Annotated in this window: 58 protein-coding genes, 6 tRNA genes, 1 other RNA gene and 1 other annotated feature (1 of these 66 running past the window's edge); of the genes, 9 read left to right on the top strand and 56 right to left on the bottom strand. The window is 36.9% G+C overall.

Features of this window, described 5'->3' with window-relative positions; translation table 11 throughout:
* From FD46_RS09945 to ccpA, 3 genes are all read right to left on the bottom strand, one after another.
* Positions 1 to 110 carry the start of a YebC/PmpR family DNA-binding transcriptional regulator gene (locus FD46_RS09945; RefSeq protein WP_057897009.1) on the bottom strand. 616 nt of this gene lie to the left of the window's left edge, so the window shows 110 of its 726 coding nt (coding positions 1–110); it begins with the start codon at positions 108 to 110; its stop codon lies beyond the left edge, outside the window.
* Positions 111 to 204: 94 nt separating this feature from the next.
* Complete coding sequence (locus FD46_RS09940; RefSeq protein ID WP_057897008.1) at positions 205 to 702, bottom strand: VanZ family protein; 498 nt, start codon at positions 700 to 702, stop codon at positions 205 to 207.
* Between the two features lie 17 nt (positions 703 to 719).
* Positions 720 to 1,721 carry a catabolite control protein A gene (gene ccpA, locus FD46_RS09935; protein ID WP_057897007.1) on the bottom strand — a complete coding sequence of 334 codons (1,002 nt, stop codon included), beginning with the start codon at positions 1,719 to 1,721 and terminating at the stop codon, positions 720 to 722.
* A gap of 188 nt (positions 1,722 to 1,909) precedes the next feature.
* Between ccpA and FD46_RS09930 the strand changes: the two genes are divergently transcribed.
* Entirely contained in the window at positions 1,910 to 3,016 is a 1,107-nt protein-coding gene (locus tag FD46_RS09930; RefSeq protein WP_057897006.1) for a M24 family metallopeptidase, read from the top strand.
* Positions 3,017 to 3,095: 79 nt separating this feature from the next.
* On the opposite strand, the gene FD46_RS09925 is transcribed toward FD46_RS09930, so the two are convergent.
* Together FD46_RS09925 and FD46_RS09920 are read right to left on the bottom strand one after the other, a co-directional pair.
* A complete protein-coding gene (locus FD46_RS09925) occupies positions 3,096 to 3,584 on the bottom strand; it encodes a hypothetical protein (protein ID WP_057897005.1) in 489 nt (162 codons plus the stop codon).
* A gap of 22 nt (positions 3,585 to 3,606) precedes the next feature.
* Positions 3,607 to 4,017 carry a DUF948 domain-containing protein gene (locus FD46_RS09920; protein ID WP_057897004.1) on the bottom strand — a complete coding sequence of 137 codons (411 nt, stop codon included), beginning with the start codon at positions 4,015 to 4,017 and terminating at the stop codon, positions 3,607 to 3,609.
* A gap of 170 nt (positions 4,018 to 4,187) precedes the next feature.
* Between FD46_RS09920 and FD46_RS09915 the strand changes: the two genes are divergently transcribed.
* Positions 4,188 to 5,099 (top strand): mechanosensitive ion channel family protein, encoded by a 912-nt coding sequence (locus FD46_RS09915; RefSeq protein ID WP_057897003.1) that lies wholly within the window; start codon positions 4,188 to 4,190, stop codon positions 5,097 to 5,099.
* A 216-nt stretch (positions 5,100 to 5,315) separates the two neighbouring features.
* Here the strand turns inward: FD46_RS09915 and FD46_RS09910 are convergent, their stop codons facing one another.
* The 3 genes from FD46_RS09910 to cbpB all read right to left on the bottom strand — a co-directional run bounded on the left by FD46_RS09910 (position 5,316) and on the right by cbpB (position 7,901).
* The gene (locus FD46_RS09910) at positions 5,316 to 6,464 is read right to left on the bottom strand and encodes an N-acetyldiaminopimelate deacetylase (protein WP_057897032.1); all 1,149 of its coding nucleotides are present in this window, start codon (positions 6,462 to 6,464) and stop codon (positions 5,316 to 5,318) included.
* Positions 6,465 to 6,657: 193 nt separating this feature from the next.
* Complete coding sequence (dapD, locus tag FD46_RS09905) at positions 6,658 to 7,371, bottom strand: 2,3,4,5-tetrahydropyridine-2,6-dicarboxylate N-acetyltransferase (protein WP_057897002.1); 714 nt, start codon at positions 7,369 to 7,371, stop codon at positions 6,658 to 6,660.
* A gap of 53 nt (positions 7,372 to 7,424) precedes the next feature.
* Positions 7,425 to 7,901, bottom strand: coding sequence for a cyclic-di-AMP-binding protein CbpB (cbpB, locus tag FD46_RS09900; protein ID WP_420805353.1), 477 nt, complete (start codon positions 7,899 to 7,901; stop codon positions 7,425 to 7,427).
* A 152-nt stretch (positions 7,902 to 8,053) separates the two neighbouring features.
* On the opposite strand from cbpB, the gene FD46_RS09895 reads away from it, so the two are divergent.
* Positions 8,054 to 8,788: an MIP/aquaporin family protein gene (locus FD46_RS09895; RefSeq protein WP_057897000.1), complete on the top strand. Its 735-nt coding sequence runs from the start codon at positions 8,054 to 8,056 to the stop codon at positions 8,786 to 8,788.
* 249 nt (positions 8,789 to 9,037) lie between these two features.
* Here the strand turns inward: FD46_RS09895 and FD46_RS09890 are convergent, their stop codons facing one another.
* The 15 genes from FD46_RS09890 to FD46_RS09820 all read right to left on the bottom strand — a co-directional run bounded on the left by FD46_RS09890 (position 9,038) and on the right by FD46_RS09820 (position 22,844).
* Complete coding sequence (locus FD46_RS09890; protein WP_235805617.1) at positions 9,038 to 10,045, bottom strand: Gfo/Idh/MocA family protein; 1,008 nt, start codon at positions 10,043 to 10,045, stop codon at positions 9,038 to 9,040.
* Between the two features lie 56 nt (positions 10,046 to 10,101).
* Positions 10,102 to 11,178, bottom strand: a complete 1,077-nt coding sequence (hisC, locus tag FD46_RS09885) for a histidinol-phosphate transaminase (RefSeq protein WP_057896998.1) — start codon at positions 11,176 to 11,178, stop codon at positions 10,102 to 10,104.
* A gap of 16 nt (positions 11,179 to 11,194) precedes the next feature.
* Complete coding sequence (hisE, locus tag FD46_RS09880; RefSeq protein WP_057897031.1) at positions 11,195 to 11,515, bottom strand: phosphoribosyl-ATP diphosphatase; 321 nt, start codon at positions 11,513 to 11,515, stop codon at positions 11,195 to 11,197.
* A 17-nt stretch (positions 11,516 to 11,532) separates the two neighbouring features.
* On the bottom strand, positions 11,533 to 11,856 hold the full coding sequence (gene hisI / locus FD46_RS09875; RefSeq protein WP_057896997.1) for a phosphoribosyl-AMP cyclohydrolase: 324 nt from the start codon (positions 11,854 to 11,856) through the stop codon (positions 11,533 to 11,535).
* A complete protein-coding gene (gene hisF, locus FD46_RS09870; RefSeq protein ID WP_057896996.1) occupies positions 11,853 to 12,611 on the bottom strand; it encodes an imidazole glycerol phosphate synthase subunit HisF in 759 nt (252 codons plus the stop codon). Before hisF ends, hisI begins: the two co-directional genes overlap by 4 nt.
* On the bottom strand, positions 12,601 to 13,326 hold the full coding sequence (gene hisA, locus FD46_RS09865) for a 1-(5-phosphoribosyl)-5-[(5-phosphoribosylamino)methylideneamino]imidazole-4-carboxamide isomerase (RefSeq protein WP_057896995.1): 726 nt from the start codon (positions 13,324 to 13,326) through the stop codon (positions 12,601 to 12,603). The genes hisF and hisA overlap by 11 nt, the downstream gene beginning before the upstream one ends.
* Positions 13,307 to 13,933: an imidazole glycerol phosphate synthase subunit HisH gene (hisH, locus tag FD46_RS09860; protein WP_057896994.1), complete on the bottom strand. Its 627-nt coding sequence runs from the start codon at positions 13,931 to 13,933 to the stop codon at positions 13,307 to 13,309. Before hisH ends, hisA begins: the two co-directional genes overlap by 20 nt.
* Complete coding sequence (gene hisB, locus FD46_RS09855; protein WP_057896993.1) at positions 13,934 to 14,518, bottom strand: imidazoleglycerol-phosphate dehydratase HisB; 585 nt, start codon at positions 14,516 to 14,518, stop codon at positions 13,934 to 13,936.
* A 17-nt stretch (positions 14,519 to 14,535) separates the two neighbouring features.
* Complete coding sequence (gene hisD, locus FD46_RS09850) at positions 14,536 to 15,813, bottom strand: histidinol dehydrogenase (protein WP_057896992.1); 1,278 nt, start codon at positions 15,811 to 15,813, stop codon at positions 14,536 to 14,538.
* A complete protein-coding gene (gene hisG, locus FD46_RS09845; RefSeq protein WP_057897030.1) occupies positions 15,810 to 16,427 on the bottom strand; it encodes an ATP phosphoribosyltransferase in 618 nt (205 codons plus the stop codon). The genes hisD and hisG overlap by 4 nt, the downstream gene beginning before the upstream one ends.
* 34 nt (positions 16,428 to 16,461) lie before the next feature.
* Entirely contained in the window at positions 16,462 to 17,616 is a 1,155-nt protein-coding gene (locus tag FD46_RS09840) for an ATP phosphoribosyltransferase regulatory subunit (protein ID WP_057896991.1), read from the bottom strand.
* Between the two features lie 52 nt (positions 17,617 to 17,668).
* Positions 17,669 to 17,907: a binding site (T-box leader), on the bottom strand.
* A 53-nt stretch (positions 17,908 to 17,960) separates the two neighbouring features.
* Positions 17,961 to 18,803: a histidinol-phosphatase HisJ gene (gene hisJ / locus FD46_RS09835; protein ID WP_057896990.1), complete on the bottom strand. Its 843-nt coding sequence runs from the start codon at positions 18,801 to 18,803 to the stop codon at positions 17,961 to 17,963.
* A 161-nt stretch (positions 18,804 to 18,964) separates the two neighbouring features.
* Complete coding sequence (locus tag FD46_RS09830) at positions 18,965 to 20,317, bottom strand: glucose-6-phosphate isomerase (protein ID WP_057896989.1); 1,353 nt, start codon at positions 20,315 to 20,317, stop codon at positions 18,965 to 18,967.
* A 394-nt stretch (positions 20,318 to 20,711) separates the two neighbouring features.
* Positions 20,712 to 21,578 (bottom strand): GRP family sugar transporter, encoded by an 867-nt coding sequence (locus FD46_RS09825; protein ID WP_057896988.1) that lies wholly within the window; start codon positions 21,576 to 21,578, stop codon positions 20,712 to 20,714.
* A gap of 90 nt (positions 21,579 to 21,668) precedes the next feature.
* Entirely contained in the window at positions 21,669 to 22,844 is a 1,176-nt protein-coding gene (locus FD46_RS09820; RefSeq protein WP_057896987.1) for a class I SAM-dependent rRNA methyltransferase, read from the bottom strand.
* Between the two features lie 218 nt (positions 22,845 to 23,062).
* Here FD46_RS09820 and FD46_RS09815 point away from each other — a divergent pair, with 218 nt between their 5' ends.
* Together FD46_RS09815 and FD46_RS09810 are read left to right on the top strand one after the other, a co-directional pair.
* Positions 23,063 to 25,231 carry an LTA synthase family protein gene (locus tag FD46_RS09815; protein WP_057896986.1) on the top strand — a complete coding sequence of 723 codons (2,169 nt, stop codon included), beginning with the start codon at positions 23,063 to 23,065 and terminating at the stop codon, positions 25,229 to 25,231.
* A gap of 198 nt (positions 25,232 to 25,429) precedes the next feature.
* On the top strand, positions 25,430 to 25,606 hold the full coding sequence (locus tag FD46_RS09810) for a DUF2188 domain-containing protein (RefSeq protein WP_235805615.1): 177 nt from the start codon (positions 25,430 to 25,432) through the stop codon (positions 25,604 to 25,606).
* A 121-nt stretch (positions 25,607 to 25,727) separates the two neighbouring features.
* On the opposite strand, the gene FD46_RS09805 is transcribed toward FD46_RS09810, so the two are convergent.
* The 10 genes from FD46_RS09805 to trhA all read right to left on the bottom strand — a co-directional run bounded on the left by FD46_RS09805 (position 25,728) and on the right by trhA (position 34,878).
* The gene (locus FD46_RS09805; RefSeq protein WP_057896984.1) at positions 25,728 to 27,182 is read right to left on the bottom strand and encodes a sensor histidine kinase; all 1,455 of its coding nucleotides are present in this window, start codon (positions 27,180 to 27,182) and stop codon (positions 25,728 to 25,730) included.
* Positions 27,182 to 27,901: a response regulator transcription factor gene (locus tag FD46_RS09800; RefSeq protein WP_057896983.1), complete on the bottom strand. Its 720-nt coding sequence runs from the start codon at positions 27,899 to 27,901 to the stop codon at positions 27,182 to 27,184. Before FD46_RS09800 ends, FD46_RS09805 begins: the two co-directional genes overlap by 1 nt.
* Positions 27,902 to 28,147: 246 nt before the next feature.
* Positions 28,148 to 28,517: a transfer-messenger RNA gene (gene ssrA, locus FD46_RS10280) on the bottom strand.
* Between the two features lie 58 nt (positions 28,518 to 28,575).
* Complete coding sequence (locus FD46_RS09795) at positions 28,576 to 29,964, bottom strand: L,D-transpeptidase (protein WP_235805614.1); 1,389 nt, start codon at positions 29,962 to 29,964, stop codon at positions 28,576 to 28,578.
* Between the two features lie 438 nt (positions 29,965 to 30,402).
* Complete coding sequence (locus FD46_RS09790; protein ID WP_057896982.1) at positions 30,403 to 31,863, bottom strand: NCS2 family permease; 1,461 nt, start codon at positions 31,861 to 31,863, stop codon at positions 30,403 to 30,405.
* Positions 31,864 to 32,023: 160 nt separating this feature from the next.
* Positions 32,024 to 32,509, bottom strand: coding sequence for a universal stress protein (locus FD46_RS09785; RefSeq protein WP_187329037.1), 486 nt, complete (start codon positions 32,507 to 32,509; stop codon positions 32,024 to 32,026).
* A gap of 15 nt (positions 32,510 to 32,524) precedes the next feature.
* Positions 32,525 to 32,710, bottom strand: coding sequence for a hypothetical protein (locus tag FD46_RS09780; protein WP_057896980.1), 186 nt, complete (start codon positions 32,708 to 32,710; stop codon positions 32,525 to 32,527).
* Positions 32,694 to 33,395, bottom strand: coding sequence for an NAD(P)H-dependent oxidoreductase (locus FD46_RS09775; RefSeq protein WP_057896979.1), 702 nt, complete (start codon positions 33,393 to 33,395; stop codon positions 32,694 to 32,696). The genes FD46_RS09780 and FD46_RS09775 overlap by 17 nt, the downstream gene beginning before the upstream one ends.
* 12 nt (positions 33,396 to 33,407) lie before the next feature.
* Positions 33,408 to 34,091 (bottom strand): ribonuclease H family protein, encoded by a 684-nt coding sequence (locus tag FD46_RS09770; RefSeq protein WP_057896978.1) that lies wholly within the window; start codon positions 34,089 to 34,091, stop codon positions 33,408 to 33,410.
* Between the two features lie 157 nt (positions 34,092 to 34,248).
* Complete coding sequence (trhA, locus tag FD46_RS09765; protein ID WP_057896977.1) at positions 34,249 to 34,878, bottom strand: PAQR family membrane homeostasis protein TrhA; 630 nt, start codon at positions 34,876 to 34,878, stop codon at positions 34,249 to 34,251.
* Positions 34,879 to 35,052: 174 nt separating this feature from the next.
* On the opposite strand from trhA, the gene FD46_RS09760 reads away from it, so the two are divergent.
* Positions 35,053 to 35,568, top strand: coding sequence for a DUF1836 domain-containing protein (locus tag FD46_RS09760; protein ID WP_057896976.1), 516 nt, complete (start codon positions 35,053 to 35,055; stop codon positions 35,566 to 35,568).
* Positions 35,569 to 35,633: 65 nt separating this feature from the next.
* Here FD46_RS09760 and FD46_RS09755 read toward each other — a convergent pair whose 3' ends face one another.
* The 14 genes from FD46_RS09755 to cdaA form a co-directional block, all read right to left on the bottom strand.
* Positions 35,634 to 36,497, bottom strand: coding sequence for a class II fructose-bisphosphate aldolase (locus FD46_RS09755; protein ID WP_057896975.1), 864 nt, complete (start codon positions 36,495 to 36,497; stop codon positions 35,634 to 35,636).
* Between the two features lie 122 nt (positions 36,498 to 36,619).
* Entirely contained in the window at positions 36,620 to 36,784 is a 165-nt protein-coding gene (locus FD46_RS10390; RefSeq protein ID WP_157047114.1) for a FeoB-associated Cys-rich membrane protein, read from the bottom strand.
* Positions 36,781 to 38,916 (bottom strand): ferrous iron transport protein B, encoded by a 2,136-nt coding sequence (feoB, locus tag FD46_RS09750; RefSeq protein ID WP_057896974.1) that lies wholly within the window; start codon positions 38,914 to 38,916, stop codon positions 36,781 to 36,783. The genes FD46_RS10390 and feoB overlap by 4 nt, the downstream gene beginning before the upstream one ends.
* Entirely contained in the window at positions 38,913 to 39,392 is a 480-nt protein-coding gene (locus FD46_RS09745) for a FeoA family protein (RefSeq protein ID WP_057896973.1), read from the bottom strand. Before FD46_RS09745 ends, feoB begins: the two co-directional genes overlap by 4 nt.
* Before the next feature lie 374 nt (positions 39,393 to 39,766).
* Positions 39,767 to 40,441, bottom strand: a complete 675-nt coding sequence (phoU, locus tag FD46_RS09740; protein ID WP_057896972.1) for a phosphate signaling complex protein PhoU — start codon at positions 40,439 to 40,441, stop codon at positions 39,767 to 39,769.
* An 18-nt stretch (positions 40,442 to 40,459) separates the two neighbouring features.
* On the bottom strand, positions 40,460 to 41,215 hold the full coding sequence (gene pstB / locus FD46_RS09735; RefSeq protein WP_057896971.1) for a phosphate ABC transporter ATP-binding protein PstB: 756 nt from the start codon (positions 41,213 to 41,215) through the stop codon (positions 40,460 to 40,462).
* Positions 41,216 to 41,226: 11 nt separating this feature from the next.
* Positions 41,227 to 42,036 (bottom strand): phosphate ABC transporter ATP-binding protein PstB, encoded by an 810-nt coding sequence (gene pstB / locus FD46_RS09730; protein WP_057896970.1) that lies wholly within the window; start codon positions 42,034 to 42,036, stop codon positions 41,227 to 41,229.
* Positions 42,037 to 42,047: 11 nt separating this feature from the next.
* A complete protein-coding gene (gene pstA / locus FD46_RS09725; RefSeq protein WP_057896969.1) occupies positions 42,048 to 42,935 on the bottom strand; it encodes a phosphate ABC transporter permease PstA in 888 nt (295 codons plus the stop codon).
* 1 nt (position 42,936) lies between these two features.
* A complete protein-coding gene (gene pstC, locus FD46_RS09720) occupies positions 42,937 to 43,860 on the bottom strand; it encodes a phosphate ABC transporter permease subunit PstC (protein WP_057896968.1) in 924 nt (307 codons plus the stop codon).
* 246 nt (positions 43,861 to 44,106) lie between these two features.
* Positions 44,107 to 45,006: a phosphate ABC transporter substrate-binding protein gene (locus FD46_RS09715; RefSeq protein ID WP_057896967.1), complete on the bottom strand. Its 900-nt coding sequence runs from the start codon at positions 45,004 to 45,006 to the stop codon at positions 44,107 to 44,109.
* Between the two features lie 316 nt (positions 45,007 to 45,322).
* Complete coding sequence (locus FD46_RS09710; protein ID WP_057896966.1) at positions 45,323 to 45,631, bottom strand: hypothetical protein; 309 nt, start codon at positions 45,629 to 45,631, stop codon at positions 45,323 to 45,325.
* 860 nt (positions 45,632 to 46,491) lie between these two features.
* Entirely contained in the window at positions 46,492 to 47,856 is a 1,365-nt protein-coding gene (gene glmM, locus FD46_RS09705; RefSeq protein WP_057896965.1) for a phosphoglucosamine mutase, read from the bottom strand.
* Positions 47,857 to 47,889: 33 nt separating this feature from the next.
* Entirely contained in the window at positions 47,890 to 49,029 is a 1,140-nt protein-coding gene (locus tag FD46_RS09700; RefSeq protein ID WP_057896964.1) for a CdaR family protein, read from the bottom strand.
* Positions 49,026 to 49,868, bottom strand: coding sequence for a diadenylate cyclase CdaA (gene cdaA / locus FD46_RS09695; RefSeq protein ID WP_057896963.1), 843 nt, complete (start codon positions 49,866 to 49,868; stop codon positions 49,026 to 49,028). Before cdaA ends, FD46_RS09700 begins: the two co-directional genes overlap by 4 nt.
* 207 nt (positions 49,869 to 50,075) lie before the next feature.
* Here cdaA and FD46_RS09690 point away from each other — a divergent pair, with 207 nt between their 5' ends.
* The gene (locus FD46_RS09690; RefSeq protein ID WP_235805613.1) at positions 50,076 to 50,711 is read left to right on the top strand and encodes a DUF1361 domain-containing protein; all 636 of its coding nucleotides are present in this window, start codon (positions 50,076 to 50,078) and stop codon (positions 50,709 to 50,711) included.
* Positions 50,712 to 50,877: 166 nt separating this feature from the next.
* On the opposite strand, the gene FD46_RS09685 is transcribed toward FD46_RS09690, so the two are convergent.
* Together FD46_RS09685 and murB are read right to left on the bottom strand one after the other, a co-directional pair.
* Positions 50,878 to 52,977, bottom strand: a complete 2,100-nt coding sequence (locus tag FD46_RS09685) for a cation:proton antiporter (protein ID WP_057896961.1) — start codon at positions 52,975 to 52,977, stop codon at positions 50,878 to 50,880.
* Positions 52,978 to 53,066: 89 nt separating this feature from the next.
* Positions 53,067 to 53,975, bottom strand: a complete 909-nt coding sequence (gene murB, locus FD46_RS09680; protein WP_057896960.1) for a UDP-N-acetylmuramate dehydrogenase — start codon at positions 53,973 to 53,975, stop codon at positions 53,067 to 53,069.
* A gap of 131 nt (positions 53,976 to 54,106) precedes the next feature.
* Between murB and FD46_RS09675 the strand changes: the two genes are divergently transcribed.
* Together FD46_RS09675 and FD46_RS09670 are read left to right on the top strand one after the other, a co-directional pair.
* A complete protein-coding gene (locus FD46_RS09675; protein ID WP_057896959.1) occupies positions 54,107 to 54,862 on the top strand; it encodes an exodeoxyribonuclease III in 756 nt (251 codons plus the stop codon).
* Positions 54,863 to 54,878: 16 nt separating this feature from the next.
* Complete coding sequence (locus FD46_RS09670) at positions 54,879 to 55,412, top strand: 3'-5' exonuclease (protein WP_057896958.1); 534 nt, start codon at positions 54,879 to 54,881, stop codon at positions 55,410 to 55,412.
* 163 nt (positions 55,413 to 55,575) lie between these two features.
* Here FD46_RS09670 and FD46_RS09665 read toward each other — a convergent pair whose 3' ends face one another.
* The 7 genes from FD46_RS09665 to FD46_RS09635 all read right to left on the bottom strand — a co-directional run bounded on the left by FD46_RS09665 (position 55,576) and on the right by FD46_RS09635 (position 57,667).
* Positions 55,576 to 56,883, bottom strand: coding sequence for an ammonium transporter (locus FD46_RS09665; protein ID WP_057896957.1), 1,308 nt, complete (start codon positions 56,881 to 56,883; stop codon positions 55,576 to 55,578).
* Between the two features lie 226 nt (positions 56,884 to 57,109).
* Positions 57,110 to 57,194: transfer RNA gene (locus FD46_RS09660), tRNA-Leu, on the bottom strand.
* 53 nt (positions 57,195 to 57,247) lie between these two features.
* A tRNA-Cys gene (locus FD46_RS09655) sits at positions 57,248 to 57,318 on the bottom strand.
* A gap of 22 nt (positions 57,319 to 57,340) precedes the next feature.
* Positions 57,341 to 57,412, bottom strand: a tRNA-Gln gene (locus tag FD46_RS09650).
* Between the two features lie 8 nt (positions 57,413 to 57,420).
* Positions 57,421 to 57,493 (bottom strand) — tRNA-His (locus FD46_RS09645).
* A 6-nt stretch (positions 57,494 to 57,499) separates the two neighbouring features.
* A tRNA-Trp gene (locus FD46_RS09640) sits at positions 57,500 to 57,573 on the bottom strand.
* Positions 57,574 to 57,584: 11 nt separating this feature from the next.
* Positions 57,585 to 57,667 (bottom strand) — tRNA-Tyr (locus tag FD46_RS09635).
* Positions 57,668 to 57,671 lie beyond the last annotated feature (4 nt).

The following is a 57,671-nucleotide window of genomic DNA, read 5'->3' as shown; positions in this document are numbered from 1 at the left end:
TTTGCCGCCATGTAGATTTCTCGCGATAATCTCTGAAAAATTTTCCCGCGTTTTGCATCTTGGGCATTTTTTCGGCCTTGGATGTTATTCCATTTAGAATGTCCTGACATAATCTAATACCTCTTTCCGAAAATTTAATCAGACCGATAATTCAGTCACTATGAATACTAGCAAAAAATAGTCATTAAATCAACTAACTAAAGACTATTTTTGCTTACTGGAAAAATATATTCCAAAAATTAGGATGCCTGCCAACCCCCCGATGCCATCCAAAATTACGTCTTGAAAAAGCGGAGTTCTTCCTCCGGTAAGCAGCTGATGATATTCATCAAGCGCTGCGTAACCAACGGTTGATAGAGCACAGATTAAAACACTCAGGACAGTGGAGTTCAGTCGTGGCTTTAAGCCTAAATAAAAAAATGTTCCTAAAAGCAGATAGCTGAAAAAATGGGCACCTTTTCTAATAAAAAATTCAACGAATTTAAAGTAGCCTATACTTGCAATGCTGACCCTTTCTTTTGCATATACAAAAGAAAAGCCATTCAAAAAATTATTGAAAGGCTTTTTGGCCAAATATTTTTCCAAAAAAGGCACTGAGGTTTGCTGCTTATACGTCATAGAAGAACTGATAAAGAGTAAAAGCATTATTAAAAATGCAAGCAAAAGAAAGGTGTCCGCGTTAAACTTAAACCTCTTTTTCAAAAAAAAACACCTCTTATTTACTTTGTTGAAGCACGTTTGATAAAACCATAAGGCAGTTCAACTGATTTTTCAGTAACTTCCTCTTTATTCATTAATTTTGTTAAAAAGCGCATTGAAACAGCACCAATATCATAAAGCGGCTGTGTAATTGAAGACAGTTTTGGACGAACTATTTCAGTAATTTTTGAATTGTTACTTGTCACGACTTCAAAGTTTTCCGGAACACCGGCTCCTGCATCTTGTGCTCCATTTAATACACCGGCAGCTAGTTCATCATCCCCTACAAAAGCCGCAGTTGCTCCCGCGGACACAATAGCAGGCCATAAGATTTCTCCGGCACGATAACTATAGTCAGTTTCAAAAACAAGTTCTGGGTCATATTCAATCTTCTTTTTTGCCAATACATTTTTATAACCCTTTAAGCGGTATTCACTGTTGATCGCTTCGTCCATTGGTCCAGAAATAAATGCAACTCTTTTATTTCCATGGTTGATTAAATCGCTGACTGCCTCTTCTACTGCCGCAACATAGTCAATGTGCACACTTCCAAGTTCTTCTTTTGGATCGACTGATCCTGCTAGAATAACTGGAGTTTTACTATGTTCAAATTGTGCTCGCAGCTCATCACTGATTTTATTTCCCATATAAATAATCCCATCAACTTGTTTAGCCAACAATGTATTTAAAACCTGAATTTCTTTTTGACTATTGCTGTCAGAATTAGCCAAGATAATGTTATATTTATACATCGTTGCAACGTCGTCAATTCCTCGGGCCAAAGAAGAAAAATAAATATCGGTGACATCTGGGATAATTACACCCACAGTAGTCGTTTTTTTACTTGCGAGCCCCCGTGCTACAGCATTCGGCCGATAGTCAAGACGCTCAATAACTTCCAAAACCTTTTTTCGTGTTGCCGGTTTAACATTGGGATTGCCATTAACAACTCGTGAAACTGTTGCCATTGAAACTGCGGCTTCTCGTGCAACATCATAAATTGTGATTGTTTTTTTTTCCATAATTTTTCCTTCCGTTTTTCATTAACTTTTCAATACCACTTCCTAATTTAGCAAAGATTTTAAATTTTTGCAAGCGTTTCATGACGCATAAGCGTCCTTTTTCACTAACCTTTCATATTAAATTGGTAGCGTCACCACAAAAAAGCTATGCTATAATTTAGATATTAACTTTATAAGGAAGCGATCAAATGTCACATATTGAAAAAGTCCAGGAATGGCTGGCTGATAATAATTATCAAGTCGGTTATATCAGCAATTTTAAAAATATCCAGTATTTTACTGGTTTTTCAAGCGATCCAATAGAACGAACCTTGGCACTGTTCATTTTTCCTGATCAGGAACCCTTCATTTTCGCACCTGCTCTTGAAGTTGAAGCAGTAAAAGATGTTGGCTGGAAACACCCTGTATACGGTTACCTAGATCATCAAGACCCATACCAGATTATTAAAGAAAAAATTTTGGCAAAAGTTAAAACACCAAGAAGATGGGCTATTGAGAAGAGTAACCTCAATGTAAGCCGCTTTGAAGAACTGCAGCGTAAATTTTCTCATGCTTCTTTTAACGGCAACTTAACCCCTTTAATCCAAAAGGAGCAGTTGATTAAAACACCTGCCGAAATTGAAAAACTTAAAATTGCTGGAAAATGGGCGGATTTTGCTTTTGAAGTTGGATTCAAAGCACTCAGTACTAAAAGAACCGAACAAGATGTTGCTGCAGAAATCGAGTATGCTCTAAAGAAAAAGGGAATCACACATACCAGCTTCGATACTATCATTCAAAGTGGTGCAAACGCAGCAGAACCACATGGAGAACCAAAAAAAGATCTCATTAAACCAAATAAACTTGTTCTATTTGATCTCGGAGTGATTTATGAAGGCTATATTTCTGATGCTAGTCGTACGGTAGCTTTCGGCAAAAAACTTGATGACAGGTCAAAAGAGATTTACAAAGTTTGTCTTGAAGCACAATTGGCTGCCCAAGAAGCCGTAAAACCTGGAATTCGTGCTGAAGACCTTGATAAAATCGCACGTAGAATCATTGAAAAAGCCGGCTATGGAGAATTCTTCATTCACCGCTTAGGTCATGGAATGGGCCAAAGTGAACATGAATTTCCATCTATCATGGAAGGAAACGATATGGAGCTTGCCCCCGGAATGTGCTTTTCAATCGAACCCGGTATTTATGTTCCTGGAGTTGCTGGAGTCAGAATTGAAGACTGTGTACATGTCACTGAAACAGGGGCACAGCCATTTACCCATACCTCTAAAGAATTACAATTTTTACCTTTAGTTTGATTATTAACCATATTAAAAAAAACAGACTTAACGTCTGTTTTTTTTGCATAAATTTTATTAGAAACAACTAATTATTAATTTACTTATCTTTAGGATAAAAGGTTTCAGTAGGATGATCTTTTTCAAATTCAGCGGCTTCTTTCGCCTCACCAAAAGCTGAAAGACCATCAATTACAATTTCATCTTCTTGTTCACTTTCATCATTGAAAGAATCATCTGCTCCTTCAGAAAAATCTTCTTTAGTTTTTTTAAACTGTTCCTTAAGTTCTGATGTTGCTTCCTTAAGGGAAGATAGCGCCTGTTCAAAATTCTCATTATTTTTAAAATCTTGTGCCTTATCGGCAACTTTTTTCTTCAAATCTTCAAAGGTTCCTTGCAGCCCCTCTTCGTCTTCAAAGTAATCCTTAGCATATTGATAATATCTGATTGCAGCTTCACGACCATCGCTAGTAGCCTCATTAACCTTTTGTCGGATTTCCTCTTTATGAGCACCAAAAACTTTTTTTGTCACATAATAAGCAGCAACACCTACAACTGCAGTTGCAAATAACGATGACTTTTTAACCATTGTGAAAAACCTCCTTCAAAAATTATTCTTTCTTCTTCTTTTTTCTTAAGCTGTACAACTTTTTAACTGCTCCAAAAGCCAACGCAGTCTTACCTGCTTTCTGAGTTGAAGCAGTAACCTTTTCGGCTAATCCTCTGCTTGCATTATTCAAGTCTGAAACACTTTCGCTCAAATCAGCAACAGTTTTAAAAAGTGGATCAATCGTTTTCGATTTGCTGTTGACATCTTCTAGTAAAGTATTTGACTTAGCTAGGATTGCTTCGACCTCTTTGGCAATTCCATCAGCATCAGTTCTTAACGTTTTAACACTTTCATTTACTTCTTTCATAATTTTAACAACTTTTACTAAAACTGCGCATAAGAAAATAACCAGCAATAAAAATGCTAATGCTGCAATTAAGCCCGCTACTTGCCCAAAAGTTAGTGTTGTCATATAGCTACGCCCCCTTAATTCGCTTTCCCCTAGAATATCATTGACACCGCTAAACTGCAATTAAAAGAAAAATGTAAACTAATTTTTATAACTAAAAAAAATCAACCACATTTTAACCTGAAGTCTGAACATTTTTTTGATATTATAGAAAGTAGTAAAGGAGAACTAATATGCAATTATTTTATTTTAGAGTGACCGAAGCAGTTTCAAAGGACATTACGGCACAGGTTACTAGACGAACGAACATGTTAAACAATTACCTTGCAAAAATAAACTGGGAAGATATTCTTGGAAAAATTTTTATGACAATTCTTTCAATTGTTTTGTTATCCATTTTCTTCTTAATTGTTAATTGGCTCGGAAAGATTGTCATCAGACGCAGTTTCAAAAGAACCCGTAAAAATGAACACTTGACTTCAAATCGTCTAAACACGATCTTTACATTGTCTCTAAATATCTTCCACTATTGTATCCTCTTTTTTTATTTTTACGCTGTGCTATCTGCTATAGGCATTCCAGTTGGTACATTATTGGCAGGAGCAGGAATTGCAAGTGTCGCCCTAGGATTAGGAGCTCAAGGTTTTGTCACCGACGTTGTCACCGGTTTCTTTATTTTACTGGAACAACAGTTTGACGTTGGTGATGAAGTAAAGATCGGCACTATTTCAGGAACGATCCGTGCAATCGGTTTGCGTACAACTCAGATTACCGATTATGATGGAACACTTCATTACGTCCCAAACCGAAATATTACGATTGTCAGCAACCTTTCGCGCAACGATATGCGTGCACTTATAGACATCTACTTTGATCCTAATTCAGATATTGCCGCAATGTCTTCAATCATTGAAAGAGTTAACCATGAATTAGCACCAAAATATACTGAAATCACCCGTGGTCCTACGTTTCTTGGAACAGTCGAGAACTCCAACGGTTCACTTTCACTTAGAGTAATTATCTATACTAAAAATGGAGCTCAATTAAACATCCAACGAATCTTTTTAGCAGCATACCTTGACCAGCTGACTAAAGCGGGCTTTAAAATAAAAACTTCCCCGTTGAATTTAACTACCGCATCGTGATAATGATTTCAAAAAAAGAAACTGAGTCAAAACTTATGTTTTTGACTCAGTTTTTTGTACTCTCTTGTAGTTTCCATATTAACGTGTTTCCTATAGTCAGTCTTTTCCGCTTAACCACGAATTACTCATAGTCAAATTCAGACTATGTTCGTAATTCGCAGTTAATGCTCAAAGCCTAACGACTATTGCCACACTTCCCACTTTTATTTTAATTTTCTATTTATTTCCTACTACTGTTTGTCTCTTCTTAAGAAAACCGATCATTGCGTTAACCCCTTTAATGATAGCTCCTTCTTTAGGCGCAAAATATTCCGAATGTAACGAATATGGGCTCTCAACACCTAGCCAAAACATTGTTCCTGGGATTTTAGATAAAAGGAACCCAAAATCTTCACCGGTCATAGCTGGCAAAGTCTCAATAAAATCTACATCTGGCGTATTTTTCATATAATCTATGAATGCCGCTGTGGTTTGCGGGTTATTTTCAACTGGATAATATCCTCCTTGGTGCAGATCAAGTTCAAGTTTGCATTCGAAAGACTCAGCTACACCATCAGCAATTTTACGGACTCTTTTTTGAATAAGCACGTTATTCTTTTGTGTCAAAGCTCTGATTGTACCGTCAATCTGAGCTTTTCCTGAGATTACATTACCAATCGTACCCGCAGAAAAATGCCCAAGAGTTACTACACCAGCTTGGATTGGATCAACATTGCGACTAACGATAGTTTGTATCTGATTAACAAACTGTGCCCCGGCCACTACCATATCATTAGCCCGATGCGGAAATGCTGCATGTCCGCTTTTCCCGATAAATTTAGCGTGAATTTCGCATGTTCCAGCAAAAAGTGTGCCTTGTCTGCAGCCAATACTTCCCACCGGCAGTTCTGGATTATCATGAAAAGCATAAATTTCATCAGGCATCCATTCTCCCAGTATGCCGCTTTCATATAGTTGTTTACCACCGCTTGCATTTTCTTCAGCTGGTTGAAAGATAAATGTAAGATTAACTTGAGGTTGATTCTCAGCAAAATAACTTAAAATTCCCAGTGCTACAGTCATGTGAATATCATGACCGCAAGCATGCATTCTTCCTTTATGCCGCGAAGCGTAAGCTAACCCTGTCTGTTCTTCAACCGGCAAGCCATCAATGTCAGTACGATAGCCGACTGTATAGCCTTGCTGCTTTCCATGTACATGAACTAAAATGGCAGTTTTCCATTTTTTAATTTCAAAATATGTTTGTGGCATACTTCTTATAATTTCAATTAATTTAGCCTGAGTTTCAAACTCCAGCATCCCAATTTCAGGTATCTGATGAAGCTGCCTTCTAATTTTAATCAATTCGCTTTCTGTCAAGCTCATTTTTTCATCCCGCTTTTTCATAGTTTGCTTTTTACTTAATCATACTCCATCAAAAACTATAGTTACACTTCAACTTTAACAAAAAACTGCAGAGTAAAATCAGATTCAACGGTTGTTTTAAGAACAATTCCATTGACTCCAAAAAATCCTCTACAGTAGTTTTTACTTGCTGGTTTTACAAGATAAATAGCACTTAAATCTTACGCAGGTCATCAACTAGTTCCGTCTTGCCGGCTTTTACATCAGCCACATCTTTAATCTTTCTAGCAGGAACACCTGCAACCACAGTCTTCGGTGCCACATCCTTGGTTACGACAGCTCCAGCCCCTACAACAGCTCCCTTACCAACTCGTACTCCTTCCAGAACAACTGCATTAGCTCCGAGTAAGACATCATCTTCGATCACAACAGGTTTAGCAGAAGGTGGCTCAACAACCCCGGCAAGAACCGTTCCAGCACCGATATGGCAATTTTTGCCTACTAATGCACGGCCGCCTAGGATTGCTCCCATATCAATCATTGAGTTTTCACCTACTTCAGCACCGATATTAATTACAGCACCCATCATAACCACTGCTTTATCCCCGATCACAACTTGATCGCGAATAATTGCTCCGGGTTCAATACGCGCATCAAACTTCTTCTTATCCAAGAGTGGCACACCTGTATTACGACCATCATTTTCAATATGATACCCTGTAATTGCTTTTCCTTTATTATCTGAGAGAAACGGTTCAACATCCTTCCAATCTCCAAAAATAACCCCTGCTTTTCTACTTACATAGGCTTCGATTTTTTTGGGAAATTTAAATTCTTTGAAGTCTCCCTTTACATACACCTTAACTGGTGTCTTTTTCTTAGATTCAGAAATAGTACGAATAATTTCTTTTGCATCTAATTTAACCATTTGTCTTCCTCCAATGCTTATTTAATTAACTGCCAAACTTAATTGGTTTGATTCTATAATCTTATATCTTTTTTTGCAATAATGTCATAATATTTATCCAAATCATGAGCCACAAAGTTGAAAGCTTTCATGATTTCTCTGCGGGTCACAATTCCTGTAAACATTCCTTCATCACTTACAACAACCAAAAACGGTCTATCAACAAGGAGATGAAGAATTTCTTCGATATCATACGGTAATTTAATCGTTTGAACATCTGTCTGCATAACTTCAGCAACTTTTTTGCTGCTTAGCTTAGTCGAATCAATTCCATTCATTCCCAACATAGTCTCAGTAAGCATTGACAAGGATAAAAGGCCCTTGAAATGCTGTTTTTTATCCAAAACTGGAATAGTTGCATATCTTACTTTAGTCAGTACCAGAAAAGCATGATCCAACTTATTATCTTCTTGAACATTTGCCACCATTTCAGCAGGTATCAAAAAGTGCTCTTGCCTTTGCAAAAATACCTGCTCGATCGGCTTTATCATCACAGCTAACAGCCTCCTTCGATCACTAGGTTTTATTTTATGATATTTCTGCATAAAAGCCAAATGATATCTTAAAATAAAAGCGTTTTCTAATATTTACATATTACCTTTTTGTGATAAGCTTATAAGGTATTTGTATAAAGGAGGTTAACATGGATTATTCATTAGCAACAAGGCTCGCGGCTGAGTTTTTCGGAACTGCTATTATGGTTCTGTTAGGAAATGGTTCCGTAGCAACGGTCGACCTCGAGCGTACTAAAGGCAGCAACAGCGGTTGGATCGTTATTGCAGTAGGTTACGGTTTTGCAGTAATGATCCCCGCTCTGATGTTCGGTAGCATTTCTGGTAATCATATCAATCCGGCTGTTACAATCGGCTTAGCTTCTATAGGTCTCTTTCCTTGGAGTGAGGTACTTCCATACATATTTGTTCAATTATTGGGTGCAATTATAGGACAACTTATTTTATACGCCTGCTTCAAGCCTCATTATGATTTAACTACCGATACTAATCGTGTCCTAGGAACCTTTTCAACAACAGATGCAACCAAAAACAACTTGAATGGCTTTATCAACGAGTTTTTTGGTACTTTTGTACTTGTATTTGGTGCCTTAGGAATTACAACTGCTCCTGAATTTGCAAAAGGAAACCAAATGTCCGGTTTTATAGGCTTGGGACTTTTGGTGATGGTCATTGTTGCTTCGTTTGGCGGCCCCACCGGTCCTGCACTCAACCCAGCACGTGACCTTGGTCCAAGACTAGTACATCAGCTACTTCCGCTTAAACATAAAGGATCATCACAATGGGGATATAGCTGGGTTCCTGTCTTAGCCCCAACTTTAGCCGGTATTTGTGCGGCTATTCTATTCAAGCTCTTCTTTTTGTAACATTAGACGTTAATAAAAAACCTCTGGCAAAATGAATAGAGTTCTGTTTAAACTAAAGATATATGTTGCGAAAAGAATTGACTGTTTTAACTTTAACCTATTGCTACTATCAAGTGTTGCAGGTTAAAAACTAGGAGCTGGGTCAAAACATACGTTTTGACTCAGCTCCTTTTTGATTACCGCTGCTTATTTCTATTTCCAAGGACCATAAATTACTGCGCAAATAACTTATTTTTGATATTCATTATCCTAATTTAAAGAATCACTGTACCATTTTCGGTATAAGGACTCCATTACAGTTATAGACTGGATTGTTATCTCTGGTGTGACAATCGGACTTACAAACTGCTTTTCCTGAAGACACTTATTAAGATGTTCAATTTCATAAACAAGATCATTTTTCTGTTCACTGATCACAAACCTTTTCGTTTTATTTTCATTTTCAAGCAACGCGGTATTTGATAACCGATAATTTGGAATTTTAATTCTGCCTTTCGTTCCGTAAAGTACAAGTTTAGTTTCAATCTCAAAATCAGTAGCTAACAATACATTCACCAAAAGGTCGTTCATTTTAAGTGAAAGGTTGCAACGGGTATCAGCTTCACCAACACGATTATATTCGAATCCGCTCCAGTCATCAAAACCCTGCCCGCCTAAATACTGAATAACCCCAAGAAAATTAGCACCTCCATTAAAAAGGGCACCTCCTCCAGCAGACAGTTTTTTTATCCAATCGGTTTTACCAGCGACATCGTAATGGTCCTTAACCTCAATAAAGCGCAAATCACCAATTATTCCTTGTTTCAAAAGCGTACGCACCTTTTGCATGATAGGCAGAAAAAGTGCACTTTGCGCTTCCATAATGAACAATTTCTTTTTTCCCGCTAACTGAAAAAGTTCGCTTGCTCCCACCTTATGACGTGTAAAAGGCTTTTCCAGTAAAACATTTTTCCCTTTGCTGAGTGCTCTTTTTGCATTTTCATAATAATCTTCATTCTTGACAGCAAAGTAGATAATATCAATTGTTTCATTATTAAGCAATTCTTCAGTTTTTGTATAAAGTTGAGGAATATCAAACTCTTGGACAAGTTTTTTGCCTTCAGCCTGTGTTTCAGTTTGATCTACTATCCCCATAACAATACTGTCAGGAACCAATGCAATAGCACTTAAGAATTTGCGTACAAGTTTACTTGTCCCTACTATCCCATAATGAATTTTAGCTGCCATCCCGTTCACCCCATCTATTTGGTTTAACATTAGTTTTACACTATTGTACCAAAGAAACAAGCGCTTTAGCATTCTTCTTACTATAATTACTTCTTGATTTGAGTTAAAAATAACGTCCTTAGTTTTCCCCCATCTGCTGTTGTACCAATAGTCAAGCGCAACCATTCGTCAGAAAAGCCGCGGCGGATCTGATAACCGTTTTTCAAAAGAAAATCAGCCAGTTTATTTGCACCTGGATATTTGAAAAAAATAAAATTTGCTTGGCTGTGAAAATATTTAATTCCTTGAGACTCAAAAAACGTTTCCCAAGCTTTTCTTTCTTTTTGTGTCTTATTCACTGATTTCTTTACAAACTTTTGATCTTTTAAAGCCGCAAGCGCTGCTATTTGAGAAAGTGCGCTCAGATTATACGGCAAACGGACCGACTGCATATAAGCTGCCAGTTTTGCCGACATTACAGCATACCCAACGCGGTAATTGGCCAATCCGTAAACTTTTGAAAATGTCCGCATTAAGATTGTATTAGGATATTTCGACAAAAGAGGAAGAAAACTCGGTGAATCAACATCTGTTACATAATGAATATAGGCCTCATCAATAATTACAAGTATATCTTTAGGAACATGTGCAATAAAGTTCTCAATTACAGATGGTCTTTCGTAAACACCGGTTGGGTTATTCGGGTTACAAAGCCAAATCAGCTTTGTTTTTGAAGTAATTTTTGTCAGCATGCCAGCAAAGTCATGCCCTCCGCTCTTTGCATTGCACGGGACTTCTACTACTTTAGCACCTTCAATTTGAGCATGCAGGGCATATTCAGAAAAAGTGGGTTTCGTAAGTATAATCTCATCACCGTTTTCCAAAAACACGTGTGAAAGCAACATGATAATTTCATCAAGCCCTACTCCAAAAACAAGATGGTTCGAAGGTACTTTCAATTTAGCTGCAATCACTTGTCGAAGCTGACTTGCATCCCCATCCGGATAGCGATTACTTTCAGCAAAGTTCCAGTTCAAGATCGCTTCTTTCACTTTAGAAGACGTTCCAAAGGGGTTTTCATTTGCCGAAAGCCGAATCAGTTTTTTCAGTCCAAGTCGTTTCTTAACCTGTGCCAGCGGTTCTTCTGGAATATAGTTCTCAATTGCTTTAATCTGTTCTTTCATACTGCTGTCTCCTTTATTAAAGATCTTTAATCTCAGGGCGATCCTTGGTTTTACTCATCAAACCTTCTCTTTTTGCCAGTTCTGTTTTTATTTCATCATATGAAACTCCCTGTTCAACTAACAAAACCATCAGGTGATAAAAAAGGTCCGCTGTTTCATAAATTAATTCCTCGCGCTTCGGATTTTTGGAAGCAACAACTACTTCAGTTGATTCCTCACCTACTTTTTTTAGAATCTTGTCCAGTCCCTTTGTAAAAAGATAGTCAGTATAAGAACCCTTTTTAGGGTTTTCTTTTCTTTCTAAAACTGCTTGATATAATTGATCAAGATCTTGCATTTTTGGCTTTCCCATTACTATTTCCTCCTTCTTAATACTACTTCTTTAAAAAAACAACTTTGCTTTCCCGTATGGCAAGCTGGACCTGCTGGTTTGACTCGAAGTAAGAGCGTATCTTCATCGCAATCCAGCCACATTCTTTTAACTTCTTGTGTATTTCCGCTCGTTTCACCTTTGTGCCAAAGTTCCTGTCGTGAACGTGACCAAAACCATGTTTGTCCAGTTTCCAAGGTCTTTTGATAACTTTCCTGGTTCATCCATGCAACCATCAAAACAGCACTTGTTTGGTCATCAACCACCACACTCGTCAATAGCCCTTTACTAAAATCCGGTGTAGTCATCTGACGTTCACCCCTGCTTTCTTCAGTGTATCTTTAACTCCCGAAATAGTTAGTTCACCGTAATGAAAAACCGATGCCGCAAGTGCGCCGTCAACTTTTCCTTTGCAAAACACAGCAGTAAAATCATTCAGTTTACCTGCTCCTCCAGAAGCAATAATCGGCACATCAACTCGTTCAGTAAGCTCACGGTATAATTCTGTGTCAAAACCCGATTTGGTCCCATCTTTGTCCATACTTGTGACCAGCAGTTCACCAGCTCCTAAAGAAACGGCCTGTTCAGCCCAATCTAATGCGTCTAATCCTGTACCGTGCTGTCCGCCTGATGTAAAGACCATGTACTGTCCTGTTGCAGAATTCTTTTTAACGTCAATTGCTACAACTATACACTGTCTTCCAAACTTTTGAGCACCTTTTGTAATTAATTGCGGTTCAACAACTGCTGCCGTATTCAAAGAAATCTTATCTGCACCAGCTTTTAAAAGAAGCTGCATCTGAGCAACAGACTTGATCCCACCTCCAACTGTCAACGGCATAAAAACTCTGCGGGAAACACTTTCAACAACCTCTTTCATTGTTTGGCGTTTTTGATTAGTAGCAGTAATATCTAAGAAGACCAGCTCATCGGCCCCTTGACGTTCATATTCGGCGGCAATTGCCGCAGGATCACCGATATCTACTAAGTTTACAAAGTTAATTCCTTTTTTAACACGACCATTGTCCACATCTAAACATGGAATAATTCTCTTAGCCAGCATTGCTATTCACCTCCGCTATTTCCTTAAGGGTCAGACTTCCTTTAAAAAGTGCCTTGCCAACTATCATATCCTTTAATCCAGCATGCAGTAATTCTTTGATATCAGCTGCATTGCGAATCCCACCGGATGCGATAATATTACATTGTGGAAAATTTGTCTGCAATGACTGCAACAAATTAATATTTGGGCCACTAAGAGTGCCGTCACGTGCTACGTCCGTTACAATAAAGCTAAGTGCACCAGCTATATACATTTTTTTAATCAATGTACTCATCTTTGTTTCAGAACTTTCAAGCCAACCATTTACCGCGACAAAACCACCAGTTCCATCAACCCCAATTACCACTTTTTGAGGACCGAATTTTTGTAATGCATTTTTTACAAATTCTGGATCAAGTAATGCCGCAGAACCAATGATCACTCGATCGATTCCTAGATTCAAATATTGTGACAGTCTTTTTAAGTCCCGAACACCACCGCCGATTTCAAGCAATCCGTTAAAAGCCGCCCGAATTTGTGCAATTGTTTCTTGATTTTGAGGAACACCCTTTTTTGCACCGTCCAAATCCACAAGATGCAAACACTTAATCCCTGCTTCTTCAAATTTTTGTGCTTGTGCTGCTGGATCTTCATCAATCAATGTTTGTTTACTAAAATCTCCTTGGTAAAGGCGAACACTTTTACCTGCCTGCAGGTCAATTGCCGGAATTATCATTATAAATTATCTCCTTTACAAATGTCTGCAAAATCTTAATCCCCACATTTCCGCTTTTTTCGGGATGAAACTGAAGTCCATAAACGTTTTTATTTTGAACGATGGCTGGTACCGGCACTGAATAATCAACTCGCGATACGATATACTTGTTATCACAATCGGCATAAAATGAATGTACAAAATACGTATACTGTTGAGCAACAAAAGAAAACACTGAATTTTTCTGTATTAATTCATTTTCATTCCAGCCCATCTGAGGTACTTTGTATCCTTTCTTTCGCGGCAATGCAATTACCTTACCAGGAATCAAACCTAATCCCTTATGTTCGCCATATTCACTTGAACTTTCAAACAGTAGCTGCATACCAAGGCAAATTCCAAGAAGGGGTGTTTTTTGCATAACAGCCTTTTTTATCACTGTGTCTAGTCCGCGCGTGCGTAAAGTCTGCATCGCAGGAGCAAATGCTCCTACACCTGGCAAGATAAGCCCCCGGCTTGCCAATATTTCTGCTGGATCTGCAGTAAGCCTAGTCTTTACACCTAAAAAGTCGAAAGCTTTCTTTACATTATAAGTATTGCCCGCGTCGTAATCTATAATTGTCAGCATTTAGATCACACCCTTAGTTGAGTTGACACCTTCTATCTCAGAATTAACATTAACCGCTTTTCTCATTGCTCTGCCAGTGGCTTTAAACAAGCTTTCAATTTTGTGATGAGTATTCCTTCCATATAAAATTTCAGCATGCAAATTCATTTCTGCACTGAAAGCAAAAGCTTGAAAAAAGTCTTCTACAATCTCAGTTTCAAAACTTCCCAAACGTGGATTAGTCAGTTCAGCATTAAACACAAGATATGATCGTCCGCTTAAGTCAATACAAACACGACCGAGAGTTTCATCCATTGGAACAAAAGCCGTTCCGAAACGTTCTATCTGTTCTTTATTACCTAAGGCTTCTTTAAAACATTTTCCTAAAACAATGCCTGTATCCTCGACAGTGTGATGTGCATCAACTTCCAAATCACCATTTGCAGCTACATCCAACCCAAAGCGGCCATGCTTAGCAAATAGTGTCAACATATGATCAAAAAAGCCAACGCCTGTTTTAACCTTAATTCCAGTTTGCTTGTCCAAGTTTAATTTGATCTTAATTTTCGTTTCTGCCGTTTTTCTTGTAATTTCTGCTTCTCTCATCTTGTTGTCCTCCCTGTCTAATCCTTAAAACGCGCTTCCACTGCACGTGCGTGAGCTTCTAATCCTTCGGCACGTGCAAGGGTTGTAATTGCGTCCAAATCTTGTGCTAAGGCATCTTGCGAAAATTGAATAAATGAAGTTTTCTTAACGAAGTCATAAACTCCCAATGGTGAAGAAAACTTGGCTGTACCGCCAGTAGGTAAAACATGATTAGGCCCAGCAACATAATCTCCCAGCGGTTCAGAAGCATATTTGCCTAAAAAGACTGAACCAGCATTGCGAATTAAGCTTAAATACTGCATCGGATCTTTAAGTTGGACCTCTAAATGTTCTGGAGCGACAGTATTCATCAACGCAAACATATCAGAAATTGAGTTCATTACTGCGATAAAACTTCGCTCAGCAATTGCTGTTTCTGCAATTGCTCTACGCGGCAGCTGCTCAACCTGCTTATCCACTTCTTGAGATACTTTTTGTGCAAATTCAAGTTCATCGGTAACTAAAATTGCACGTGCTCTTTTATCATGTTCTGCTTGTGAAAGCAGATCAGCTGCAATCTGCGCTGGTTGGGCACTGCTATCTGCTAGAATTCCAATTTCTGAAGGACCTGCCACCATATCAATTGCAACTTGGCCAAAAACCTGTTTTTTAGCAGTTGCAACATAAATATTGCCAGGGCCTACAATCTTATTAACAGCTTTAATACTTTGCGTTCCATAAGCCAAAGCTGCAATGGCTTGGGCTCCTCCTATCTGATAGATCTTATCTACACCGGCAAGTTGAGCTGCTGCTAAAACCGGTGCAGCAATTCCCTCTTTTTGTGCAGGAGTAACCATCACAATTTGCGAAACTCCTGCTATTTTTGCTGGAAGTGCACTCATCAAAATTGTTGATGGGTATGCTGCTGTCCCACCAGGAATATAGAGTCCTACCCGTTGCAAAGGTGTTACCTTCTGTCCTCGAGTAATTCCTGGGACATCCGTATCAATAAATCCGTATTCCAATTCTCTTTTGTGATAACTGATAATGTTTTTCTTTGCCAATAACAATGCTTTTTTTAATTCAGGAGAAATTTCGTTAAGTGCTTGTTCCATTTCTCTCTTTGAAACTGCAAAGTTTTTTAATTTTACTTGATCAAATTGCTCTTCATATTTTTGCAGTGCCTCATCACCATTTTTCCTCACATTTGCAATAATTTCAGCCACACGCTGCTCAACTTTTAAATCCGTTGTTTTAGCAGTATAATCACTGACAATCTTTTGCATCTTCACGAAACTTTCCTGATAAATTTTCATTTACTTTCCTCCATCTGTCTTTGAACACTGCTATTAGCAGCAACCGTCTTTTCCAAACGATCAGAAAATTCAAAAATTTCTTCCGTATGTTGCTTAAGTGCCATTCGATTTGCTACCAACCTAGTTGAAACCTTGTCTAGATAATCGTAAACTATAAGATTATTTTCTCGTAAGGTGGTCCCGGTTTCCGTAATATCAACAATTGCATCTGCCAATCCAATCAATGGCGCCAATTCAACCGAACCTTCAATCTTTACAATTTCAACATCTTGGCCTAACGACTCAAAATAACGCTGAGTAATAGCAGGATATTTTGTTCCAATGACTTTTCGTCCCGGACGATCAAAATTAAAAGCCGCAGTGGAAGCAAGAACAAACTGGCATTTTCCGCTTTGAAGATCAAGAAGTTCACATTGTTCATTATTATGTTCAGCTAAAATATCACTGCCGACAATGCCTACATCTACTGTTCCAGTATTGAGATAGGTGATAACATCCGGCCCTTTCGCAAGGATAAAGCAATACTTTCCATCATTGGAATTAATGATGAGCTTGCGTTTTTTATTTCTAAGTTTGTTGCAATTAATTCCGCTTTGCTCTAATAACTCAACCATCTTCTTTTCAATTCTGCCTTTAGTTAAAGCAATTCTAATTGACAATTTTGAGTTCTCCCTTCTTGTCTATGCAAAACAACTTAACATTTCTAGTTGCTGCACTCTTCTTAGCGTCTTGCAGATTATCTTCTAAGCACAATGTTAAATTTGTAATTTTCTGACAAATTTTAACTACTTCATTTAGCTGTTCCGGCTCAAAAAACAAAATGTCAGCCTTAGAAACAGAAACATTAAGTTCGGCTGTTTTAGTCAACAACTCAAGATCAATTCCCATTCCAACTGCCGGTTCCCCTTTTTTTTGAAAATTTTCCAGCAAGTGATCATATCTTCCTCCGCTAAAAAGGTAATCAGAAATATCATCACTAAATCCCTTAAAAGTAATCCCTGTATAATAAGATTGGGGGGGAGCCACGCTTAAATCCAATAAAACAGACTGTTCAGGAAGCTTTTGCACCCATTGCGAAACTTGAGTCAGCTCAGTAATAATCTGTTGTGCTTTTACTGGAAGTTTAAAAGAAGAAATTTTTCGTAACACTGTGCTGGCAGAACCGAAAAGCCGCGGCCATTCTTTAAGAAAATCAGTCTGGTCGTTTAAAGCAAATAATGATATTAACTGCTGATACTTGGGAATGTTTTTTTTATAAAGCTGATTTTTAATTTCTTGCTTCAATTGTGTATCATCTGTTAGACTATTCAAAATTGCATCTGCAAAACGAGCGTTGCCCAACTCAATCCGTACTTTACCCTGCAAAAACTTTCTGCTTAGACAGTTGATTATCATGAAACATTCTAACTCTGCTTTTAAAGATGGATAGCCCACAAGTTCGACCCCTGCTTGGGTCATCTGGTTATATTTTCCTGAAAGCGACTTAGCAATTTTAAAACGTTCTCCAATATAATAAAGTTTACGTGGAAGGCTAAAATTATTTGTAGCAAGAAAGCGAGCAATCGGCAAAGTCAAGTCTGGTCGCAAGACAACAACCTCGTTGTTGTCTAACAAACGATATGCCCGTTGTTGTCTAAGATCATAATCTGCAAAGACCTCCTGATATTCCAAAATCGGCGTATCGATTCTCATGAATTCATGTTGTTGCAAAAAAATTTCAAGCGACTGTTCAATTTGATGTTTTTTTGATACCTGTATCCCGAATTCATCCCGCATACCAAGCGGTAAACTAACTTTATGCATTTAACAAACTCCTTTCAAAATAACCAAAAACGTCCTCTTAGCAATTAATTGCTAAGAGGACGTTTTACCGTGGTTCCACCTCATTTTATTTGTTCCTCACGAAACAAACCTCAAGTTGAAAAATTCAACAGTGATAACGAACTGTCCGGTCAAGCCTACTCATCGATTATTAATAACTTTCAGCTCTTTGATTCATAGATGTGATTCGCTGCTCACATAGGCTCCCTTCCCAGCTACAGGGAACTTTCTATACTAGAGGTCAACAGTTACTCTTCTAATCATAATCTTTTTTTTATTATATTTTCATTATTTACTAATTTTTCATTAGAATACTCTTTAACTGACTACCTGTCAAGTCCGGAAAACAAATTTTTTAAATGGTATCCTCGACCGACTTCTGCAATAGAATGTGCATCCGAACCGTAAATCAACGGTATTTTATTTTTATATGCAAGTCTGCAAATCTGCCCGCCCGGGTAAAATTCGTTGCAATAAGTTTTATACATACCGGCTGTATTGAAGTCCAACTGTCTGCCCTGATTTTTTATTAGCTTAATAATTTGTGTTATCAGCTGCATTGTATCTTTATTAAAAAATTCTGGCAGTCCAAAATAATCCTGATATTTTTTTATTAAACTCATGTGTCCTATACGTTGCGGTTTAAATTCACCTAAGTCAGCTTCAAGAGAACTTTTTACCAATTCAAAATAATTACAATATAAAAGTTGAGGATTTGAAAACAAGGGTGAAAAGCCCTTCTCAAAGTCTTCCGGCGAAAGATCCAGACACCAAAACTTATTGTTTGCTCCGCACATGAAGTGAACTGAAAGAATATTTTGTTCAGTAAGCGGTCCGTATTCATCCAAGAAAACACGAATTTGATCTTCAAACCCCGGAAGGTAATCTACTTCAAATCCAAGCGAAATTTTTATCACATTGCAATACTTTTTCTGCAAAGCCCTTACAAGTTTTATGTAATCATCTAACTGATTCCATGACAAAGAGGCTTCTATTATTCCTTCTGGACTTCCTTCGTATACTCGTTCGAACCCTTTTGGCAACGGGGCATGTTCTGTAATGCAATATTCTTCAAAGCCTAATTCAATAGCCCTTTGAACCATTTTTTCTGTTGCTTCGCCACTGCCGTGGGGACATAGTTCTGTGTGTGTATGTCCTTCAACTTTCAATTTTTCGACCTCCAATTTTTTGCTTAGTTTTAAAAACTTCAATTTCTAATACCATGCTAACACTAAAAACAGATTCGAACCTCTCTTTAAAATTTAAAAAGGACTTGTGATAAATTTTTATCACAAGTCCTGATGTAACACGGTTTGAAACTTACACTAATTTATTCGCCTAAACGTGCATTTAATTTCTTGCTTAATTCCTCAAACCCAGGTTTATCCAAAAGTGCAAACATATTATGCTTATATGCTTCCACTCCTGGCTGATTAAATGGGTTAATTCCGTTCAAATAGCCAGAAACAGCAACCGCAATTTCAAAGAAGTAAATAGTATACCCTAAAGTATATGCTGTCCGATCTGGAATATTAAGGATCATGTTAGGTACATTCCCATCTGTATGTGCCAAAACTACTCCTTGGAAAGCCTTAGTGTTGACAAAGTCCATTGTTTTTCCCTCAAGATATGCCAAGCCGTCAAGATTTTCTTCTTCTTTAGGAATTTCAACATCATGATTTGGTTTTTGAACCTTAACCACAGTTTCCATTAAATTGCGACGTCCTTCTTGAATGAACTGCCCCAGTGAATGCAAGTCTGTGGAAAAGTTAGCTGAAGATGGATAAATTCCCTTTTGATCCTTTCCTTCCGACTCTCCCATCAATTGTTTCCACCATTCTGAAAAGTATTGCAAAGAAGGTTCATAGTTTTCAAGAATTTCGGTAGTGTACCCCTTACGGTAGAGTATATTTCTCAATGCAGCATATTGATATGCTTCGTTCTTAGTTAAATCAGCATTAGAATAATCAGAGCGTGCATCTGCAGCTCCCTTCATTAATGCATCAATATCCGCACCTGAAGCAGCAATTGGTAAAAGCCCCACTGGAGACAACACAGAGAAGCGGCCACCAACATCATCTGGAATAACAAATGATTCGTATCCCTCAGCATCAGCTTCTGTCTTAAGCGCTCCTCTGGCACGGTCTGTTGTGGCATAAATCCGTTCTTTTGCGCCTTTTTTTCCATATTTAGTAAGCAATTTTTCTTTAAAAATCCGAAAAGCGATAGAAGGTTCGGTAGTTGTTCCTGATTTCGAGATTACGTTAACAGAAAAATCACGATCCCCAATCAGTTCCAAAAGATCATAAACATAAGAAGAACTAATCGAATTACCGGCAAAGAAAACCTGTGGCGCATTTCGCTTTTCAGCCGGAAGGATATTGAAAAAACTGCGGTGCAAAAATTCAATTGCAGCACGGGCTCCCAAGTATGACCCACCAATTCCAATCACCACAAGAACTTCTGAATCGGATTGAATTTTTTTTGCGGCCTTTTTAATACGAGCAAATTCTTCTTTATCGTAATCAACAGGTAAATTCAAAAAACCACGAAAGTCGCTACCTGCTCCCGTTCCTTTACGTAATTCCTCATCTACCGCCGTTACAAGCGCTTGCATTTCTCCCAACTCATTTTTTTGTACAAATTTAGTCAGGTTAGAACTATCAAATGAAATATGTGCCATCGCTTTTCGCTCCTTTTTATTCTTTTTATACAACCGCTATTATTATACAATAAAACTCGTATTTTGTACCCTTTTTTCACGTTATTTTATGATTTTCCCTTAAAAACACTTAAATACAATGCATGAAAGCTTAAAAAATTATTAATCTGCTTCTTTATACTAAAAAGGACCTTCTTCGGTAAAGTTCCGAAGACAGGCCTTCATTGAAAAATTTGGTCAAAAACGAGATAAACTCAGCTTCTGGCTTTATCTTATGAAATCTATATGATACGCCGCTAATAAATAAGCATTTTCTCAACCAATCATAGCTTGTTCTGGTTCATGATGTTATTAATTTTTTTACTTTCCGGCACACTTTCATTTTGCAAAAACTCACTTTTTAAAATTAATAATGCTAAATGTTAGCTAATAATATTCCGCCAGTAATAATCAGTAAAGAACCCAATGTGATAAAGAGCAATTCTTTTTTTGTCTTTTTCTCCCCTAAAAACAAAATGCTTCCGAATGTGGAAATAATAATTCCCATTTGTGAAAATGAATAACTAATTGCTAAACCAACTAACGGGATTGCCAAGAACATGAAGATGTTACCCGCTCCCCACACTAATCCAGTAATTATATTTTTAAAGGAATCTCTTCTTAAAGCATCCTTCCCGAAAGCAAAGAAACTTGCACCAAGTACCATTCCAACTGCTTGGGGCAGAACCATCGCCTTTGCATCAACATTTGACCAGTTAACTACTACTGTGTATCCAACATACCCAAATGTTGAAAGCGCCAGTGCACGTATACCAACTTTCCAATTTTCCTGCTGTGCTTTATCAGCTATTTTGCTTGTTCTTCTGTCTCTGAAAGATGTTAACATTGCACCTGCGATTAAGATTACAAGTGCAATTGTTCCAATTGAAATTTGATGAGTACTTTTCCATTCATGGAAGAGTAGCACACCTGCCAAAGCATTGAAAAGCAGTTGGAGACCGGTTGAAAGCGGCACTGTCTTCGAAATACCGATAGCCTTCATAGAATGAAACTGCTGATTTTGGCCCAAACTCCAAAAAAGTCCTGAAATAACACCGACAATAGCAACTTTCAAACTGCTATGTGCCGTAACCTCATTCCAAAAAAGTGCTGTTGTCAATAAACTAAATAGCAACGCACCCCACGTCATTCCAAGAGTCTGCTGATTAGCATTACCACCTAATTTACCACTAACGAGTCCAATACTGCCCCATGCAACTGCAGGTATTAACGCAACTAACATAGCAACGAACCTCATTTCTCTTTTTAATCTCTGCAAAAACGTATTATAGCAGTTTGTTTATACTTAAAACAAGCTGCTATATAATTAAATCTATTTGGCTGCCACCACAAGGCCCTTAAACCCTTGGTCAGCATGCTCTTTTTTATTTGTTACAAAGTCCGCTGTTAAAGTAAGTGTGTCTCTGAGTTCAAATTGACGATCAGCTTCAGCAAATATTTCGATAACCTGCTCTTTTAACTTTTTCAATGAAAGGCTCGCTGAGTTAGCAGTTAAAACAAGTGTTCCCCCCTTTTTAACAGTCTTGAGTGCTGCGCTAATCAACTCAGGATAGTCTTTAGTGAGTAAAAAGGAGTTCTTTTTAGAACGAACAAAAACAGGCGGATCAATTATGACCATATCAAACTTAATATGATGCTTTTGCGCATAATCTAAGTAACTCATAATATCAATTACCCTCAACTCTTGTTTGGAAGGGTCAACCCCATTGAGAAGCAGATTTTCCTGTGCCTGTTTCATCGCTTTAGAACTCAAGTCAACATTAACAGTTTTAAAAGCTCCACCCTTCATTGCTGCGCCACTAAGAATACCATCATTACTAAAAAGGTTAAGAACTATCTTTTCATCTGCCGCTCCGTTCAAGAGAAATTCTAACAGATTCCGTTTATCTAATGACGAATCAAAAAAACCGTCATTTAAATCAACTTTTAATTTAAGCCCAGCTTGCAGTACTTCCAACTTAACAGGAGCCTTTTGACCTGAAACATGCTGGCCCTTAAGTGCAGCCTTTTGAACATTAAATTGCAGTCTTTCATAAATTCCCAGTGCATCTGGAACTGCTTCATTAAATGCTTGATAAAGAGTATTACGGTGATAATAAATTCCCTTATTGTCAAAGGTGAATACATAATACCCAGCATAATAATCAATTGTAATTCCTCCAAGCCCATCCCCAGAGCCATTGAAAAAGCGAAATGCACTTGTGTTTTCAAGGTAGTAAAATGCTTTTCTCCTGATCTGTGCCATAGTAAAAAATTTACGGAATAATTCTTTTTCTGGTATGCTCTGCTCTTTCAACGAAATAATCCATCCGTCATTGTTGCGCTGTTTAGCAAGGTAAGCATATGCGATAAATTGTTTTTCACAGACAAGCTGAATAAACTCACCATCATCTCCTGAATAATATTCAACAAAATCATGCGTGTTCAAACGCGGGTACCCGTCTTTATATTTACGAACTGCTTGCTTTTTTATTTCTATTGTTTTCAAATTTCGTATCTCCAGTATCACTTTTATTTTTATAACGATAAACCGGTAGTTTCATTTAAGAAACTCATTTTAATTGTACCATTACTTTCCCTTTTTTGGCTTGTCCTAACAAAGTTCCTAAATCTTTTATAATATCACTTACTCAAATTGACGTTAATTTAACAAATGGTTTAGAATAAAGCGTTAGCTTAAATCTACGGAAGGGATGATTAAATACTGTGTACCTATTAAAATTAAGAAATATTCTGAGTACACGCTGGGGCTTTTTTTCTTCATTAGTTTTCCTTTTTTGGTTAAAAACCATTCTTGTCTACCTAATCGATTTTCACCTTGGTGTTTCAGGCTTTTATCAATATCTAGTACTGTTGATAAACCCTCTTGCTACTACCTTGCTTTTATTTGGCAGTGCATTGTACATCAAACGCACAGTCCCAGCTTACACGGTTTTGCTACTAATCTACATAGCTAATTCCGTCTTACTCTTGTTTAATGTAATCTACTACCGCGAATTTACTGACTTCATGACGATTAATGTTATTTTCGGCTATTCTTCTGTCTCTGACGGTCTTAGTACTAGTTCATTCGCATTGCTCAAACCTCAAGATATTATTATTATTGCTGATCTTTTCTTATTAGTACTTGGCTTCACAACTAAGGTGATTCGGGTCGATAAGCATCCCATTGCGACTCGCCAAGCGGTAGCATTAACCTCTTTTTCTCTTTTCTTCTTAATGTTTAACCTCACATTAGGAGAAATTGACAGGCCACAACTGCTTACACGGACATTTGACCGTAATTATTTAGTGAAGTACCTGGGAATTGATGCCTTTACCTTTTATGATGGCATAAAGACAGCAAAAAATAATCAAGTTCGAAGCGAAGCTAGCAGTATTGACTTGAACAAGATTTTATCATTTACTCAAAATCATTATGCAGCTCCAAATGTAAAGACTTATGGAATTGCTAAGAATAAAAATGTGATCATTATTCACTTAGAAAGTTTCCAGCAGTTTTTAATCAACTATCGTTTAGATGGAAAAGAAGTCACTCCTTTTCTAAACAGTCTTTACAACAGCAACTCAACTTACAGCTTTGATAACTTCTTTAATCAAGTTGGCCAAGGAAAAACTTCAGATGCTGAAAACATGTTAGAAACAAGTACCTATGGTCTTCCGCAAGGTTCTCTTTTTTCAGCTTTGGGAACAGACAATACTTTTGAAGGCGCACCGGCCATTTTAAATCAAGATGCAAATTATTCAAGTGCTGTATTCCATGGCAATAAAGGTTCTTTTTGGAATCGTGACAGTGTCTACAAAAATCTAGGGTACCAATACTTTTTTGATGCTAACTACTACAATACTGACGCCAATAATCTGACTGAATATGGTCTAAAGGATAAATTGCTTTTCCATGATTCAGTTAAATACTTGGAACGCTTGCAGCAGCCTTTTTATGCAAAGTTCATTACAGTTTCGAACCATTTTCCTTATACGCTTGACAAACAGAATACTGATTTTAAAGCGGCTAATACTGGAGATGATTCCGTCAACAATTATTTCGTTACGGCTCATTATTTAGATCAATCAGTTAAAGAATTTTTTGATTATCTGAAAAAAAGCGGTCTTTATAATAATTCAATGATCGTCATCTATGGCGACCACTATGGCATTTCTAATTCGCGCAATTTGAAATTAGCTCCTTTATTAGGAAAATCTTCTTCTACTTGGAATGACTTTGATAATGCCCAAATGCAAAGAGTTCCATTCATGATTCATATTCCAGGGGTTACGGATGCTGGAGTACAACATCAATATGGCGGCGAGATTGATGTCTTACCAACTATCCTTCACCTTCTGGGAATCGACTCAAAAAAGTATATCCAATTCGGAACAGATCTTTTGTCACCGCAGCATGACCAAGTAGTTGCTTTTAGAAATGAAAATTTTGTAACGCCTGACTACACGGTAATTAACGGCACAATCTATGACAACAAAACCGCTGAAGAAATTACCCACCCATCTAACGAACTTGCTGCGAAGATAAATGCTGAAAGCGACAAGGTGAGCGAAGAACTTTCACTTTCGGATACACTTAACAATAAAAATCTTTTGCGCTTTTATGTTCCGCAAGGTTTTACTCCAGTAAACCCTAAAAAATATAACTACAAAAATGACTTTGGTGAAGTTACAAAGATTCAAAATCTTTTAGGTAATAAATCAACAAGTCTCTGGAGTAAAAACGGTAACAAGTCAACAATTTCTGACTATACTTCAGATGCGCCGGAATTAAAAACAACGGATTCTAACGAACAAAATGAAGAAAGTGCCTCTTCTTCTATGAAAAAAGCAGCAAGTTCCTCAATACAATCTCGCAAAGATACAAATTAATATTTTAAAAATTTTGTCTTACCAAGTTTTGTACTTTTCAAAATTGTAAGCTAATTTTTGTAAAAACTAATTGAACTAGTTTATCATAAGAACTATAGAACAAGTTTCTTAAATTAATCGCTTTTTATTAGTTTTTAATAATGTTCCTTGGAAAGGATGATTTTATTGCCCTGGACAAAAGACAACTACCCTGATTCTATGAAGAACCTAAGAAGTGAGGTCCGTAACAAGGCAGTTGAAATTGCAAATGCTTTAAAAAAGGACGGCTACAACGACCAACGTGCAATTTCAATTGCTACTTCGCAAGCAGAAGATTGGTTTCGCAATCACCGTTCAACGAATAAATCACCCTTTAAGAAAAAGCAAAATAAATAATGGTTTAAAAAGAAGCTGGGTCAAAGTAAAAATTTGGCCCAGCTTCTTTTTACTATTCTACTTTTTCCATTAACCAAGATCTCATGGATTACGACTGCACATGAAGCTTCTTCCCTCTTTGTTATTTTTCATCAGGAAAGATAAGGGTGAACGTGGATCCTTCCCCTGGTTTGCTAGTAACCTCAACCTTACCGTTATGCTGTTCCATCAGCTGCTGTACAATTGATAAACCTAACCCAGACTCACCATATTTGGTGTTTTTTCGAGAAATATCTGCTTTATAATAACGTTCCCAAATATTTTTTAATTGTTCTTCGTTCATTCCGATACCATTATCTGCAACTCGCAGAATACTGCTGTTATAGCCGCGTTCAGCGGATATTCTGATTACTCCGTTTTCAGTAAACTGAATTGCATTCTGAGTAATATTAAAAATAATCTGAACAAACCGGTCATAGTCCGCAAAAACGTTAAGCTTCGTCGGACCCACAACTTCAATCCCATCCCCGGCACCTTGTGCTTTCTTTTTCAATTGCGCAGCTACATTGTGAATAGCTTGCATAGCATCAAAAGTCGTCTTTTTCAATTCAATCTGTCCACTTCTAATTTTTTCATAATCAAGGTTTTCGTTAACTAAACGAATTAAACGACGTGTCTCATTTCGCATCAGTTCAATACTCTTTTCTTTACTTTCTTCCGGAATTGCATCATAAGCAAGACCTTCAAGCAAGCCATTGATTGTTGTTAACGGTGTTCTCATTTCATGGGCTGCGTCTGCCATAAATTGACGTCTTTTTTGTTCCTGCCGCTTAATTTCTTCATTCGATTGTTTCAATGAACTGGTCATTTGATTAAAATCTTTTGCTAAATCATCAAGTTCATCTCGTTTGTGATCCACGAGGTTAACATCAAAATCTCCGCTAGCAACTGCTCTTGCAGCGTTCCTTAACTTGCTGATTCTTTTAGTAATATAGTGAGCAAGAAAATAACTTATTAATGCTCCCAGTAAAGCCGAAAACAATAATACATATCCTAAATTTCGTTGAATTTTAGTGAAACTTTCCTGCAGGCTAGAAACCTTAGCACCAACAGATATTACAGCAATTAATTGACCGTTTTCATCAAAACAAGGCGCCAAAATGTCTGTCATTCTTTGCTGGTTCTGCACATTTTGTTTATCAGCTCCGCGCCATCCCAAGTCGCTTTTGCGGCGCAAAATCTCTCCTTTTTCCAGCTTCTTCCAATCTCTATTTGAAATAATAGATTGATATCCTTGATCTGGATACATGACACGCTTTCTAGTTGTATAAATAGTAAAATGAACTTGTTGATTGCGCAATAACAGTTCACTGGTTTGTAGTTTGCCAATATCCAAGGTAAAAGTCTGCTTGCCGTTTGGATTTGTTTCAATTGTCATTGACTGGGTTTTTAAACTATAAGCGTAGCCTTCAAGCTGAACCCAAGTATTTTCATAAATCATCGTCGTAGTTAAATGAAAAAAGGAAATTCCTAAAATTAACAGTAATGTTGTGATAACTACAAAAAAAGCTATCATCTGCTGATATATAAGTTTCATTATTCACTCACTCCAGAATCGTCAAACTTATATCCGACACCCCAAACCGTTTGAATTATCTGTGGACCGACCTTTTCAATTTTTTGACGTAATTTTTTAATATGTGCATCAACCGTCCTTTCGTCGCCATAAAATTCGTAATGCCATACTAACTGCAGTAATTGATCACGAGAGAAAACCTGTCTTGGCTTTTGCGACAAAGTCTTTAAAAGATCAAACTCTTTCGGTGTTAAGTCTTCAATAGGGCTGCCTTGCAAATAAGCTTCTCTTGTTTTTGTACTTAGTTTAAAATGATCCGTAACAACATCAAATGAGGTTTCAGCATCAGTTTCTAACTTTTTTTCAGACCCTAAAGAAGCTCTACGATGCAAAGCTTTTATTCTTGCTATTAAAGTAATAGGACTGAATGGCTTGACCACATAGTCATCTGCGCCCATTTCAAGTCCAAGTACCTGGTCGCTTTCCGAGTCACGGGCAGTCAAAATTATGATCGGCACGGTCGTTGAAAGCGCACGAATTTCATTATTTACCTGAATTCCATCCATTCCAGGTAAATTGAGATCCAATGTAATCATATCCCAGCTCCGCGGATTTTCTTTAAATTTTTCAAGTGCTTCGATCCCATCATAAGCATAATGGATCTCCCAGTTTTCTTTCTTAAAAAACATCGACATCATTTCAGACAGTGACTTGTTATCCTCGATCATCAATAGTTTCATCCAGTTACACATCCTTTTTGTAACTTTTTTACTTATCACATAATACCATACATCGAAAATATTATTTTTTTTTGAATTTTAATAAAAAAAGAAAAGTTTTTATGTGCCTAAAATAATAATCACACAATATTTAACGAATTATGTTCATTTCATAACAACAGCTTCTCTAAAGACAATCGCCTATAACTATATCACTTTTTTTTGTAATAAAAATAAAAAGCACCAGCAATTGCTGATGCTTTTTATTAATGGAGATGGCGGGGATCGAACCCGCGTCCAAGCATATCGGCACTCAAACCTCTACATCCATAGTCATACTACTTGGATTTTCATTACCAGCTGCGCCATATGACAGGGCTAACGCCGATAACTAACCTGATTAATCTCTTTCGTTAATTTCAGGTGTGAATTAAACGACGTAAGTCCACTAAATTTAAGACCCGGAATTCAACACATGGACGATGTTGAGCGGATCTACGCTAAGCGCGATTAGGCAGCTAAAGCGTAAGAGTTGTTATTATTTTTTGCAGTTATATTTAACTGAGCGTCTATACGTCACGCAATTACGAGATGCAATTCAAGCTCGACCTATACCTGTCGAATCCAGAACATCCCCATGCCGTTATTATAGCATAGAATTATGCTTCCCCCAAATTCTTTGCTGCAACTAAACACTAATAGACGACCACTGCTTCTGATTGAGCAAGATTATCATAAACATTCTTCATATGATCACTTGGTGTATTAACACATCCGCCTGAACCATTGTTAAGGTATGCTGTGCTGGACCAATCTGTTCTCCAGCTGGCATCATGAAAACCGCAACCACTATTCGTAAACTGTGCCCAGTAATTAACTTTAACAGAATAGTTTGAATTTCCAGCTTCACTTCCCTTCAAAGTTGAGGGAGATTCTTTATACATAACGTACCAAACGCCCTTAGGTGTGTCTTCATTAGTACTGTGTTTCCCCGTCACAACTTCAGTTGAGTAAACCTCTTTCCCATCTTTATAAAACCAAGCCCGCTGCTTTGAAAGAGAAACCTCAGCATAAGTTGTGCCCAATCCATCATTAGCAGTATTTTCATAACCTGTTCCATAAGTCAAATATCCTACACCGTAGATGTCCTTGCTGGCATCAATCTGTTCTTCACCCTTAATGAAGGCTGTAGAAATACTTTTAACTGCGTCTTCAGGTTTCAATGCCCAGCCATAGGTCCCCCCAGGAACTGTAACCTGTTCACCATCATGATTCTTAAAGTTGATGTCTTTTTTCAAAGTTGCTTGTTTTTGATTGATCTGTTCAACTTCTTTAATAATACCAGTTTGATCTATCTGATAACGTCCATTTTTATAAGTTGCTTTACTTAAAACATCTTTAGCTGCTAAGTTATAGTTAGTTTGTTGAACTTTATACGAAACACTTCTTTTGGCTAAAATAGCTAGTTTGCTCTTTTCAGTCGCAACCTTTTTACTGCTAGCAGTCAAAGGCTGTTCAATAGTTCCTTTCAAATTAATTTTTGAAAGATCGCTTTGTCTTGAAAAATTCCTCATAATAGTCTTCACATTGTATTGTTTTCCCTTTTGTGGTTCAGACACTACAATTTTACCATCTTCTAAAGCTGCTTGTGCATCTACTGCTTTTTTGAGTGTTTGGTTTTTCTTCTCAAGTAAATTCTTTACCGTAGGCTGTAAAATTTTCTTGCGATAAGTACTCATATTGGAAGGAACTACCTGATAGCTGATTGCTTTCTTAGTAGGCAACCACGTCCACTGTTTTTTCAATAAACTACGAATTTTAACTGAATCATCAGTTGTAAATCCTGAAGCAGTTTCTTTTCCACGAAAAAGTAATTTTCCATCCAAGTAGACATTGTTATTAATATTTTGTTTCTTCAAATGAGCTAAGGCTTCATCTGCGTTCATTTTTCCAACACTAATATCGTTAATTTCTACATTTTCATTAAAATGTGTCATCCGATAATAAGTATATCCTCCTGCCGCTGCTGCTAAAATAACAGCTAAAAAAGCAGTAATTATTACTTTATATTTAATTTTAACCACCCCATTATCTGCATCAAATTCATCCAGATCAAAACATATAAGCTAAACAATACCATACTTTCTTCTAAAGGTTAACTAAATTATACTTTCTCTTCAAATCAGTTACCGTATCCTTCAAAATAAAGCACCGATAGAGGCTTATTTTATGGTATCTAGAGTAAATGTTAATTTTTTAATAAAACTAATAATAAAATACCGCTGCAGAAGTTGCATGTAAATGCAAAACAAAGTTTTATTGCAAAATCTTTCGATAAATGATAATTATAACTGTTAAAGGGAGACTGGATCAAAACGTACGTTTTGATCCAGTCTCTAAGTTTTTAATAATATCTGTTTTGCCACAATTCTTTAAATAAAGAGTAAATATGTCAATTTTCAGGTTTCATATTTATACCCCAAAAACAAGTACTATTTTTAATACAAACAAATTATTCCCAATTACTCAATCAACGCCAAAACAATGAAATTTAACACAAACAATAATGTACAAACGATCATCATTGGATGAACTTCTTTAAATTTATTTTTAGCAATCTTAACTGCTATAAAGAAAATAAAACCAGCTGCAATTCCGTATGAAATACTATAACAAATGGCCATAAATACTGAAGCAAAGAAGGCAGGTACCGCATCTTCAAGGTTACTCCAATCAATGTTTTTAAAGGAAGCCATCATCATTATACCCACAACAATCAAAGCAGGTGCTGTCGCAGCATCGGGAATAATAGCAATAACCGGTGCAAGCAGACTACTTACAGCAAACATTGCAGCTGCGGTCAAACTGGTTAATCCTGTGCGCCCTCCAACACTAATCCCTGAAGCACTCTCTACAAAAGTTGTGACATTAGAAGTTCCAAAGATAGCTGAAATTACTGAACCGATTGCATCAGAAAAAAGCGAACGATCCATTTTCGACTTAAATCCGTGGCCATTAAAGAACTCTTTTTCATCTTCTTTTGAAAAAATACCAGTTCTCTTTCCTGTACCAATAAAAGTACCAATAGTATCGAAAATGTCTGTCAAACTGAAAGCAAAAATTGTCATTACCCCTAATAGGACCCTGCCTGGTTCGTCAAATAACGAACCCATTCCTTTAGGACCAAAAGCAGCACCCATAGTGGTTTTAAGATCAACAAAAGAAGATCCAAGTGAATTCCCGCTAGCTAATTCCAGATGAGTTACACCAAAAGGAATCCCGATTAAAGTTGTAATTATAATTCCTACCAAAATAGCAGCACGAAAATTCTTAACAACTAAAAAGATCATCAAAATCAAGCCCACAAGAGCAATTAAAGGCGCAGCCTGGTTAAAATTGATCAATGAAGGCGTTACACTGCTATTTGAAACAAAAGAAGAAACTCCACCTTTATAATGAGTTGTTGCCGCATTATATGCATTACCATTGATTGATAAAATTCCGCTCTTATCAGTAATAAACTTTAAAAATCCAGCATTTTTAATACCAATATAGGCCACAAAGATTCCAATTCCACCACCAATAGCATGCTGCAAAACCTCAGGAATAGACTTAATAATCAATCTTCTGATTTTGGTTACAGTAACAATTACATTAATAATGCCGCATAAAAAGACAAGTGCAAGTGCTTGTTGCCAAGAAAAACCCAATTGCAAAACTACTGTATAAGCAAAAAATGTGGCTAGGCCCAACCCAGGGGCCTGGACATATGGAACATTTGCGAATAATGCCATTATCAAAGTACTTACAACGGAAGAAATAATAGTTGCTAAAAAAATTGCTTGTGTTGGCATTCCTGTCGAGCCTAAAATATTTGGTGCTACAAACAAAATATAGGACATAGCAAAAAAGGTTGTTAACCCAGCTATAACCTCAGTGGTCATATTAGTTCCATTTTCTTCAAGCTTGAAGAAACGCTTCATAGTTAAAAGACTTCCTCTCAAATTCAGAATAAATTAATTATAGCAGAAAATTCGCGTTTAGCAGAAAAAATGACAACAATTTAATTTAAAAATCATCATTTTTAGCTAAATGCGAATTATTATGGCTACCTATTAGAAAAAGCTTTAACTTTAACACTTATTACAATCGGATTACTAGTACCGAACATGAAGCATTCTGTGACATGTAACTTGCCTGAGAACCAATGAAAATTTTTTGATGTCCATGCCCATTCGCTGCTTTAGTTTTTGAACCGCAGATTAAGATATCAGGTTTAAAACTGGGAACCACTTCATTTACGATCACTGCACCTGGTTTCCCTTCAGCAGTCATCTGCTCAACTTCTTGAACACCATGATTTTTGGCCTGTTGAGCATAGCTTGCAACATCATCAACAACTCTTTGCCGCAGCTTATTTATTTTTTCTGGACTAAGTGTTTCAAAAACGTTCAAATCTTGAAGCTCAAGCACAGAAACTATCCCTAAGCTTGCTCTATTTCTTTTAGCCATCGTAACGGCAAATTGAAATGCACGAATTGAAGATTCTGAATCATCTTCATCTATTGCAACTAAAATCCTTTTGAATGGGTTTTCAATAAGCTTAAAATCCAATACATTTTCTTTCATTGAAATTTTTCCCTCCTACCAACTTTTAGGGCTCCATAAACGACCATCTAGTTCACCCTTAGCCTGTTCCAGCCTTTTCTTTTGGTCTATTGCACATTCACTCATGCACATCAAAATTGCTCGTTTCTCGTATTTTCTTTGTCCGTTTGCCATTAGTTTTAGCTGTTCAACAAGCCACTCCTCTTTAGATTTGATTTTCATCATCTCTTCTCATTATCTTGATTTCTGCTTTAAGTTCAGCTAACTCTTCACTCCGTTCTTGAAAAAGCTCCAAAACTGCATTCCACGTTGATTCTTCAACCTCATTTTTAGATTCGCTATTTATTATTTGTTGCAAGTGTTTTATAAACCACTCTTCTTTCTTAGCAAAAGTAAATGGTTGTTCTAATTCAAGATATTGCAAATACTCTACCAGCAAATGCTTTTTTTGATTTTCTTGCTGGTAATGAAACTGCTCAATCACAAAAAGAGGAAGCAGCTTCATTTTTAAGCGTCGCGCAATTGCTGCAAACGGACTCAGTAATTCAGAGAGTGAAAAACCCTGGCTCCCTCCCAGACGATAATCGCTGAGAGGCTGACCAATGTTAACAACAATCCCCAATTCCTTTTCTGCCATCTTTTGTTCATCATCAGTGTGCAAAACAACTGCTAACCACTGAAGCAAAAGTGCTGGTGCTTGATACCAATAAAGCGGGAATTGCAAAATTATCCGAGTATAGTTTTGCAACATTTTTCTTTCTTGTCCAATTATTGCATTATCATTGGTATTCACCCATTTTAAAGGATGCCAAGTTACACCATCAGCTGAATGTGCTGCCTCCTTTAGAAATTGCTGTGTACCGGAAGCCTGTAGTTCAGGGTGTGCTACGATCACAATTGTCTTCAATATACGTACCCCTTATAATTTATCCATCGTTTCATTCAATAATTTATCCACAAAAACATTTCCCTCATTATTTCTATGCCCTTTAGTCCACTCATAAGTCAAGTTTGGAAAAACAGATAATAAAGATAAGACTTCTGCCCATAACTTTTGATTTGCAACGGCACTGCCACTCGCAGTTTTCCAGCCTCTTTTTTCCCAATTACGCAGCCATCCCTTTTGGAGTGCATCTAAAACATAGCGTGAATCCAAAGTAGCACAGATACTTTCTTTGTTTTTACCAATTTCTTTTATTTTTTTTAGAGCCTGTAATAATGCCATAACTTCCATTCTATTATTAGTTGCTCCATATTCACCAGCAGAATCGAAAAAACGCTGTGTATTTGTATCAATAAGGTACGCCCATGCTGCTTTATCATCACTTTTTACATGTTGGCCTTTTTTATTCCCGTGGTTGCGTGAACCTCCGTCTGTCCAAATGTGCAACGCAAATTTTTTTTCAGCTATTTTTGCCTTTTTAGATACCACTTTTTGTGGAGAAAAATTCGGCCTTTCTAGCCAATCTTTAGCAGCAGAAAACTCATTAAATCCTTTGAATAATGGCTTATTAAAACCATTTACTTCACGTTGACACTCAGCCCAAGTATGGTAAATTCCAGGTTTTCTGCCGCGTGCCACGACATAAAATTGATATGCGATTGTTTTTTCCTCCTATTACTATAACAGCCTAATTATAATACATAAAAGAAAATGAGTGTTCTATATACCACCTCATTTTCTTAGTTAGTTATATTAAAGTTTTCATTTTCAAAGAAATGGTCCAATAAGTTACCGTTAACTCTTAAAAAGATTTCAACTATAAGTAAAGGTATATAGAGAAAAACATAAACCCCGAGCCGAAAATCACTAAAATATGCCAATAAACATGAGTGTATTTGAGCCCTTTTATACTGTAAACCAAAGCTCCTAAAGTAAACATCAAGCCGCCTGAAACCAGTAATGAAAATCCTATTGTGCCAAGAGAAGCAAACAATTCTTTGGCCCCCAGCAAGCAAAGCCATCCCATAAGAACATAAGCGGTTGTTTCAACCCACTGCAGCTTTTTATGTACCAAAAGATGGAAAAGAATACCTGCAATTGAAAGGGTCCAGATAAGTGCTAGGATAACTAACCCCGCAGTACCCTTAATTCCAATTAAACAATATGGGGTATAGGTTCCAGCAATCAAAACAAAAATACTGCAATGGTCAAGGGCTTGGAAAACCTTTTTTGCTTTCGTAAAATAAAGACAATGAAATAAGGTAGATGCCGTATAAAGGGTTAATAGTGAAATTCCATATATCAAGAAAGCACAAAACAATAGTACACTTTTACTCTGAATTGCTTTAAAAAGTAAAAAAGCAAAAGCTACAATACTCAGTATCAAACCAACCCCATGTGTAATTCCGCTCCAAATTTCATTTAGTAAAAGTTCTTTCTTATTCATAATTATTCTCCTTTAAACATCATTCTGTTGTTAGCATAACATAGAATTAAAGTCTAGGTAAAGTGATTTATTATTTTATGAAATCTGAATATCATTTTAAATTTTAAATTGTATGTTATACTTGTTTGGTACTTAATGTTTAATTGTATTTTTTATTTTCTGTGAGGTTAAAAAATGGATAACGAAGAATTTATAAAATGGCTTAAAGGTTTCAGTGAAATTCGTCTTCCTTTGTGGAGCGAGTTTCCTGATTTTGAACTCTATATGGATCAACTGATAAATTTAGGTAATCGTTACCTCGAAAGACTGCTTGAAAGTAAAATTACACCTTCAATGGTTAATAGTTATGTAAAAAAGGGGCTTATGCAACGACCAAGCAAAAAAAAGTATACTGCAGCTAATGTTGCAGAATTAGTTGTAATCAGCCTTTTGAAATCGATCTATCCTCTAGAAACGATTAAAAGCGGTATCAGACAAGCGATTAAAGCTAATTCTATTAGCAAGTCCTATGATTATTTTGCTAATCTTTTTAACCAGACCATCAGCCTGATTGGGGAGAGAGAAGCTGCATTAAATTTTTCCTATGAAAATAATTTAATGGAACTGACTGAACAGTTTGCAATTCATTCACTAATCTATAAACTAATTGGCCAAAAACTGGTGGAACTTCAGCTTCCAGCTAAGAAATAAAAAAGACCCCTTCAAAAACGAAGGGATCTTTTTTGCTTTAAATCAGCTATAAGTAATTAACTGTTTTATTTAACAGATGGTGTGCCGAACCAATCAATACGTTCTTTAACAACGTCTGTAATTGCTTTTGTTCCTGGTGCAAGCAACTTACGTGGATCGTATCCTTTACCTTCTTGGTCTTTTCCTGCTTCAATATACTTACGTGTTGCGGCAGCAAATGCCAATTGGCATTCAGTATTAACATTAACCTTTGAAACACCCATAGAAATAGCCCTTTGGATTTGTTCCTTAGGAATACCTGAACCACCATGCAATACAAGTGGGGTAGCGATCACATCAGCAAGTTCCTGCAGACGGTCAAAGTGAAGTCCCTTCCAGTTTGCCGGGTATTTACCATGAATGTTACCAATTCCACATGCCAAATAATCAACACCTGTTGCAGCAATCTTCTTTGCTTCTTCAACGTCAGCTAATTCGCCTTCGCCGATAATTCCGTCTTCTTCACCACCGATAGAACCAACTTCAGCTTCAACGGAAATGTTCTTAGCATGTGCTAATGCAACAATTTCCTTTGTTTTTTCCAAGTTTTCTTCGAAAGGAAGGTCATGGCCATCAAACATAACAGATGTGTAGCCAACCTTGATACATTCTTTGGCAGCTTCATAGTTACCATGATCAAGATGCATCACAACTGGAACTGTGATTCCCATTGCCTTGATTTCTTGTTGAACCAAGTTAAGGCAGAGCTCATAACCACCCATGTACTTGCCGGCACCCATAGAAGTTTGCACCAAAATTGGTGTATTTGTTTCTTGAGCAGCAGCTAAAATAGCACGTGTCCATTCCAAATTATTAATATTAAATGCCCCAACTGCATAATGACCTTTGCGTGCTGCAGCAAAGATTTCGTTACCGTTTACGATTGACATAAAACAGCCTCCTAAATTATATTACTCTTTTGAGTACGTTTATATTCTAACACAAAACAGCGATAATTCTAATCTTTATTTGAAAGTTTTTTCACTAGCATTTTGAAAATCCATTTTTACTTTTACTTTTTCATCTTCTCTTTCAATTTAACGGGATCCACCAATGGGCAACCGATATCATCACAATTATGGCAGCCAGATAACCCATTTTGTTTAAAAAAACGCACATAAACAACATAGCCGACACCTGAAAAGATAATAACTGCAAGTACAATAGTCGCTATCATAATAAATCGCTTCCTTTCATCATTTCTTTAATTTGGTAAAAACCTTCACTTTTATCTTTTTTGAAGAATAGGCAATATACAAAGAGTGCTAATATTAAAACAACCCATAACACTGCTGTTAACGTTATTTTTTGTTGCAATAATTCAGAAACTTGATAAAGTAGCACAGCAATTAAATATGCCAATCCCGTCTGGTACAAAAGTGCCTTCATAGTCCATCCTAAGTCTCCGTACTCCTTATACATTGTACCAATTGCAGCAAAACAAGGAGCACAAAGGAGATTAAACGCCAAAAATGCATATCCAGCTGCTGGAGTATAAGTTTGGCGCAGAAGATGTACAAAGGTGTTGCTACCCCCGCTTCCAAAAGTTATCCGCAATGTTCCTACACAATTTTCTTTAGCAATCAAACCTGCTAGCACGGCCACCGTGGCATGCCAATCTCCAAAACCAAGTGGTGCAAAAATAGGGGCAATTCCAGTTCCAAAGTAGCGCAGCATACTTTGATTTTCCGGAACCATCTGCAAGTTAAAACTGAAACTTGATAAAAACCAAATTATCACGCAAGAAGCAAAAATAATCGTTCCAGCTTTATGTATAAAACTTCGCGCCCTATTTACAACCTGCTTTGTTACGTTACTAAGTTTTGGAAAATGATAGGCAGGCAATTCCATTACGAAAGGAAGCGGAGGCCCAGCAAAAAGATTTGTCTTTTTTAAAAAAATACCTGAACCAATAACTGCAAGCATCCCCAAAAAATATGCAGAAGGAGCTACCCAGCTTTTCTGTGGAAAGAAAGTCCCAGAGATCAACGCAATTACCGTCAGTTTTGCCGAACATGGCATAAAAGTAGTCAGCATGATTGTCATTTTACGATCCCTATCATTTTCAATAGTCCTGGTCGCCATAATTCCAGGAACTCCGCAACCAGTAGAGATTAACATTGGAATAAATGATTTTCCAGAAAGGTTAAAACGATGAAAAATTCTGTCCATTACAAAAGCAATTCTTGCCATATAACCGCAATCTTCCAAAATTCCCAAACACAAAAAAAGCATCATAATTTGTGGAACAAACCCCAGTACTGAACCCAGCCCATTAATAATTCCATCGATGATTAGACTCTTCATCCAAGCTGCAACATGCCATGTATTCAAAATTGCAGCAGCGGTTTCTGGTATCCACTTTCCAAAAAGAACGTCATTCACCCAATTTGAGCCTATAGTGCCAATTGTTTGAATCGAAAGATAGTAAACAAACCACATCACAAAAATAAAAACAGGAAAAGCAAACAAGCGGTTGGTAACAAACCTATCTACTTCATCGCTTAGACTCATAGTAAAATCATCTTTTTCAACAACACACATTCCAACTATCTTAGCAATATACTCATAACGTGCATTAACGATGATACTATCACTGCTGTCTTCAAAAATTTTTTCGGCCGTGCCAATAATATTTTCAATATCTTCTTTGCGAGTAGCATCAAGATGAACTTTTTGCCAGATTTCTTCGTCGCGTTCAAAAAATTTAATTGCATACCAACGTAAATCTTGCGATGGGATAATTCCTGCCAGATTTTTTGAGATCATCATTAAAGCACTTTCAAGCCGCTTATCATATTCTGGGAAGTGATACTTCGCCTCCGTACCGGAATTTTTCATGATCTTTTCTTTCAACTGAGCAACATTAGTGTTTTTTAATGCACTGATTCCTATAACAGGAACGCCCAGCAAGTAAGAAAGCTTATCTATGTTAATTCTTCTGCCAGTATTTTTAACAACATCAACCATGTTAAGAGAAACTACCAGCGGCAACTTTGTTTCCATCAATTGCAATGTTAAATATAAATTGCGTTCAAGGTTTGTTGCATCCACAACATCTACTACCAAATCCGGTTTTTTTTCAACCAAAAATTTACGTGTGATCAATTCTTCACTTGTGTATGGTGAAAGCGAATAAGTGCCGGGCAAGTCCTGAATAATAATGCTATTTTCCCCTTGCAAGTACCCGCTTTTACTTTCAACTGTCACCCCAGGCCAGTTTCCCACCATCTGATGTGCGCCCGTCAATCGATTAAAAAGAGTTGTCTTACCGCCATTAGGATTTCCTGCTAAAGCGACAGTCTTCATTGCTCTACCTCCGTAACCATCACATAATCAGCCTCTTGCTTACGTAGACTTAATTTGTAACCGCGCAACAATACTTCAAGCGGATCACCAAGGGGGGCAGTCTGGTTAACTTTAACCATGGTATTTTTTGTAAGCCCCATGTCCAACAAACGCTTTCTGACTCGCTTATCACCTAACACTTTGGCAACAATTGCTTCTTTACCAACAGACACACTGGAAAGGCTCTTGCATTTTTTGATAAAAATTTCATTCAAAGAACGGACTATAATTAACGAAGCAACGGAATGATTCAGTGCTAGACGCTGACCTCGTAAGTAAATTACCATACCGCTTTCAGTCTGTGAAGTTGAAATAACAGTCAAGTTAACACCAACAATTATACCTATTTCATTGAGACGCCTCACAAAGCGCGAATTGCCTAAAATATTAGTTATAACATATTTTCCCTTTTGACCAATCAATGCTAAACTTTCCATGTTATTCACTTCCCCATAAATGAGAATATTTTCATTTACTTAAAACTAGCATACTTTTTATACTTGTTCAATCCTTAATTTGTCGCTGATTTTTTATATATGTAACAATTATTTTGTTAAAAAGAAAGCGTCCAAAAATTAAAATTTCTCAAATATCGCAATATTAATTAAAAGGAACTGAGTCAAAAATTAACTTTTGACTCAGCCCCCTTAATCTACAATATACGTATTAACGTGTTTCAATAGTCAGTTTTTTCCACTCAACAACGAATTATTCATAGTAAAATTCAGGCTATGTTCGTAATTGGCTGTTAATGCTCAAAGCCTAACGATTATTGTCACACTCATTTTTAATTAGTACTTTGTGAGCTAATTTATTTTTTATATGAAGAATTAGGCCCAAGTTCAACTATTCTACCTGTATTGGTATAAACAATCCATTCAGCTACGTTAGTCACATAATCACCTATTCTCTCTAGATGAGTCCCGACAATTAGGTACTCTGAACCAACAGCTACGAAACTTGAATTTCTTTGCATTTCCTCAATTGCCTGTTCTCTTACCTTACGCAAATACCGATCACTTTCAGAGTCGGTTTGTGCAACCTTGCGTGCAGCAGTTTCGTCATTGTCGACATAAGCCTTAATGATTTCTTCTAGCATCTTGTGAACATGTTGACTCATAGCAACTAAAGTATTCTCAATTTCTTCATTCCTATTTTGACTGCCAATTCGTACTGCGGCATGCGTAACATTTACTGCATGATCACCAATTCTTTCAAGGTCTGAACTAGCCTTAAGAATTGTAATGAGCACTCTTAAATCACTAGCAACGGGCTGTTGCAGTGCAATTACCTGTGCTGTTTTTCTTTCAAGATAAATTTCACTTTCATTGATCCGATCATCATTTTCTACTATCTTTGTTGCCAGTTCTTCATCATGATTCTTAAAAACTTCGGTGGCATTTTCAATAGCCTTAGCCACTTCTCTTCCCATTTGAGCAAAATCTTTGTGCAAATTTTCTATCTGTTCTTCCAAAATCTTTCGCATGATTTATTCTCCCCCTGCCTAACCAAATCTTCCACTGATATAGTCGTCTGTTTCTTGCCGCTGTGGGTTTAAAAACAAGCTTTTTGTTTTTCCTGCTTCAATCAACTCACCATTAAGGAAGAAAGCTGTTTTATCAGAAATACGGGAAGCTTGTTGTAGGTTATGTGTAACAATTACAATTGTGTAGTTATCACGAATCGTCAATAACATATCCTCAATTAATCCACTTGAAACTGGATCAAGTGCGCTTGTCGGTTCGTCGAGTAAAATAACATCAGGCTGGACAGCTAAAACACGTGCAATACATACACGCTGCTGCTGCCCGCCAGAAAGTGAAAGAGCACTTTTACGCAGATCATCTTTTACTTCATCCCAAACTGCAGCCTGCTTAAGACTTTGTTCAACACGTTCATCAAGGACTTGTTTATCTTTAACCCCGTCAATTCTTAATCCGTAAGTTACATTATCATAAATTGAAAAGGGAAAGGGATTGGGTTGTTGAAAAACCATGCCGACTTTTTTACGTAAAGCAACAGTATCAGTTTTTGGACTATAAATGTCTTGACCATTAATCATGATGCTGCCTGTAATTTTAACACCCGGAATAAGGTCATTCATTCGGTTCAAAGTTCTTAAATAAGTAGACTTCCCGCAGCCTGAAGGGCCAATCAATGCATTGATTCCCTTATCTGGAAATGACAGAGTAATCCCCTTTAACGCTTCTTTTTTTCCGTAATAAAGATGTACATCCTTTGTTGTAATAAATTCGTCCATTACTGCTCCTCCTAGCCGAAATTCCCTGAAATATAATCATTAGTTGCCGTTACTTTCGGCACCGTAAAAATATGCTTTGTTTTATCATATTCGAGAATATGGCCAAGATGGAAAAATGCCGTATAGTCACTTATTCTTGAAGCTTGTTGCATATTATGCGTAACAATAATGATTGTGTACCGTTTCTTTAGTTCTACCAGTGTTTCCTCAATTTTGCTTGTAGAAATAGGATCCAGAGCACTTGCGGGTTCATCTAGCAATAGGATATCCGGCTTCATAGCAATTGTGCGTGCAATACACAGACGCTGCTGCTGCCCTCCTGAAAGAGACCATGCACTTTTATCAAGATCATCTTTTACTTCATCCCAAATAGCAGCATCCCGTAAACTTTGTTCAACAATTTCATTAAGCTTCTGTTTATTTTTAAGTCCTTGTTCTTTCAAAGCAAAAGTAATATTTTCCCGAATAGATTTTGAAAAAGGATTAGGCCGTTGAAAAACCATCCCAATATGTTTTCGCATTTCGTACACGTTGATTTTTGAGGTATTGACATCCAAGCCGCGATACATAATTTGTCCATCAACTTTAGCCACATTATCATTCATTCTGTTAAGAGAACGCAAATAGGTTGACTTTCCCGAACCGGAAGCACCAATCAATGAAGTTATTTTATAACGTTCAAACTGCAAATTTCCATCGAATAAAGCATGGTTGTTCCCATAATAAACTTGCAGATTCTTGGTTTCGATTGCAATTTCATGTTCGTTGGGATCAAACTTAAGGATACTTTTTTCATTAAAATCATACTTATTAATGCTCATAATTAATCCTCCTACTTAGTAGCCGTCAACTTATGGTATAAACTATTTCCAAGAACACGGGCCAGTAAGTTGAAAATCAAAACGGCAATAATCAAGACAGCAGAAGAACCAGCTGAAACTGCAGCTGCATCGGGCATAACACCTTCTGAATTGATTTTCCAAATATGAACTGCCAGTGTTTCTGCGGGTCTAAACAAATTAAGCGGGCTAGCTGAGTTAAACGGATTCCAATCTCCAAAGTCAATATTCGTAGCACTTTGTCCGGCTGTATAAATCAATGCCGCAGCTTCTCCAAATACACGACCAGCGCCTAAAACAACCCCTGTAATAATTCCAGGCAGTGCTTCAGGAAGAATAACTTTAGTAACAGTTTTCCATTTTGAAAGTCCCAATGACATTCCTGCTTCACGTTGCAAGTCTGGAATTGCACGCAATGATTCTTCAATATTTCTCGTCAACAAAGGTAAATTGAAAAAGGTCAAAGCAATGGCACCAGAAAGAATTGAAAAGCCCATCTTCATCTGAACAACAAATAATAAGAACCCAAACAAACCAACTACAACTGATGGCAGGGAACTTAAAACTTCAATTGCCATTCGCACAATAGCAGTTAAAAAGTTTTTAGGAGCATATTCTGAAAGAAAAATACCAGCTCCTAAAGAAATTGGAAAAGAAATAATCAAAGTAAGTGCTAAAAGATAGATAGAATTAAACAATTGAACCCCAATTCCGCCGCCGCTTTCAAATGATTGTGAAGCTGCTGTCAAAAAGTGCCATGAAATATGCGGAATACCAGAAATCAATATCTTTCCAAGTAAGAAAACCAAAATTAAAACTACCAGGGCCGCAAGAATTCGAATGACTGCGATTGCAATATTATTTTGTAATTTTGTTCCCATATTAATCCAGTCTCCCTTTACGTCCAATAAGTCGAACCACGATATTGAAAATCAGTGACATTAACAAAAGAATCAGAGCTAATGACCAAAGAGCATTATTACCTACTGTACCCATGACAGTATTACCAATTCCCATTGTTAAAACACTTGTTAATGTTGAAGCTGATGATAATAGACCCTTAGGCATCAGTGCAGCATTACCAATGACCATCTGAACAGCCAATGCTTCACCAAAAGCACGTGCCATACCAAAAATAATTGCAGTTAAGATTCCAGAAGTTGCAGAACGCAAAAGGACCTTATAAATTGTCTGCCATTTTGTTGCCCCCAAAGCAAGGGAAGCTTCTTTGTAGTAGCGTGGAACCGCACGCAAACTGTCAACAGTCATTGATGTCACTGTAGGAAGCACCATTACAAAGAGCACAATCGAACCAGAAAGGATTCCATAACCAGAGCCTCCAAAATGATTACGTACAAGCGGAACCACTACAGACAAACCAATAAAGCCATAAACAACTGAAGGAATACCAACAAGAAGTTCAACAACGCTTTGAAGAATTTTTTCTCCTCTTTTAGAAGCAACTTCAGTCATATAAAGAGCCGTCCCGATTGCAAAAGGAGTTGCAAAAATAACTGCCAAGATAGTAACTCCAAAGGAACCTGTAATCATTGGTAATGCTCCCAGCATAGGTTTCCCGCTTGCATCAGTCGCAGTAGGATTCCAGTTTTTACCCGTCAAAAATTCCCAAAAATTTGCCTTATTAACAGTAAAAGTAGCGATGCCTTTTGAAGCAACAAAGACAAAAATCGAAAGAACAACTATCATAATAAACGCAATACACAGGTAGGTGAGAAAGCGTCCCAAAATATCCTGTCTAGTTTCTTTCGAGGTGCTTTGTATTTTATTCTTAATAGGATCATCCATTTAAAAAACACCTTTCTAACAAAATTTGGGAGTAAACAAGACTCGTTAAAAACGGTCCGTTTGCCCCCATAAATTATAAATTACAAGCTATATCACAAGCGAGAATCTGAAAATGACTTGCTAACAAGGCTCTAAAAAATCCAAATAAAATCATAAGATTATTTCTAGCTGAACAAGGTAGTCCATCTTTGAAGATAAAAGATCTACTGAATTTTTTCATTAAAAGCTACCTCGCTTCAGCTTAAATTACTTATCAGTAACTTTACCATCTGAATCTTTTTGAACTTTCATATTGCTGATAGAAATATATCCAAGGTCTTTAACTAAACCTTTTTGTACTTTTGATGACTTCATGTAGTCCAAGAAAGATTTAGCAGCAGTATCTGGTTTACCTTTAGTGTACATGTGTTCATAAGACCAAATTTTCCATTTATTTGTTGTTACATTTGCATCAGTTGGTGCAACTCCGTCAATTGAAAGTGCCTGAACATCAGACTTAACATATGAAAATGCTAAATAACTGATTGAACCTGGAGTCTGGGCAATCATCTTTTGAACAGTACCATTGGAATCCTGTTCTTGAGATTTTGCAGCTGTTTGTCCATTCATAACAGCACTTTCAAACGTTGCTCTAGTACCACTACCAGAAGGACGGTTGATCAAGACGATTTTTTCATCTTTACCACCAACCTGGTTCCAATTTGTAACCTTACCAGTAAAGATGTCACGTAATTGACTCATTGTAACGTTTTTTACACCGGCGTCTTTATTAACAACAGGAGTCATACCTACAACAGCTACTTGATGATCTACAAGGTCTTCTGCCTTAATTCCGCTTTGCTTTTCTGCAAAAATATCAGAGTTACCGATCGTAACAGCACCAGACTGAACTTGGCTTAAACCTGTACCAGAACCTCCGCCCTGAACAGTAATATTAACCTTAGAATTATCTGCTTGGAAGTTCTCAGCGGCCTTTTCTACTAAAGGTTGTAAAGCTGTGGAGCCAACAATCGTAATTTTTCCTGAAACAGTTTTGCTTGAAGCAGATGAGGATGAAGAACTGGAGTTGGAGTTTGAATTTCCACATCCTACAAGTAATGCAGTGCTTGCAATGATAACTGTAGCAATTTTGGTGAGATTTTTCATTTTTCTACTTCTTCCTTTCCTTGTTACATGCTGTATTTTATCCTGTTAATGTAAAGAATGGATACACCTTTTTGTAACGTTTATGTAAAGAAAAAAATAATTGCTATTTTCCTAAAAAACAGCAGGTTCGTTTAAAAATATTATAGTCTGAAAAAGTATTTTTATTAATTAGCAACTGAATTATAAGCTTTTGGGCTTAATTATAGTAAGTTCTTCTAATAATAGATCAGAACAATTAATTACCGAAAAATCACGAATTACTCTTTAAAAATTATGTTGCTATTTTGCTTAATATTTCAATTTCATTCTTCAGTCATTACGCAATATGATTTTCTCGCAAAACTTGTTTGACCACTTTTTGCATATGAGGCGTTTTGCTCCATTCTTCAAAATGAGTAAAATCTTCACTAGGCATTTCAAAATTTTCATTGACATATTTCTCATACTCGATAACACTACTAGAACGCGGAATATTAAGCTGCAATATTCTCACTTCTTTGATCATACCACGCTGTACTGCAAGTTCCGCACGGCCATTTTGAACCACGTTAGAAATCTCATAGTATCTTGTGCCGTCATTTCGCGTAATTTCTTCAATTAAGGTTAAAGTTTCTTCATTTTTCATTATTTTCACCATCTTACCTTTCCAAATTATTATAAAGAAAAAACCTTCAAAGTGTCAATTTGAGCAAAGCAAAACCACCGCAATAATGCGGTGGTTGGCATAAGAGAGAAAGAGAATTGATTAGAAGGTAACTATTAATTACCTTACTTCTAGATGATAGCGCTTTTTGCAAACGCTGTCAACAAGTTTAAACTTACCTTTTCATTTTTCCTGTTATTCGTTTTCAGCTATACTATAATATTAGAAGGATTGCGAGGTTATTGCTTATGATTAATTCTAAACAATTTGGCTTAAGTATGATATTAGGATTTGTGACACTTCTACTAAAAGGTTTCTTATCATTGTTTAATCACTACTCAGGCTCTATTGCTGTTATCCAAACCTTTTTTACGTTAATTCAGACTTCTTTTTGGTTCATACCGATACTGGTATTACTGCTTACGTATTTGTTTATTAGTTTATGTTACTACATTCTCTTTCGCTTCGTTAACTTCTTAGTCTTACTCTTCAAATAACTATAGTAGCTTGCCAGTGATTAGATGAAAGTTGTATATTCAGATATTAAATAAAATATGTAATATAGTTAGCAAGAACTTTTTTGATACTAATAATTACACAACATATAGAATCACAACTTAATATAGAGGTAATTCAAGAACTGTCAAAAAGTAGTTCATTTTAAGACTCAATTGCCTGAATACCACCAAAGTCAACAAAGGCTTGGTCAAATGACCAAGCCTTATTTTATAACCTGTAATATGCTAGCATGTATCAATAGTCATTTTTTTGTTTACCCACTACCACTCTATCGTTCATAATCCGCAATTAATGCTCAAAAACTAATGGAACCGCCCATCAAGTTAATCTTTTTCATTAGTGCCTAGTTCTTTTTCGACCACTGTTGCAATCGCGGTAACGTACTCATGTACTTGCTCTTTAGTCTTTGCCTCTGCCATCACCCTTAAAAGGTTCTCGGTTCCGCTAGGCCTTACTAAGACACGTCCTTCAGCGCCCATCTTACCTTCTACATTTTGAATGATTTCTAACACTGCTTTATTTTTCAAAGCAGCTTTTTTGTCTGTGACTTCAACATTTATTAATTCCTGTGGATATGTTGTTACTTCAGCGGCAAGTTCTGACAGCTTTTTACCTGTCTGCTTAACAACATTCATTAATTGTAACGCAGTTAGCATCCCATCTCCCGTAGTATTAAAATCAAGAAATACCACATGTCCAGATTGCTCACCGCCAAGATTATAACCGTTTTTGCGCATTTCTTCTACCACATAACGATCTCCTACTCTGGTCTTGACAGAATTCAAGCCATTTTTAGCCATTGCTTTATATAGACCAAGGTTGCTCATTACAGTAGTCACTATTGTATCTTTCTTTAAACGCCCACGTTCACTTAGGTACTTGCCGCAAATATACATTACTTTATCGCCGTCAACAATATTGCCAAGTTCGTCAACAGCAATACAGCGATCGCCATCACCATCAAAAGCAACACCCATTTGTGCCTCTTGTTCAACTACAAAGTGTGCCAAAGTTTCAGGATGTGTAGACCCAACATTTTTATTAATATTCAAACCATCAGGCTCTGTCGCAATAGTTGTAAAATCAAGCCCCAAGTCAGCAAATAACCTTGAAACAGCTCCGCTCGTTGCACCGTTAGCACCGTCAACAGCAATTTTCAAACCTTCTAAGTCATCAGGGATAGTCTGTTCCAAAAACTGCGTATACTTCAAAATTCCTTCATGATATTCACTCAAAGTGCCTAAACCTTGTGCTGCAGGCCGTGGAAGTTCATCTTTTGAACTTTCGAGAAGTTCCTCAATTTCTTCTTCCTTTTCATCAGATAATTTAAATCCGTCACCACCGAAGAATTTTATTCCATTATCTTCTACCGGATTATGCGAAGCAGAAATCATTATTCCTGCATCTGCATCTTGCACACGGACAAGGTAAGCTACACCAGGGGTAGTAATGACTCCTAAAGAAAAAACTTCAATTCCAACAGATAAAAGTCCAGCTATTAAAGCATTCTCCAGCATTTGGCCCGAAATTCGTGTATCGCGTGCAACTAAAACCCTTGGTGCTTTACCACTATTTTCTGCATGTTTAGTTAATATAAAGCCACCGCAACGACCGAGTTTGAAAGCAAGTTCTGGACTTAAACTTTCATTTGCAACTCCCCTGACTCCGTCTGTTCCAAAATATTTCATTATTTTTAATCCTCATTTCCACAACAAATTTATTTAATCACTTTGACTGCTTGAAACCGAAGTTGAAGCGGAAGATACCGTTGATACTGACTCACTGCTATCTTTTGAAGAGCTCGAAGAACTTTCTTCACTACTGCTGGATGAAACTTTCTCTGTTTCCCGAGTAGAGTCACCCTCTGAAGTCGTTTTATTTGCAGTTTGGTCATCCGTTACATCGATTTTTACCTTAATACTTTTTGGCTGAATAGAAGAAATGCCATTTCCTGGTGATTGTAGCTCAATTGTCTGTGTTTCTGAATCAGCAAGCCCAGAAATAGGAACTGGCACCGTCATCTTGCTTATCCTGCTCAAAGCTCCTTTAGTTCCGTTCACTGTAACTTCTTTAGTACTGCTCGAAAAACGGTAACTTTTACCGCTAACACCATTTCCGCTTGCCGAAAAATCTACGGCAACTTTTTTGGAAGAAGTTGAATTGTAAATAGGAATACGTACCCTTGCAGCCTGCGGAGTGATTACCACGTTCAAAATTTTACCCCTATTATTCACAGCTTGCAATAGAACAGAACGGCTTACTGTTTCCTTAGTACCCTTGGTTAAATCAACTACCGCTAACACTTCGGAAATATTATTAATATCATCTTTAGCACCTGTCACACTAACTGCTTGCGGATCCGCGGTAAGACGTCCTACTCCATAGTCACCTGCAATCTTTTCCTTATCATACCTAAACTGAACTGGAAAAGTGGCAGTTTTCCTTGGACTAATCGTAACCTTGATAGTTTTAGGGTTAATTGTATAGTCCAATTCTTTATTTAACCCTGATTGTTTAAGTTTAACTTCATGGGTTCCAGTCTTTAATTTATTGAGGTCTGCATAAATTCTAAAGTTTCTTGTATTAGCAGTAGTAGTCACTAAAGCGCTTGGCCCCGTAATTTTAACATTAACCCTTGAGGGATAGCCCGTTACAAAATATTTATCGCTATTTACATCAAGTTGCAAAGAAACATTCATTGATTCAGTTCTGTTTGACAACATCCCAGCTTCGTTATTATTTGAACTATTTCTTGTAGTACTCAATTTATCCGAATTAGTATATACAAAAAGAAATATAGCAAGTATCAGTGCAACTATTCGATAAAAAAGGCGGCTTTCAATAATTTTATTGAAATTCAATGCTTCCGACCTCCTTTAAATAGTTCCATAAAGAAACTGCCAACTCCGTTTGTTTTTTGCTTTTTAGGAGCGACAATCAATTCCTTTTTTAGAAGTTTCAAATAATCTTCACGTGTTAAATCCCGCAATAGCTCATTATTTTCCGTGATCGTTACTCCACCCGTTTCTTCTGAAACAACGATTGTTAAAGCATCAGTAACTTCACTGATTCCGACAGCCGCACGATGCCTAGTACCTAGAGCTTTAGGAATCAAATTACTTTCAGAAAGAGGAAGGTATGCAGCGGCAACAGCAATTTTATTATTTTTTATAATCACAGCTCCATCATGTAATGGTGTGTTGGGAATAAATATATTTATCAGTAACGCCCCAGTAATCTCAGCATTTAAGCCAATTCCCGTCTCAATGTAATCTTCAAGTCCAGTTTCCCTTTGAATTGTGATTAAGGCTCCAATTCTTCTCTTTGACATATACTGTATTGCTTGATCAAGGGCTTTAATCATTCGTAATTCATCTTCATTTTGTTTTTTATTATGAACAAAAAGTGATCCTCTGCCCAAATGTTCCAAACCTCGCCTGATTTCAGGCTGAAAGATAATGATGATTGCGATAAATCCCCAATTAATAATTTGGTTCGTAATCCAAGAAACTGTCTGCAAGTCAAAAAACCAGCTCACAAACTTAATTGCAACGATAACGATTACGCCTCTAAAAAGCTGTACCGCTTTTGTTCCGCGCAGTAACATCATCAGTTTATAAACTACATACCATACGACTAAGATGTCTACTAAATTGACTAAGTGCTGCCACGAAAATAGGCTTTCCCAAGCAATGCCCATTCTTTTACCTCCTAATATATTTAAATTAATTATATCACGTCTAAATTTAATTTACCGCGGTCGATTATAAAAGATTAAGAACTTCTCAAACCATTGATAATTAGTTTATTTCAACTCACAATTTGCTACAATAGTTATAATAGAAATTAGGTGATGACTATGAGTTTAAAAAATCGTTGGTTAGTTCGTCTTTCCTTTTTATGTTTTATGTTTTATGTTTACTTCACTATTAGTTCGCATAATGGGGTATATAGTTTTTTGCTTTTAAATACTTTATTAGGATATATTCCCATCGAACTTGCAATTCAGATCAAACCTCATCAAAATAATTTTTCTTTATTATTTTTAACAGTTTTATGGATCCTTTTTTATCCAAATGCGCCTTATGTTTTAACAGATCTATTCCACCTTGCTATGCTTGATCCATATAGCAGTGCCACGGGCTTAATGGAATTCAACCTTCATTTGTGGCTGAATTTTACAAACTTGGTTGCAAGTGCTCTGGCGTGTTCATTAATGGGACTTTGGAGCTTAGAACATGTCGCAAATTCAATTTTAGTCCATTTCAATCTTTGGACTAGAATAAATAAAAATATTTTAATTTTCGCCTTGATCTTAATTTCTTCAGTTGGCATTTATATAGGGCGTTTCTTGCGTTTGCATACTGCTTATCTATTCTTAAGCCCAAGATGGGCTATGGAGCAACTTCTGGCAATGTGGAATCCCCGAATGTTAATTTTTATCCTTTTTATGACAATTATTCAAATGATCATGTGGGTTACTTTTACGGTAGCACGTTCTTCGCTTAACGAAACTGAAAAGAATTTGTTAAAGAAAGGTTAAAATATTATAGTAAATTCAAAAGAGGCTGTGACAAAATAAATGCTTTGCCATAGCCTCTAGTTTTATTATATTTACGCATTATTTAAGTTAACACATTCCCAAGATCAACAACTTGCGGTTAGCAGCAAATTATTATTAGCTTACTCTGGTTACTTAACGTAGTTTATTAATTTGACAATACACTGGCTCTTAAATTTAAACTTTCCTCATGGTTTATATATTGTTGCAGTGCAATTGCAGACTGATGAGTAATATAATGCTGCTCTACTAAATACTGAAGAGCAAGCCGTTGCGCAGAGATTGATTTAAACCGCAATTTTCTCACTTGTTCTTGATATTCCTGTTTTCCTAAAGATTCTTCATTTTTCTGCTTTTCTATTACACTACGATACGAGATTATCATGTGGTATAGTACTTCTCGATTAAATTCTTTTTCATTAACATCCGGATCTTTTAAATAAGCAGATAATGCACTAATAGCTGATTTTGCTAACATTCTTTCAGCGTAACGAAATTCTGTTCCATAACTTTCATCTCTTTTAATTCCTATCCATAATGAAAGTGAACGCCATAGTCGTCGTGCAGACTCTATAACAGTTGGAAATGGCCAATCACGATTAACTCTGGCTTTACGTTCTACCGCCCTTAGCTGCCTTTGCAAAGATCTTTCAAATTTTAAATAAACTTTTTCATGTATCTGATGTGTTTGATACAATCTTTTTAATTCTTTTAACTGGCCTTTAAGGGCAACCTTACGCAGCTTGATCTGATCTGCAGTTGCAGCATTGTTTTCATCTTCCCCCTGCTCTGCAGATTCAAGTCTTTTTACCATAAATTGATATTCCAATATTAATTGATATACGGCTAATTGGTTATTTTGTCTGCGTTGCTCTTCAAGGCTACGAACTGCACTTTTTAAGATATACAGTTTAGCTTGATTGCTATTAACCTGTTGCTTTTCTTCATCATCCGAGTCATCGTCATCATCAAGAGGTTCTAAAACACCACGTGTTTTCAACTCCATCGGGTCATGCACAATAAATGGCAATACTACAATAGCAACTACCATGCTTAAAATAATTACACCTGCAGCAATAAAGAGAATAAGTGATCTTTCCGGAAAAGGATCCCCAGCTGATGTTTGCATAGGAATCGTCAAAGCAGCAGCCATTGTGATTGCTCCTCTTACTCCAGAAATTCCAGATAAGAAAGCAATCTTCAGACGTCTTTTTACTGATACATTTCGATAATCACGAGTAAATATTTGATAACAATATGTCCAAACAACTCTTATTACTAAAAGAATCAGCCACATAACAAATACAAATAAGATTGCCTTTAAAGTGCTGACATTTTCGCTTTCAATTGTACCATGCATCGCCACCGGCAACTCTACACCTAAAATCGTAAACATAACACCATTCAAAAGATAAATGATCAAATCCCAGGTTCTTTCACTGACCAAATTAATCTCAGGTTGAATGCGAATGAAAGAATATCTTTTCGAAGCAAACATAACACCTGCAACTACAACCGCAATGACTCCAGATGCATGAAAAGTCTCTTCTGTAACTATGTAAATAATAAAAGGAACACAAATCTGAAGTACCGTGTTAAAAACAACATCATTAAAACCCTTCATAATCAACCATTCAATGCTCAGAATGACCAGACTAATCAACACAAAACCAAGAACCAAACCGAATATTCCAAAATAAAGCAGATCTCCTAATGCTTGTGTTAAAGAAAAATATCCTGTAATTGCTACAGCAATAGCATATTTAAATCCTATCAAACCACTTGCGTCATTAATCAAACTCTCTCCACTTACTAAGTGTAATATTTTATCAGGCAGTTTAACTTGTCTTGAGATAGAATGAACAGCTACTGGATCAGTCGGTGCTAAAATTGCGGCTAAGGAAATACCAACAGCCAGCGGCATATTTGGAATTACCAAGTGAATCAGGTATCCTCCCAGCAGCATTGTAATAAAAACCAAGATAATTGCATTATTAAAGATTGCACCCTTTAATTTCCACAATTCTTCTTTAGGAAACTTACGTCCGTCATTATAAAGCAGCGGAGCGATAAACAATAATAAAAACCAGCTTGAGTCCAAATTAATCTTAAGATTAAGAATTAACGCGAAAAAAGTTCCCAAAAAAATTTGGATAAGACTTACCGGAATAAATTTAAAATAGTGATTAATTAAATTAGATAATAAAACCAATAATACTAGACCGATAACAGTCTCAATAATTGTCATCCAGTACACACCTCCAGTATTAATTATTGCAAAAAAAAGTAAAAAAAAAAAGCACTTCGCTTAAACTTACGCGAAGAACCCTCTAAAAATCACTTTTTTTCTCCGATAATTCTTACTTCTGTCTCGAGTGTAACGTCAAAGAGTTTTTGAACGCATTTCTGAACATGTTCAATTACGGCTAAATAATCACTAGCGGTCGCATTTCCGCGGTTAACAATGAACCCAGCATGTTTAAGTGAAATCTGCGCTCCTCCCACCTGAAATCCCTGCAGCTTTGCATCATGAATCAATTTTCCAGTGTAATGCCCAGCAGGTCTTTTAAAAACACTCCCGCAAGAAGGATATTCCAGTGGTTGTTTGGAAGCTCGCAAAAAATTAACTTCATCCATCTTTGTGCGAATTACTTTTTTATCATCCTGCTTTAAACTAAAAGTAGCTGCCAGTACAATTTCACCGGTATCTTGAATTCTGCTATGACGATAACTGAAGTTCATTTTTTCTTTTGGATAGCTTTTGATCTCCCCAGCCTTGGTTAATACATCTACTCTTTCAACAACTTCACAGACTTCACCACCGTAAGCTCCTGCATTCATGAAAATTGCACCGCCGATGCTTCCTGGGATTCCAGCAGCAAATTCAAGACCAGATAAACCTGAATGATAAGCACATTCTGTAGTATCGATCATAGAAGCCCCTGCAGCCGCTATTACTTTATCATGCTGCACTTTTATGCTGTTCATTTTACTCAGAATTATTACTAAACCGCGAATACCACCATCTCTTACTATTAGATTGCTTGCATTTCCAATCACAGTCAAAGGAAGCTTCATCTTGTTAGCTGTGAACACCATCGCTTTTATTTCATCATACTCTCTAGGAAATGCCAAGAGTTCCGCTGGGCCACCAGTTTTTGTATTTGTATAATTTGATAAAGGCTCATCAACTAAAATTTTGCTTTGGGAGAAGAGTTCAGCAAAAGTTTCCTGTACTTGTAACATCATTTTTATCCTCACATTCACTTATTCTGATTTAATTTTAACACTTTCTGTAATCTTTGTTGGTAGTTTTTTTTCTTCCATCCTGATAGAATTAACAATAGCTAAGTAAAATAGGAAGTAAGGTAAGTAACATGAAATTTATTTCGTGGAATGTAAACGGACTGCGAGCGATAGTAAAAAAAAATTTTACAGATACCTTTGAAAAACTAAATGCAGACTTCTTTTGCGTTCAAGAAACAAAACTTCAAGAAGGGCAGTTAAATCTTTCACTTTCTGGTTATCATCAGTATTGGAATTACGCACAAAAAAAGGGATATTCTGGTACTGCTATTTTTGCAAAAAAACCTGCTATTAATGCTAAGTATGGTATTGGTAATGACCATTTTGATTCCGAAGGCCGAGTAATCACGCTCGAATATCCAGACTTTTACTTGGTTAATTGCTATACGCCAAACTCTCAAAATAGCTTGAATAGGCTTGAATTTAGACTTGAGTGGGAAAATGCTTTTCAAAGCTATCTCAAGAAACTAGATAAACAAAAACCGCTTATCCTTTGTGGTGATCTTAACGTTGCACATAATAATATTGACTTGAAAAATTGGCGTACAAATCAGCAACATGCGGGTTTTACCACTCAGGAACGAGAAAAAATGACACAACTTCTTTCAAGTGGGTTTATTGACACGTTCAGATTTCTTCATCCAGACGAAATTGGTAAATATACTTGGTGGAGTTATCGCTTTCATGCAAGAGATAATAATGCTGGGTGGCGCATAGATTATTTTATTGCTTCAAAAGTACTATATGCTAAGATCATTGCAGCTGATATATTATCTGATATATATGGCTCAGATCATTGCCCAATCGAACTTGATTTAAAAATATAGAAGGGAGTACTCACAGATGGATTTTGTCTCCATTGACTTTGAAACTGCAAATACAAAAAGAAATAGTGCTTGTTCACTTGCACTTACAGTGGTTCGTAATAACAGAGTCGTTGATGAACTGTACTCTCTCATCAATCCTCTGGCACCTTTTCATTGGCGTAATACACAAATCCATGGGATAAAAGCGCAGGATGTTGCTGATGCTCCGACCCTTTCAGAATTATGGCCGCATATTTTACCCTTTTTCGAACCGGATAAACTAATAGTTGCCCATAACGCACGTTTTGATTGCAGCGTTCTTAACCATAGCTTAGCACTTTATAATATAGCACAGCCGAACTACTTGATACTTGATACACTTGCGACTAGTCGCTCTTATTTTAAAGGTTTGCAAAATTACAAGCTTAATACAATTTGCCAACAACTTAACATTGCTTTGAAGCATCATCATAATGCTTTAGATGATAGTCGTGCTTGTGCAAACATTCTCTTGTATCAGCTTTCCCAATTTGGAGATACAGGGCTTAACAGCTTCATTAAGAGTGTCTAACATTCGTTTATTCTGCTCTGTTAAACGCATCAATAAAAATTTTTTCACTGTAAAAAATTAGGCTTTATGGTAATAAAAACTACCATAAAGCCTAATTTTTAAGTAATTATCCAAAATCACAAGAGCTATACATTTTATATACTAATACTACTTAATTATTGACTCAAGACTTTGGATTATTTAAATGTGCAAGTTGGCCTTGAAACTCTTTACCATACTTTTCAATATCTTTTGTTGCAGGTATTACAGTATAATCTGCGAACTCTCCGTGTTCCCCTTGATCAAGTCCAACTACTTCTTCCTTTTCATCAACACGAATTTTAACAAATAATTTTAAGATTACGACTACAATGCTTACTATAATTGTTACAAAAACAATTGTGAAGAGTGTCCCCACCAGTTGAACTGCTAATTGGTGAAAACCTCCTCCATAAAAAAGACCATTTTGCGTGAGTGCTGCATTGGCCGTTTTAGTAGCGAATGCTCCTGTTAAAATCGAACCTACTATTCCTGAAACACCGTGGCAACCAAAAGCGTCTAACGGATCATCATACTTCAACTTCGGTTTAACGTACGTGATAAATCCAAAACTAACAAGCGCACTGAAAACTCCAATCCAAAATGCACCAGCTCCAGTTACAAATCCAGCTGCTGGTGTAATTCCGACAAGCCCACAGATTGTCCCAGTACAAACTCCTTCAAGTGTTGGCTTACCTACAGTAACCATGTCCAAAATCATCCACATTACTAATGCCGCAGCCGTTGCAATTGTAGTTGTCAAGAATGCTTGCACAGCAACCTCATTCATTCCCAGTGCTGATCCCGCATTAAAACCATACCAGCCTATCCAAAGAATTGTAGTACCTAACAAAACCCAAGGCAGATTATAGTGCTCGCTTTTTTTATTGAAGTCTAATCTTCTCCCTAAAAAGACAGACAAAACTAATGCTGTGACACCTGCATTAATATGGACAACCGTCCCCCCAGCAAAATCCAGTACACCATAAGAAGCTAGCATTCCTTTTGCGCTCCAAACAATATGTACCATGGGATAGTAAACTAAAATAGACCAAAATACAATAAAAACCATCAAAAAATTAAACCGCATTCTACCAACAACAGCGCCTACAAATAAAGCAGGTGTAATAATTGCAAACATCATTTGAAAGATAAGATATGTTCCCACGTTAATTCCCAATTCTTTTGACTGCAGACTCGCCAAATTAACTCCAGCTAAGAAAAAGTGTTTTACCTGTCCAATTATTCCACCAATATCTCCGTTAAAAGATAATTCATATCCAACTGCAGCATAGAGAATAACTGCTATTCCACAAATAAAAAAAACAGAAAGCATAGTATTTACAACATTCTTTTTAGAAACCAAACCCCCATAAAAAAAAGCTAGCCCCGGTGTCATAAAAAACACCAAGACACTGGAAACAATTAAAAAAGTTGAATTCGCAGCGTTCATACAGATCCCTCCTAGTTGATGTCATAAATTGTAACATTTAAACTGTTGAATTGTCTATAGGAGATCTGTTACAAATTAATTTCTTATTTTTATTAAGTTAAATAGTTACAAAAAGTAATATTAAGTAACATAGAATTGGATATTTTGGTTTTTAATTAATTTTGTATTTGCAGACACAAAAAAACATAGGATCAAGAAAACTCCTATGCTTAAATAAGAAATATGATACCGGTGATCGGGGTCGAACCGATACGCCCTCAACGGGCACTGGATTTTGAGTCCAGCGCGTCTGCCAATTCCGCCACACCGGCATAACAGCCACTATAAAAAAATTATACTATAGTTAGCGCCTAAAAGCAACTAAAGGCGGTAACCGGATTTGAACCGGTGATGAAGGTTTTGCAGACCTCTGCCTTACCACTTGGCTATACCGCCAGTTAAAAGAACAAACCCCTAACTGGGTTAGCTGGATTCGAACCAGCGCATGAGGGAGTCAAAGTCCCTTGCCTTACCGCTTGGCTATAACCCAATTACAAGGGCGATAGGTGGGAATCGAACCCACGCGTGCCGGAGCCACAATCCGGTGCGTTAACCACTTCGCCACTATCGCCATAAATGGCAGGGGTAGTAGGACTTGAACCCACACTGACGGTTTTGGAGACCGTAGTTCTACCGTTAAACTATACCCCTATAAATATAAATGGAAGGGAGTGGATTCGAACCACCGAACCCGAAGGAGCGGATTTACAGTCCGCCGCGTTTAGCCAGACTTCGCTACCCTTCCATGG

The organism is Liquorilactobacillus oeni DSM 19972, from assembly GCF_001436275.1.
GTDB classification, from domain to species: domain Bacteria; phylum Bacillota; class Bacilli; order Lactobacillales; family Lactobacillaceae; genus Liquorilactobacillus; species Liquorilactobacillus oeni.
Note: the sequence above shows the minus strand (reverse complement) of the source record. Positions and strands in the feature narration are given on the sequence as shown.

What these genes read in the sequence shown, in the direction of transcription:
- hisB (WP_057896993.1), bottom strand. Translation starts at nt 14,518, where the DNA reads ATGAGAGAAGCAGAAATTACAAGAAAAACGGCAGAAACGAAAATTAAG.
- FD46_RS09745 (WP_057896973.1), bottom strand. Translation starts at nt 39,392, where the DNA reads ATGGAAAGTTTAGCATTGATTGGTCAAAAGGGAAAATATGTTATAACT.
- FD46_RS09710 (WP_057896966.1), bottom strand. Translation starts at nt 45,631, where the DNA reads ATGAAAAATGAAGAAACTTTAACCTTAATTGAAGAAATTACGCGAAAT.
- feoB (WP_057896974.1), bottom strand. Translation starts at nt 38,916, where the DNA reads ATGAAGACTGTCGCTTTAGCAGGAAATCCTAATGGCGGTAAGACAACT.
- pstA (WP_057896969.1), bottom strand. Translation starts at nt 42,935, where the DNA reads ATGGGAACAAAATTACAAAATAATATTGCAATCGCAGTCATTCGAATT.
- FD46_RS10390 (WP_157047114.1), bottom strand. Translation starts at nt 36,784, where the DNA reads ATGATAGCGACTATTGTACTTGCAGTTATTATCTTTTCAGGTGTCGGC.
- FD46_RS09890 (WP_235805617.1), bottom strand. Translation starts at nt 10,045, where the DNA reads ATGTTAAACCAAATAGATGGGGTGAACGGGATGGCAGCTAAAATTCAT.
- pstB (WP_057896971.1), bottom strand. Translation starts at nt 41,215, where the DNA reads ATGGACGAATTTATTACAACAAAGGATGTACATCTTTATTACGGAAAA.
- FD46_RS09930 (WP_057897006.1), top strand. Translation starts at nt 1,910, where the DNA reads ATGTCACATATTGAAAAAGTCCAGGAATGGCTGGCTGATAATAATTAT.
- FD46_RS09665 (WP_057896957.1), bottom strand. Translation starts at nt 56,883, where the DNA reads ATGAACGCTGCGAATTCAACTTTTTTAATTGTTTCCAGTGTCTTGGTG.
- hisE (WP_057897031.1), bottom strand. Translation starts at nt 11,515, where the DNA reads ATGCAAGATCTTGATCAATTATATCAAGCAGTTTTAGAAAGAAAAGAA.
- hisC (WP_057896998.1), bottom strand. Translation starts at nt 11,178, where the DNA reads ATGAAAGAACAGATTAAAGCAATTGAGAACTATATTCCAGAAGAACCG.
- hisA (WP_057896995.1), bottom strand. Translation starts at nt 13,326, where the DNA reads ATGATAATTCCGGCAATTGACCTGCAGGCAGGTAAAAGTGTTCGCCTT.
- FD46_RS09920 (WP_057897004.1), bottom strand. Translation starts at nt 4,017, where the DNA reads ATGACAACACTAACTTTTGGGCAAGTAGCGGGCTTAATTGCAGCATTA.
- hisG (WP_057897030.1), bottom strand. Translation starts at nt 16,427, where the DNA reads ATGGTTGAGTTATTAGAGCAAAGCGGAATTAATTGCAACAAACTTAGA.
- FD46_RS09785 (WP_187329037.1), bottom strand. Translation starts at nt 32,509, where the DNA reads ATGAAAGAAAATGTATTGGATTTTAAGCTTATTGAAAACCCATTCAAA.
- FD46_RS09800 (WP_057896983.1), bottom strand. Translation starts at nt 27,901, where the DNA reads ATGAAACTATTGATGATCGAGGATAACAAGTCACTGTCTGAAATGATG.
- trhA (WP_057896977.1), bottom strand. Translation starts at nt 34,878, where the DNA reads ATGAATAAGAAAGAACTTTTACTAAATGAAATTTGGAGCGGAATTACA.
- glmM (WP_057896965.1), bottom strand. Translation starts at nt 47,856, where the DNA reads ATGAAATATTTTGGAACAGACGGAGTCAGGGGAGTTGCAAATGAAAGT.
- FD46_RS09675 (WP_057896959.1), top strand. Translation starts at nt 54,107, where the DNA reads ATGAAATTTATTTCGTGGAATGTAAACGGACTGCGAGCGATAGTAAAA.
- FD46_RS09805 (WP_057896984.1), bottom strand. Translation starts at nt 27,182, where the DNA reads ATGAAACTTATATATCAGCAGATGATAGCTTTTTTTGTAGTTATCACA.
- murB (WP_057896960.1), bottom strand. Translation starts at nt 53,975, where the DNA reads ATGTTACAAGTACAGGAAACTTTTGCTGAACTCTTCTCCCAAAGCAAA.
- FD46_RS09670 (WP_057896958.1), top strand. Translation starts at nt 54,879, where the DNA reads ATGGATTTTGTCTCCATTGACTTTGAAACTGCAAATACAAAAAGAAAT.
- pstB (WP_057896970.1), bottom strand. Translation starts at nt 42,036, where the DNA reads ATGAGCATTAATAAGTATGATTTTAATGAAAAAAGTATCCTTAAGTTT.
- FD46_RS09825 (WP_057896988.1), bottom strand. Translation starts at nt 21,578, where the DNA reads ATGTTAGTTGCGTTAATACCTGCAGTTGCATGGGGCAGTATTGGACTC.
- FD46_RS09780 (WP_057896980.1), bottom strand. Translation starts at nt 32,710, where the DNA reads ATGAAAATCAAATCTAAAGAGGAGTGGCTTGTTGAACAGCTAAAACTA.
- cdaA (WP_057896963.1), bottom strand. Translation starts at nt 49,868, where the DNA reads ATGGGCATTGCTTGGGAAAGCCTATTTTCGTGGCAGCACTTAGTCAAT.
- FD46_RS09840 (WP_057896991.1), bottom strand. Translation starts at nt 17,616, where the DNA reads ATGCATAAAGTTAGTTTACCGCTTGGTATGCGGGATGAATTCGGGATA.
- FD46_RS09810 (WP_235805615.1), top strand. Translation starts at nt 25,430, where the DNA reads ATGAAGAACCTAAGAAGTGAGGTCCGTAACAAGGCAGTTGAAATTGCA.
- hisH (WP_057896994.1), bottom strand. Translation starts at nt 13,933, where the DNA reads ATGCTGACAATTATAGATTACGACGCGGGCAATACTTATAATGTAAAG.
- dapD (WP_057897002.1), bottom strand. Translation starts at nt 7,371, where the DNA reads ATGGTTAAATTAGATGCAAAAGAAATTATTCGTACTATTTCTGAATCT.
- hisD (WP_057896992.1), bottom strand. Translation starts at nt 15,813, where the DNA reads ATGAAAATTTATCAGGAAAGTTTCGTGAAGATGCAAAAGATTGTCAGT.
- hisI (WP_057896997.1), bottom strand. Translation starts at nt 11,856, where the DNA reads ATGACTACACCGGATTTTAGTAAAGGGCTATTGACGAGTGTGGTGGTT.
- cbpB (WP_420805353.1), bottom strand. Translation starts at nt 7,901, where the DNA reads ATGATAAAGCCGATCGAGCAGGTATTTTTGCAAAGGCAAGAGCACTTT.
- FD46_RS09830 (WP_057896989.1), bottom strand. Translation starts at nt 20,317, where the DNA reads ATGGCACATATTTCATTTGATAGTTCTAACCTGACTAAATTTGTACAA.
- FD46_RS09790 (WP_057896982.1), bottom strand. Translation starts at nt 31,863, where the DNA reads ATGAAGCGTTTCTTCAAGCTTGAAGAAAATGGAACTAATATGACCACT.
- hisF (WP_057896996.1), bottom strand. Translation starts at nt 12,611, where the DNA reads ATGCTGGCTAAGAGAATTATTCCATGTTTAGATGTGGACAATGGTCGT.
- pstC (WP_057896968.1), bottom strand. Translation starts at nt 43,860, where the DNA reads ATGGATGATCCTATTAAGAATAAAATACAAAGCACCTCGAAAGAAACT.
- FD46_RS09910 (WP_057897032.1), bottom strand. Translation starts at nt 6,464, where the DNA reads ATGAGCTTGACAGAAAGCGAATTGATTAAAATTAGAAGGCAGCTTCAT.
- FD46_RS09690 (WP_235805613.1), top strand. Translation starts at nt 50,076, where the DNA reads ATGTTTTATGTTTACTTCACTATTAGTTCGCATAATGGGGTATATAGT.
- FD46_RS09925 (WP_057897005.1), bottom strand. Translation starts at nt 3,584, where the DNA reads ATGGTTAAAAAGTCATCGTTATTTGCAACTGCAGTTGTAGGTGTTGCT.
- FD46_RS09685 (WP_057896961.1), bottom strand. Translation starts at nt 52,977, where the DNA reads ATGACAATTATTGAGACTGTTATCGGTCTAGTATTATTGGTTTTATTA.
- FD46_RS09755 (WP_057896975.1), bottom strand. Translation starts at nt 36,497, where the DNA reads ATGTCAATCGTAAACGGTAACGAAATCTTTGCTGCAGCACGCAAAGGT.
- FD46_RS09915 (WP_057897003.1), top strand. Translation starts at nt 4,188, where the DNA reads ATGCAATTATTTTATTTTAGAGTGACCGAAGCAGTTTCAAAGGACATT.
- ccpA (WP_057897007.1), bottom strand. Translation starts at nt 1,721, where the DNA reads ATGGAAAAAAAAACAATCACAATTTATGATGTTGCACGAGAAGCCGCA.
- FD46_RS09715 (WP_057896967.1), bottom strand. Translation starts at nt 45,006, where the DNA reads ATGAAAAATCTCACCAAAATTGCTACAGTTATCATTGCAAGCACTGCA.
- FD46_RS09895 (WP_057897000.1), top strand. Translation starts at nt 8,054, where the DNA reads ATGGATTATTCATTAGCAACAAGGCTCGCGGCTGAGTTTTTCGGAACT.
- FD46_RS09760 (WP_057896976.1), top strand. Translation starts at nt 35,053, where the DNA reads ATGGATAACGAAGAATTTATAAAATGGCTTAAAGGTTTCAGTGAAATT.
- phoU (WP_057896972.1), bottom strand. Translation starts at nt 40,441, where the DNA reads ATGCGAAAGATTTTGGAAGAACAGATAGAAAATTTGCACAAAGATTTT.